Genomic DNA, 56,366 nt, shown 5'->3' with positions numbered 1-56,366 from the left:
GACGTGGAGACCGACACCGATTCCGTCTGCCTGCTCGACCTGAGCAAGGCGCCGGCCAGCGACTTCCCGATGGTGATCTGCCCCGACGGCAGCGTGCTGCGCGCGCCCGACGAGGGCCAGCTTGCCAGTTGCCTGGGGCTGGTGCCCGAGTTCGATCCGGACCACGTCTACGACGTGATCGTGGTCGGCGCCGGGCCGGCCGGGCTGGCGACGGCGGTCTACGCGGCGTCCGAAGGGCTATCGGTGGCCGTGATCGATTGCCGCTCGCCGGGCGGGCAGGCGGGCGCCAGTGCGCGCATCGAAAACTATCTGGGCTTTCCGACGGGCATTTCCGGGCAGGCGCTTGCCGGCCGCGCGTTCGTGCAGGCGCTGAAGTTTGGCGCGCACCTGGCGATTCCGCTCGAAGCCCGCGCGCTGCATTGCGGCGAGAGCCCGATCGTGCTGGAACTGAACGACGGCCAGCGCATCCAGACGCGGACCGTGGTCATCGCCAGCGGCGCGCAGTACCGGCGTGCCGAGATCGAATCGCTGGACAAGTACGAGGGGCGCGGCGTCTATTACTGGGCGTCGCCGGTGGAGGCCAAGCTGTGCAAGGACGAGCACGCGATGCTGGTGGGCGGCGGCAATTCGGCCGGGCAGGCCGCCGTGTACCTGGCATCCCACGCGGCGGAGGTGCACATGCTCGTGCGCGGCGAGGGGCTGGAAGCCACGATGTCGCGCTACCTGATCGACCGCCTGCGCAGCCTGCCGAACGTCTACCTGCACACCCACGCGCAGATCACGGCGATGGAGGGCGACGGCTGGCTGTCCACGGTGCGCTACCGCGAGCGCGCGCAGGGCCCGGACTGCGTGGCCGTGCCGATGCGCCACGTGTTCCTGTTCATCGGCGCCGCGCCCAACACCGAATGGCTGCGCTCGTGCCACGTGGAGACCGACAACAAGGGCTTCATCCTGACCGGCTACGAGGCGCACCACTCGTGCACGGACCGGGCCGACTACACGCTGGAAACCAGCGTGCCCGGCGTGTTTGCGATCGGCGACGTGCGCTCGGGATCGACCAAGCGCGTGGCGGCGGCCGTGGGCGAGGGCGCCGCCGTGGTCGCGCAGATCCACCGCTACCTGGCCACGCTCCAGCACGCGCGGGTCTGACGCGCCGCCCCGAGGTTTACCCCCGGTGCAGGACCGAAGTCCCACGTCCTGGCACCGGGTTTTCCCGCGAACGCCCGGAAAACCGGGACACCCGTCTCCTACGCACCATCGCGCCATTTCCGACAATGTCGTCACGGATCGGCCAGCGCCATCCCGGCCAAGGCCATCCGTGTTCGTCTTCTGATCGGAGTTCAAAAGTTGGAGTAGTCGCGATGCGTACGTTTGTTGCAAAGACCCTGGTTGCCGTTTCCACAGTTTCCGCCGTTTCCGTATTGACCATCGGATTCGCCCCGGCCGCCCACGCGGCGTGGAGCGAAGCCTTCATGCCGGCGAACGGCTCGGCGCTGCATGTGGGCAAGTCCGCCTGCAAGCGCGGGGCGTTCGATCCTTACACCGACGGCGCCCGAATGGGGCCGCGCGATGCGTTCAGCGATGGCGGCAACCGCATGGGCCCGCGCGATGCGTACACCGACGGCGCCCGCAGCGTGGGCGGCCCGGGCGACTGCGCGATGCGCGCCGCCTGACGCCTGGCGCGTCACGCGGTCCGGGCCCGCCGCAGTCGGACGATGTCCGGCTGACGACGGCCGAGCTTGCTGATCCGGCGGGCCCCGGAACCGCCTTCCCGGCCGCATGGCAGCCCCGTGCGGCCGATTGTCTTGCCGGCGCGGGCCGGCAAGACGTGCCCATCCCCCAACCGTGGCGTATCCGATCCGGCGCGTGGCCCACGCCCCGCGTCTGGCCTTCCGCACATTGCGCGGCCGACTGTCCTCATCGCCCGTCCACCGGCGGCGGCACGCCGCGCCGCCTGTAACCTGCCCCGCGCGCGACCCGCCCATGCCGATGCTCAAGCAGCAGATCCGCCTATGCACCTGCCCGGACCGCGTACGCCTGGCGTATGCCATCACGGGCAGCGGCACGCCGCTGGTCAAGGCCGCCAACTGGATGAGCCACCTGGAGTTCGACGTCGGCAGCCCGGTCTGGAGCCACATGCTCTGCGCGCTGTCCGAGCAGCACACGCTGATCCGCTACGACGAACGCGGCTGCGGGCTGTCGGACCGCCATGTGGACGACCTGTCGTTCAACGCCTGGCTGCGCGACCTGGAAACCATCGTCGACGCGATGAACGTGGACCGCTTTGCGCTGCTCGGCATCTCGCAGGGCGCGTCCATCGCCGTGGCGTACGCGGTGGCGCACCCCGAACGGGTCAGCCACCTGGTGCTGCACGGCGGCTACGCGCGCGGCCGCCTGAAGCGCAACCAGGGCCCCGAGATGTGCGAGGAAGCCGAGCTGATGATCCGGCTGGCCGAGATCGGCTGGGGCCAGGAAAATCCGGCCTTCCGCCAGTTCTTCACCACGCAGTTCATCCCCGGTGGCACGGCCGAGCAGCACCGCTGGTTCAACGAACTGGAGCGTGTGTCGACGTCGCCGGTCAACGCCGCGCGCTTCATGCGGATCTTCAACGACATCGACGTGGTGGAGCTGCTGCCCCAGGTTGCGTGCCCGACGCTGGTGCTGCACGCCGTGCGCGACGCCCGCGTGCCATTCGACGAAGGCCGGCTGATCGCCAGCATGATCCCGAACGCGCGGTTCGTGCCGCTGGACAGTGGCAACCACCTGCTGCTGGAGTCAGAGCCGGCCTGGGAGCGCTGGATCGAGGAAGTGCGCGCCTTCCTGCCGGCACCGGCGCCGTCGACCGATCCGGCCTTCGGCACGCTGACGCGGCGCGAGCGCGACATCGTCGTGCTGATCGCGCAGGGCCGCGACAACGCCCAGATCGCCGCCCACCTGGGGCTGTGCGAGAAGACCGTGCGCAACCACATCACCAGCATTTTCTCGAAGCTCGAAGTGGAAAACCGCTCGCAGGCCATCGTCCTGGCGCGCGAATCTGGGTTCGACCGCCAGCGGGTATAGCCGCGCAGACGGCAATTTGTCCTTGACATACAGATCTGTCTACCCAACACTATGAGACAGATCTGTCTACATCAGGTCGACACGTATCCCATTCCGACGAATCCCATCCTTTCTGGAGCCTTGCCGATGTCGAGCCAACCCGAAGTCCGCCCGCCGCTGCCCCCGTTCACCCGCGAAACCGCCGCCGCCAAGGTGCGCGCGGCCGAAGACGGCTGGAACAGCCGCGATCCCAACCGCGTGGCGCTGGCCTACACCGTCGACAGCGCCTGGCGCAACCGCGCGGAATTCGTCAACGGCCGCGAGCAGATCGTCGCCTTTCTGGCGCGCAAGTGGCAGAAGGAACTGGACTACCGGCTGATAAAGGAACTGTGGGCCCACGACGGCAACCGCATCGCCGTGCGCTTTGCCTACGAATGGCACGACGACTCGGGCAACTGGTTCCGCTCGTACGGCAACGAGAACTGGGAATTCGACGAAAACGGCCTGATGCGCCGCCGCTTCGCATGCATCAACGACGCCCCGATCCGCGAGGCCGACCGCAAGTACCACTGGCCGCTGGGCCGCCGGCCCGACGATCACCCGGGCTTGAGCGAGCTGGGGTTTTGAGGGGGGGCTCCCCGTGCCTGCAGGGTCTTTTGCTCCCCTCTCCCGCGCGCGGGGAGAGGGGCCGGGGGTGAGGGCAGGCGGTCCAAATTGCGACCTGTCGGCAAGCAGATCCTCAACGCCCTCACCCCCAACCCCCTCTCCCCGCAGGCGGGAGAGGGGAGCAAACCGGGCCGGTCTGCGGGAAGCGAAATCGAAAATCGACAACCGACAAGAAACAACCGTCCCCCATCCCCGCTCCCCCATCCCCGCTCCCTGACCCACCCCTCACTGCATCCGTTCCAGGTTCCCCACCCGGACCAGCATCTCCGTGAACATCTGCATGTCCAGGTTCAGGTCGGAGACTTCCTTGTATTCCTTGGCGTTGTGGGCGGTGTACTTCTTGCCGGGCATGGCCGGGCCGAAGTTGATGGCGTTGGGCATCAGCTTGGCCGTGGTGCTGCCGGCCGTCGGCACGGGCTTGGCTTCGAGCCCGGTGGTGTCGCCGTAGATGTTCAGCAGCGTGGCCAGCCATGCGCCCTTGGGGTCGCGGGCCATCCAGTCGCCCTGGTCGTGCTGGATCTCCAGCGCGGTGCCGGTCCGGGACGACCACGCCTGGATGCGTTCCGCGATACGGCTGCGTAGCGCGTCGGGTGTGCTGCCGCGAGGCATGCGCACGTTGGCGGTGACTTCCAGCTTGCCGTTGCGTGCGCGGATCAGCGTGGGCGAGACCGTCAGCGGGCCCATGAAGTCGTCGCGATAGCCCACGCCAAGCTGTTCGGCCAGGTAGCCGGTGCCGTACAGGTCCGTCAGGTAGCGCGTGGCGCGTGCGTACTGGTTGTCGGCGAACGGCACGCCGGACGCCTGCAGGAACATCGCCAGGCGCGGTACCGGGTTCACGCCTTCCTCGGGCCGCGATCCGTGGGCCGAGACGCCCGTGACCTTCACGTCGACGGCGTCGGCGCTGCGCGCGATGTCGATCGAGAACTTGCCCTGCGCGGCGTGCTGCGCGATGAAGGCGTCGCGCGCGCGTTCCAGCGTGGCCGCCACCTGGTTCAGGTCGCCGCCGGTGATGCGCGCGGTGGCCGTCTGCGGGATCGCGTTGGCCGACGCCGCGCCCGCCATGGCGACGATGGCCGGCGTCTTGCCGTCCACCGGCTGGTCGGCAAAGCGCACGGTCAGCGCGCCGGAGCCTTTCTCGGCCACCACGGCCGGGTACTTGCTGTCCAGCACGATGTTGTACTCGGGCAGGGCGGTCTTGTCGCGGTAGTACTTCATGCCGTCGCCGCCGGTCTCCTCGGTGGTCTCGATCATCAGCCGGATCGTCCGCGCCAGCGGCACGCCGCTCTCGCGCACGGTCTTCATCGCGTAGAGCGCGGCGGCAATCGACCCCTTGTCGTCGATCGTGCCGCGCCCGTACAGGTAGTCGCCCACGCGCGTGACCTTGAACGGGTCGAGCTTCGTGCCGTCGTCGAGCATCCATTCGTCGGCCACCACGGGCACCACGTCGGCGTGCGTGAGGATGCCGAACGTCTCGCTGCCCTGGCCCGGCAGCGTCACCTCGAACACGCGGTTGTCGACGTTGCGGAACTGCAGGCCGAAGTCACGCGCCATGCGCGCCACGAGCTTGCCGAAATCGACGATGGCCGGGTTTTCGTGCTGCGGCACCTTGTCGTCGCGCACGGTGCGCAGCGCCACCATCTCGCTGATGCTGTCCAGCACCGCCTGGTGGTTGTGCACGCGGTTGTAGATGCCAAGCAGGCGGCCGATGTTGACCAGGTCGTCGCCGTGCAGCGGCTGGCTGGCGCGGTAGGCGCGCACGCTGCGGGTCAGCTTGGGGTCGGCCTTGACGGCCGTGTCCAGGAACGCGTTGAAGCTGGCGGGCGGCGTGGCGGTGGTGCTGGCCACGAGCTTGTCGATCTCGGGCTTGGCCAGCGGCGCGGCAATCGTGCTGCCGGGGGTGATGGCAAGCAGCGCGGCGGCTAGCAGGGTAGCCGCGGGCAGCCGGACGGGCAGGCGAGTCATGGATGGATGTCCCTTCGTGGTTTTTGGTGTGTGCGCATGATAGCCACGGCGGCACGTCAGCGAAAGCGGCCCGGGCACCACCCGATAGTCTGGGTCAATCGCCTTTCAACGATTGATAATAGTTAGTTTCAATGAGTGCCGTAAAAACAATAAATTTCCCGCATCACATTCAGACAGGGAGAATGCACTCCGTCGTCACCGCACGTGACGCCCAACTAACCCAAAGGAGTGTTTCCGATGCTGCAATCCCGTGAAGGCCAACGCGTTCCCAACGTCACGTTTCGAGTGCGTGACAACAACGAGTGGAAGGACGTGACCACGGCCGAGCTGTTCCATGGCAAGACCGTAGCGGTGTTCTCGCTGCCGGGCGCCTTCACGCCGACGTGTTCGTCCACCCACCTGCCGCGCTACAACGAACTGGCTCCTGCCTTCCGCGCCGCCGGCGTGGACGCCATCCTCTGCGTGTCGGTCAACGACACCTTTGTCATGAACGAGTGGAGCAAGGACCAGGAGTCCGAGAACATCGTCATGATCCCCGACGGCAACGGCGAGTTCACCGACGGCATGGGCATGCTGGTCGACAAGGCCGACCTGGGCTTCGGCAAGCGTAGCTGGCGCTATTCGATGCTGGTCAAGGACGGCGTGGTGGACAAGATGTTCATCGAGCCGGAAGAGCCGGGCGACCCGTTCAAGGTGTCCGACGCCGACACGATGCTGAACTACATCGCCCCGGACGCCCGCCGCCCGGACCAGGTGGTGGTGTTCTCGAAGGTTGGCTGCTCGCATTGCGCCAAGGCCAAGCAACTGCTGCAGGACAAGGGCTACGAGTACATCGACGTGCCGCTGGACAACAAGATCCGCGGCAAGGTGCTGGGCGCCGTGTCCGGTGAAATGACCGCGCCGCAGGTGTTCATCAACGGCAAGCTCGTGGGCGGCGCCGCCGCGCTCGAACAGTACCTGGGCGCCTGATCCTCCCCCCGCCCGGGCCCGGCTCCCCCGGCCGGTGTCCTGGGCACCTTTTCCCCCCGCACTCCAACCGCCGCCCATCGCGGCAACAACGTTGCAGTCGCCGGACCCGATGGCATTGCCTGGCCGCGCCATGGCGGGCCGTGCCATCCCATCCGCCGATTGATAGCCCGGCAGTACAAGGAAAACGACCATGAAAACGATTCAGACCGACGTGGCAGTGATTGGCGCAGGAACGGCCGGCCTGGCCGCCTACCGCGCCGCCATCGAAGCCGGCAAGCGCGCCGTGATCATCGAGGGTGGCGAGTACGGTACCACCTGTGCCCGCGTGGGCTGCATGCCGTCGAAGCTGCTGATCGCCGCCGCCGAGGCTGCCCACGAGGCGCGCCACACCGCCCCGTTTGGCGTCCATGTCGATGGCCCGGTGCGCGTGGACGGCCGCGAGGTCATGCAGCGCGTGCGCAGCGAGCGCGACCGCTTTGTCGGCTTCGTGGTGCGCGGCGTGGAGAATATTCCCGAGGCAGACCGCCTGCGCGGCCACGCCTACTTCATCGACAACACCATCCTGCAGGTGGGCGGCGACACCGTGGTGCGCGCCAGCCGCGTGGTCATCGCCACGGGCTCGCGCCCGGCCGTGCCGCCGCCGTTCGCGGTCTTCGGCGATCGCCTGATCATCAACGACGACGTGTTCGCCTGGGATGACCTGCCCGCCAGCGTGGCGGTCTTCGGCCCCGGCGTGATCGGGCTGGAACTGGGCCAGGCGCTGTCCCGGCTGGGCGTGCGGGTGCGCGTGTTCGGCGTGGGCGGTGGCGTGGGCCCGCTGACGGACCCGGACGTGCGGGCCTATGCCGCACTGGCGTTCCAGGGCGAATTCTCGCTGCTGCCCGACGCGAACGTCGTCGACATGCGCCGCGAAGGCGACGAGGCCGTGCTGACGTTCGACGACGAGACTGGCGCCCGGGTGACCGAACGCTTTGCCTACGTGCTGGCCGCCACGGGCCGCCGGCCGAACGTCGATACGCTGCAGATCGAGAACACCGCCCTGGTGCTGGACGCCCGCGGCGTGCCGGTCTTCGATCCGGTGACGCTGCAGTGTGGCGACGCGCCCGCGTTCATCGCCGGCGACGCCAACAACGTGCTGCCGCTGCTGCACGAGGCTGCCGACGAGGGCCGCATTGCCGGCGAGAACGCCGCGCACTGGCCCAAGCTGCGCCCGCTCAAGCGCCGCGCGCCCATCGCCGTGGTGTTCTCGGACCCGCAGATCGCCATGGTCGGCAAGCGCTTTGCCGACCTGACCCAGGGCAGCTTTGTCACCGGCGAGGTCAGTTTCGAGGGTCAGGGCCGCAGCCGCGTGATGCTGAAGAACCGGGGGCTGATGCACGTGTACGCGGACCGCGCCACGGGCCGCTTCCTGGGGGCCGAATGGATGGGCCCGCGCGCCGAGAACATCGCGCACCTGCTGGCGTGGTCGTACCAGCAGGGCCTGACCATCGCCGACATGCTGGCAATGCCGTTCTACCACCCGGTGGTGGAAGAGGGCCTGCGCACCGCGCTGCGCGACGCCCAGGCGCAGCTGACGCAACTCAAGGCCGCGGCCTGAGCGCAGCGTGACGGGGGCAGGGCGGGGCTGGGCGGGGCGGTGGGGCGGTGGGGCGGGAATCTCCGGCCGCCCGGTCGATCGAACGGCCTATGGAACCGACTCCCGTCCCCCGTTTTTCCTTGTCCCGCTGGATCGCGCCGGCGCTGCTCGTCGCCATCGCCTGGGCCGCGTGGCCGTGGCTGGCGCCGGCCATCGACCGGATGATCTACGCGGCCCGGCTGTCCGCGCAGCCCGCGCCGACGTCGCTGCCCGTGCCGGTGCAGGGCGTCTCGCGCAAGGCGCTGCGCGATACCTGGGGCGGCGCCCGCAGCGGGGGCCGCAAGCACGAAGGCATCGACATCTTCGCCAGCCGGGGCCGGCCGGTGCTGTCCGCCACCGAGGGCATCGTCACGCGGGTCGGCACCAACCGGCTGGGCGGCAACGTGGTCTGGGTGATGGGGCCGGGGCGGCAGATGCACTATTACGCCCACCTGGACGGCTACGCGCCGATCCGCGCCGGCGACCGTGTGGCGCCCGGCACCCCGCTGGGCTACGTCGGCGACACCGGCAACGCGCGGGGCACGCCGCCGCACCTGCACTACGGCGTCTATGGCGCGGGCGGCGCGATCAATCCCTATCCGCTGCTGACGGCTTCGCCATGAAGTCGCCGCGCGGCGTGGCCTCCACCGCGCCGGCCCGGGCGCCGCGCAGTTCCATCCACGCATAGGCTGCCGATGCGATGACCATCGGCAGCAGGTAGTACAGCGCGCGGTAGGCGATCAGCGCCGCCACCACCACATGCTCCGGCGCCACCGGGCGCAACATCACCACGAACACCGCTTCCAGCACGCCGATGCCGGCCGGGATATGCGCCAGCGCGCCGGCCACGGCGCCCACCAGCAGCGCGCCCAGCGCCTGCCAGAGCGTCACCTCCTTGGGCAGCAGCAGGTTCAGGATGCTGGCCAGCACGATCCAGTTGGTCACCGACAGCGCGTTCTGCAGCAGCGCGAACCGGAATCCGGGCAGCCGGAACACGTGCCGCTTGAAGCGGATGCTGCGCGTCCTGGCCTTGGCGCAGGCCAGCCAGTAGCCCAGCCCGCAGGCCAGCATCAGCACGCCCAGCGCGCGCAGCATCCACGGCGTGATGCCCCAGTCGGCCGGCAGCGTCGGCGGCATCGCCGTCAGCACCACGCCGGCCAGCAGCATGTAGCCCGTCCAGTTGGTGATGATGGCGATGGTGTAGATGCCCGCCACCTGCGACCCGCTGACGTTGGCGCGCGAATAGAGCCGCAGCCGCATGCCCAGCCCGCCGATCATCGCGCCCACGTTCAGGTTGAACACGTAGGCGATGAACGCGATGACCATCACGCGCGGCGCGGACAGGTGGTGGCCGGTGTAGCGGCGCCCCAGGATGTCGAACGACGCATGCAGCGCGAAGCTGACGCACGCCAGCCCCACCACCGGCAGCAGCGTGGCCACGTTGTAGGCTTTCAGCGACTGCCAGACCTGCGGCCAGTCCACGCCGCTGAGGCTGCGGTAGATCAGGTACACGACCACCGCCACGAACGCGATGCCGAGCACGCGCTTGACGATGGACCAGCGGATGCCGCGCCGCAGCGAGCGGCGGAGGTTGGTGGACGTCGTCATGGGCCATCCCCTTGCACGCGCTGCACGGGCGGCACGGGCCGCACCGGCATCGCGGCGGATTGTTCGGCCGGCGCGGGCACCTCGGGCGCCACCAGCCGGGGGGTATGCGCGGGCAGCCATCCCGCCCAGGCGGGAAACTTGCGCAGGAAGTGGAAGATCACCGGCGTGGCGATGCGGTGCCACCAGCGGCCATGGGCGTGGTCCGCCGCTGACACCTCGGTGCAGCTCCGCGACATCAGCCCGCGCAGGTTGTGCTTGAGCGTGGCGACGAACTCCGCATCGCGGATGATCAGGTTGGCCTCCAGGTTCAGCGACAGGCTCAGCGGGTCGAGGTTGCTCGATCCCACCGTGGCCCAGTCGTCGTCGACCACGGCCACCTTGCTGTGGTTCGGCCGCTCGCAGTATTCGAAGATCCGCACGCCCGCTTCGCGCAAACGGGCATAGAGCATGTCCACCGTGCGCTTGACCCACAGCATGTCGGGCCGGCCCTGCAGGATCAGGCACACGTCCACGCCGCGCCCGGCCGCCGCGCAGATCGCTTCCAGCAGCCGGTAGCCGGGCAGGAAGTAGGCGTTGGCGATGATCACCTCGCGCCGCACGGCGCGGATCGCCATCAGGTAATGGCGCTCGATGTCGTTGCGGTGGTCCTGGTTGTCGCGCGTGACCAGCAGCGCCGCGCCGGCCAGCGCCGGGTCGTAGCCGTCGCCCGCGCCCGGACGCGGCAGGCGGCGGCGCCGGCGCGCGTGGGGGCCGGTGGCGCCAGCATCGATCGCTTCGAGCATGAAGCTGCGGATGACCTGCGCGGCCGGGCCGTGCACTTCCACCGCGTAGTCCTGCTTGGACAGCGGGCTGGCCTTGACCAGGTGCTCGACGGACAGGTTGATGCCGCCGACGAATGCCAGCGACGCGTCCACGGCCACGAGCTTGCGGTGCAGCCGGCGGAACAGGTTGGTGCGCTTGCCAAGCAGCCGCCGGCCCGGCGAGAACAGGCGCAGCACCACGCCGGCCTCGGTCAGCCGCGCGATGTAGTCGGTCGACAGGTCGGCCGTGCCGAAGCCGTCGACGGTCAGCGCCACCTGCACGCCGCGGCGCGCGGCGCGGGCCAGCGCGTCGGCCAACTGGTTGCCGACGTCATCCTCGAACAGGATGAACGTTTCCAGCAGTACGGTGGCGCGGGCGGCGTCGATGGCGGCGATCAGGCGGGGGAAGTATTCCTCGCCGTTTTCCAGCAGCCGGAACCGGTTTCCGGTAGTCCATTCGTATTTCATTTCCGGCAACTAGCACGATTGATGCCTGCCGCGCCGCCTGCGTCCGGCGGGCGTTCCCGCCCCGCCGTGGTGGAAAACGCGCTGCCCGAACGGGCGTGCCATGTAGGAATTGCCCGGCTGGCAGGCAGGGCCGGCCCCTTGCTATCCTGAAGTGAAGACATCGCCCCCGCACCCGACAAGAGGAGAGCACCATGTGCCGTTGGCTGGCCTATTCGGGCCGCTCCGTGCCGCTAGAGGCCGTACTGTTCCAGCCCGAGCATTCGCTGATCGACCAGAGCCTGAACGCCCGCCTGGGGCATACCACCACCAATGGCGACGGTTTTGGCGTCGGCTGGTACGGCCGGCATTCCGAACTTCCGTTCCGCTACCGCTGCCTGCATCCGGCCTGGAGCGACACCAACCTGCGCGAGGCCGCCCGGGCCGTGCGCGCCCCGCTGTTTGTGGCGCACGTGCGCGCCGCCACCGGCACGCCCACGCAGGAGACCAACTGCCACCCGTTCCGCTTTGGCCGCTGGCTGTTTGCCCACAACGGGCTGATCCGCGAATATCCGCTGCTGCGGCGCGACCTGATGATGTCCGTGGCGCCGCACCTGTTCCGCTGGATCGAGGGCTCGACCGATTCCGAGGTGATGTTCTTCCTGGCGCTGACCTTCGGGCTGGAACGCGATCCGCAGGGCGCGCTGGAGCAGATGGCGGGCCTGATCGAGGAGGTCGGCCACCGGCACGACGTGGCATCGCCGCTCAACATGACCGTCTGCGTGACCGACGGCCAGCAGATCGTGGCGGCGCGCTATTCCAGCGAGCGCGATTCGCGGTCGCTGTTCCACAGCACGTCGTTCCGGCAGTTGCGGGCGCTGTACCCCGAAGACCCGCGCATCATCGCCGCCGGCGACGACGCCTTCCTGGTGCTGTCCGAGCCGCTGATCGACGTGCAGGGCGTGTGGGAGGAAATTCCCGAGGCGACCATCCTGGTGGCGCGCGGCGGCCAGATCGAGCAGCGCTGCTTTGAACCCCGGCTGCCGGACATGAACATCGCCCAGCGCGCGTGAAAGACAGACCTGTCTCCTATAATGGCGGGTATCCAGCCTCTTACTGAATAGACCGCCATGGCCACCCCTTCCGCCCGCGAGCGCATTCTCGATACCGCCGCACGGCTGTTCTACCGCGACGGCTACCGCGCCACGGGCATCGACCGCATCATCGCCGAGTCGGGCGTGGCGAAGATGTCGCTATATCGCCACTTTCCGTCGAAGAACGACCTGATCTTCGAATACCTGCAGCGGCGCCATGCGTTCTGGATGGACTGGTTCGAGGCGGGCGTGCGGCAGCGGCTGGCCGCGCGGGCCAACCTCGACGTGCTGGCCGATACGCTGGGCGAGTGGTTCGGCACCGACGACTTCCGCGGCTGCGCGTTCATCAACATGGTGGCCGAGTCGGGCGGCGGCGCCGGCGACGACCCCCGGCTGCTGGAGCAGGCCGTGTCGCACAAGGCGTCGCTGCAGCGCTTCGTGGCCGCCGTGGCGGCCGAACTGGGACTGCGCCAGCCCGACCAGGTGGCGCAAGAGGCCATCCTGACCATCGAAGGCATGATCGTCCGCGCCCAGACCACCCACGATGCGGCGGTCGTGGCGGCGGGACGACGCTCGCTGGCCCGGCTTCATGCCGCTTACGTCACCTGACAACATCGCGTAACGCACTGAAACACTGCCATACAAGGTAAACCCTGAGGTCACGGTAAGATGCGGGCCGTGATTGCCGCGTGGCGCCCTGGGCTGCCGGCAAGCCTTGGGAAGCCCGTCCTTGAACGCAGTGAACAACAACCAGCGGCGCACCGAGATCGACCTGATTCGCGGAATCGCGCTGCTCTTCATCGTGGTCGATCACGTCAATGGCAGCGTGCTGGCCGACTACACGATCCGCAATTTCCAGCTCTTCGACGCCGCCGAGGTGTTCGTCTTCCTGGCCGGCTATTCGGCCGGCGCCGCGTATCTGGCGATGGAGGCCCGCCACGGCGCCAGCGCCGCGCGTCGCCGCCTGCGCCGCCGTAGCTGGGAAATCTACCAGGCGTTCGTGCTGACCGGCGTGCTGATGCTGCTGTTCGGCCTTGTGCTGGCGATGTGCCGCATCCCCGCGCCAGCCGTGCGCGCCACCGAGGCGCTCGATTTCATGGCGCAGCCGCTGGCCACCGTGCTGGAGGTGATCGGGCTGGCGCGCCAGCCGTTCGTGTCCGACGTGCTGCCGATGTACGCGGTATTCATCGGCCTGGCCCCGCTGGCCATCCGCTGGGCGCGCGCGCAGCCGCTGGCGTTCATCTGCGGCAGCGTGGCGCTGTGGATCATGTCGCCGACGCTGCTGCCGCTGCTGCCCAGCAGCGAACCACGCGGCTGGAGCTTCAACCCGTTCGCCTGGCAGTTGATGTTCGGCATGGGCCTGCTGGCCCGGCTGCGGCCCGACTTTGTGCTGCCGCAGCAGGCGCTGGTACGCCGCGCCTGCACGGCCGGCGCCGTGGTCGTGGCGCTGGTCTGCATGGCGGCCGCCTACCTCTGGATGCGTCCGCACCTGTACGAAGCCTGGCTGCCCGCGTGGATTCCGACCATGGCCTTTCCGCTGCCCAAGCAAAGCCTGGCGGCGCTGCGCGTGGTCAGCTTCCTGGGGCTGGCATGGCTGGTCTACCTGGCCGTGCGCGCCGGCTGGATCGCCCGGCTGGCGCGTTTCATGGGCCCGGTGGTGCAGATTGGCCGCCACAGCCTGTTCTGCTTTGTGCTGGGCGCCGTGGTCTCGGTGGGCATCGAAGGACTGACCTACGGCGTGGCCGGCGGCCGGCCCACGCGCCCCGTCGCCCTGACCGGCGACCTGATCGCCGTGGCGGTGCTACTGGTGGTGGGCGGCTGGTACGGCCGCCGCAAGGACGCCCGGAAGATGGCGGCAAAGCAGGCCGCGTCGGCAAAGATGGTGTCGGCGTAGGGGAGGGCGTGGCTCCCCTCTCCCGCCTGCGGGAGAGGGGGCTGGGGGTGAGGGCGTTGAGGATCTGCTTGCCGACAGGTGGCAATTTGAACCGCTGGCCCTCACCCCCGACCCCCTCTCCCGCGCGCGGGAGAGGGGAGGAAAACCGTTCCTCTACGATAAATCGCCTGCCTGCGCCCTGACCCATGCCACGGCGCGCGCCAGTTGCGGCGACGTGTCCCCGGCGCGGTGGCTCATGATGACCGGCGAGACGAAGCCGGGGGCGTCGACCGGCACGTAGCGCACGTCGTCCCGATGCAGCCGCTGGACCGACGACGGCACCAGCGTGATGCCCAGCCCTGCGGCCACCAGTCCCAGCGCGGTCTGGAGTTCGTTGGCTTCCTGCACCACGCGCGGCTGCAGGCCCTGGGCGCGGAACAGCGACAGCACGTGGTCGGCGTAGCTGGGCCGGGGGCGGGCCGGATAGAGGATCAGCGGCTGGCGCGCCAGCGTCGCGGCGTCGAACGGTCCGGCCGGCGCCGGCGCGGTCACCGGCATTGCGGCCACCAGCGTCTCGGCCATCACCACCTGCTGGACGATGGCGGCATCGCCGAACGTCAGGCGGCCGAACGCCAGATCGATCCGGCCGGACTTCAGCGCTTCGAGCTGCTGGACGGTAATCATCTCGGTCAGCCCGACCTCCACCTCGCTGTCGTCGCCGCGCAGCACGCGGATCAGCTCCGGCAGCACCCCATACAGTACCGACGGCACGAAGCCGATGCCGAACCAGCGCTTCTCGTTGCGGCCGATGCGCCGCGTCCCTTCCAGCGTTTCCTCCAGTCGCTGCGTCAGTTGCAGCGATTGCTCCAGCAGGAAGCGGCCCGCCTCGGTCAGCTTCAGCCCGCGCCCGACCCGGTCGAACAGTGGCACGCCCACCTCTTCCTCGAATTGCCGGATCTGGCGCGACAGCGGCGGCTGCGCCATGTGCAGCTTTTCTGCCGCCCGCGTCACATTGAGTTCCTGGGCAACGGTCTGGAAATAGCGAAGATGGCGGAGTTCCATGGCGGGGAGCGGGCAGGGCAGTTGCATACCCGGAAGGTATCGATCGAGACATCATCGGTCTTGGACGCACCAAAGGTCAAGGTCCATACTGCGAGGCAAGAACGCTATTGCATGGAAAAGGTATGACTTCGGGTATGACAGCAACGATTTTCGCCATCGAGGCCGTCCTGGTGGACCTGCCGACGATCCGCGCCCACCAGCTGGCGATGGCCACGATGCAGCAGCAGACGCTGGTGATCGTGCGCCTGCGCTGCAGCGACGGCGTGGAGGGTATCGGCGAGGCCACCACGATCGGGGGCCTGTCCTACGGCGACGAAAGCCCCGAAGGCATCAAGCTGACGATCGACACCTACCTGGGGCCCGCGCTGGCCGGGCAGGACGCCACCAACATCCACGCCGCGATGGCCCGCCTGAACAAGGTGGCGCGCGGCAACCGGTTTGCCAAGAGCGCGCTGGAATCGGCGCTGCTCGACGCGCAGGGCAAGCGGCTGGGCGTGCCGGTGGCCACGCTGCTGGGCGGCGCGGTGCGCAGCACGCTGCCGGTACTGTGGACGCTGGCCAGCGGCGACACGGCCCGTGACATCGAGGAAGCCGAGCAACTGCTGGAGGCACGCCGCCACAACACGTTCAAGCTCAAGATCGGCCGCCGCAGCGTGCGCGACGACGTGGCGCACGTGTCGGCCATCAAGCGCGCACTGGGCGACCGCGCGCGCGTGACCGTCGACGTCAACCAGGCGTGGAACGAGGCCGACGCGGCCACGGGCATTGCCATGCTCGAAGCGGCCGGCATCGACCTCGTCGAGCAGCCCACCCCGCGCGAGCACCGCACCGCGCTGGCCCGGCTGGCCGCGCGCTTTGTCGTGCCGATCATGGCCGACGAGGCCGTGACCGGCCCCGAGGACGCGATGGAACTGGCGCGGCTGGGCGCGGCCGACGTGTTCGCGCTCAAGATCGCCAAGTCGGGCGGCATCTTCGGCATGCTGCGCACGGCCGCGGTGGGCGACGCCGCCGGCATTGCGCTGTACGGCGGCACGATGCTTGAAGGCGCCGTGGGCACCATCGCGGCGGCCCATGGCTTCTGCACGCTGCCGCAACTGGCATGGGGCACCGAACTGTTCGGCCCACTGCTGGTAAAGGACGACATCGTCGCCGAGCGGCCCGTCTTCAAGGATTTCGCGCTGCACCTGCCGCAGGGCCCGGGGCTGGGCCTGGAGATCGACGAGGACAAGCTGCGCCACTACCGCCGCAAGGCGGGCTGATTCCCGATACACAGGACACAGGAGACCACGATGCTGTTTCTCGTCAGGATGGACGTGCAGATCCCGCACGACCTGCCGGCCGACACGGCCGACGCGATCAAGGCACGCGAAAAGGCGTACGCACAGGACCTGCAGCGGCAGGGCAAGTGGCAGGCGCTCTACCGCGTGGTGGGCGAGTACGCCAACTACAGCGTGTTCGACGTGGAGTCGAACGACGAACTGCACACGCTGCTGTCCGGCTTGCCGCTGTTCCCGTACATGAAGATCCACGTCACGCCGCTGGCGCGGCACCCGTCGTCGATCCGCTGAAGCGGACCGCGGCGCCATAGAAGAGAAGGAACGGAGACAATGATTACCCTGCTGCAACGCCCGGCTGGCCTGCCGGCCGCACTCGCCCTGACCGCCGCGCTGCTGTGCGCGGCCGCCGCGCCGGCCCACGCCGCGTATCCCGACCACCCGATCCGCTGGGTCGTGCCGTTCCCGGCGGGCGGCGCGATGGACAACATCGCCCGCACGCTGGGCGAGGAAATGTCGAAGACGCTGGGCCAGTCCATCGTCGTGGAAAACCGGCCCGGCGCCGGCGGCAACATCGGCGCCGAACTGGTGGCCCGTGCGCCGGCCGACGGCTACACGCTGATCATCGTGGCCAACGGCATGGCCGTGAACCCGGCGCTGTACGGCAAGCTCAACTACGACCCGGTGAAGGATTTCGCGCCGGTCTCGCTGCTGGCCGTGGTGCCCAACGTGCTGGTGACCAACAAGGCCCGTAACCCGCAGAAGACCGTGGCCGAGGTCATCGCCAGTGCCAGGGCCAAGCCGGGCAAGTACACGTATGCGTCGGCCGGCAACGGCACGTCGATCCACCTGGCGGGCGAGCTGTTCACGTCGATGGCCAAGGTCGACATGCTGCACATCCCGTACAAGGGCTCGGGTCCGGCGATGACCGACCTGCTGGGCGGCCAGGTGGACTACATGTTCGACAGCATCACGTCGGCCAAGCCCCATATCGACAGCGGCAAGCTGACCGCCATCGCGGTGACCACCAGCAAGCGGTCGTCGGCGCTGCCCAACGTGCCGACCGTGGCCGAGGCCGGCGTGCCCGGCTACGACCTGTCGCCATGGTTCGCCGCGTTCGTGCCGGCGCGCACGCCGCCGGCCGTGGTGGAGACGCTGAACAAGGCCATGCTCGACGCGCTGAAGAAGCCCGCCGTGCAGCAGCGCCTGGCCGGCATCGGCGCCGAGCCGATCGGCAGCTCCCCGGCGCAGTTGAAGGACCACCTGGCGCGCGAAACGGTCAAGTGGGGCGCGCTGATCCGCGAGCGGGGGATCCATGCCGATTGAGCCAGGCCGCCAGTTGCACTACGTGATCGAGGGCGACGCGGACAAGCCCGTGCTCGTCATGTCGAATTCGCTTGGCACCACGCTGGAAATGTGGGACCCGCAGATGCCGGCGCTGACCCAGAACTACCGCGTGCTGCGCTACGACACGCGCGGGCATGGCCGTTCGGCGCTGCCGGCCGGGCCGTTCGACATGGCCGACCTGGCCGCCGACGTGATCGCGGTGATGGACCACGCCGGCGTGGCGCGCGCGCATTTCTGCGGCTTGTCGATGGGCGGGATGACCGGGATGGTGCTGGCCCGGCACCACGCCAGCCGCTTCGGCCGCTTCGTGCTGGCCAACACGGCTGCGCTGATCGGCCCGGCATCGGTCTGGGACACGCGCATCGCCACCGTCCAGCGCGACGGCATGGCCGCCATCGTCGACGGCGTGCTGGCCCGCTGGTTCACCGACCACTACCTGCTTACGCGCCGCGACGAACTGGCGCCGGTGCGGCGGATGCTGGACACCGCGAGCCCGGCCGGCTACACGGCCAACTGTGCCGCCGTGCGCGACGCCGACCTGCGCGGCCTGCTGGGCGCCATCGACGCTCCGGTGCTGGTCATCGCCGGCGAACACGACCTCGCCACCACGCCCGCCCAGGGCCGCGAAGTCGCCGCATCAATCCCGGGCGCGCAATACGCAGCACTGCCCGCCGCGCATCTGTCGAACTGGGAATTGCCGGAAGCGTTTGGAAATGCGGTGGTGGGGTTCCTGGGGCAGCGGTAAGCATCCGAACCCCGCCGTGCTCCCCGCTCCCGCCCTGGGGAGCGGGGAGGCAGCGGGCGTGGCGCAGCGGCTACGGCACCACCGTCAAGAACAGATACGCCGCGAAAATCACCATATGCACCACGCCCTGCAGGATCGTGGTGCGGCCCATGCCCAGCGTCAGCGACGCGACGATCATCGTCAGGAACAGCAGCACCATCTCCTTGGGGTTGAGCCCGAGCTCGATTGTCCGGCCCAGCGAGATGAAGACCACGGCCACGGTCGGGATGGTCAGGCCGATGCTGGCCAGCGCCGAGCCCAGCGCCAGGTTCAGGCTGGTCTGGATGCGGTCTGACCGCGCGGCGCGTAGCGCGGCCAGCCCTTCGGGCAGCAGCACCATCGCGGCGATCACCACGCCCACCACGGCGGCCGGCAGGCCCGCTTCCGCCACGGCCTTCTCTACCGACGGCGACAGCAGCTTGGCCAGCGCCACCACGGCCACCAGGCAGACCAGCAGCAGCGCACCACTGGCCGCGGCCACGCGCCCCGGTGGCGGCGGTGCGTGGACGTTCTCGTCGCGGGTGCCTTCCACCAGGAAGTAGTCGCGGTGCCGCACGGTCTGGACGAACACGAAGCAGCCGTAGAGCAGCAGCGACATCACGCCCGAGAACGCCAGTTGCGACGGCGAAAACGCCGGCCCCGGCGTGGTGCTGGTGAAGTTCGGCAGCACCATGGTCAGCCCGAGCAGCGTGACCAGGATGGCCATCGCGGCGTTGGCGCCGGGCGCCTGGAACGCCTGCTCGCGGTGGTGCAGCGCGCCGACGAACAGGCAGACGCCGACGATGCCATTGCAGATGATCATCACGGCGGCGAATACCGTGTCGCGCGCCAGGCCTGATTTCTCCGGGCCCGAGGACAGCATCACGGACACGATCAGCGCTACCTCGATCACCGTCACGGCGATGGCCAGCACCAGCGTGCCGAACGGCTCGCCCACCTTGTGCGCCACCACCTCGGCGTGATGCACGGCCGAGAACACCGCGCCGGCCAGCGCGATGGTCATCACCGCGATTGTCCAGATCTGACCCGTCATCAGAAGGCCCAGGCCGAAGGCGGCCCAGGCGGCCAGCGGCGACCAGATGGTCCACGCCGGCAGCTTGTTTGAAGTTGCCATGTTTGTTCCCTTTCTTCTTGTGGCTCACAGGTGCGAGCGTGCGCCCCGCGGAACGCGGGCGCAAGAGGTTCAGGCAACGCAGGCAGGCGGCAGTTCCCGCCGGGGGCGATTTGGCGCGCGATCAGTCCGCGGCGGGACCAGGCGCCGGGGCGCCGGCGCGCTTGTCGCGGCGGGGCGCGGGCGGATCGAGATCGCGCAGGGCGGGGTGGTGCCGGTAGATCCAGCGGGCCGCCACGATGACGACCACCAGAAACGCCACACCATATCCGACGAAGGAGACTGCATGCATGGTTCTGACCCGGTTGGTCCGGCTCTTCTGGCCGGTGGAGGGTCAGTATGGGTGCCCGGCCGTCGTGCGGACACCCTCTATCGGAGGGGCGCAACCATCACCCATCCGAGGGCTGCACGAATGGCGAGGGTGTGCTCCAGCCGGACCGTTTGAGCGGTCAACCAACCGGTCAGATTCTGCCAAATGTCGTGCCCGGGCAACACATTGTCGCAGCCGCAATACATTACGGCCGTCATTCGATGTCAAGGCTACAAACGCGAACTGTTATCACTTACATTCATGGCCTTTCGTAAGCATCTTGTGACAAGGGATTGACCATGAGTTCGAGCCGCCGACCACTGCCAGCCGTCGCGCCCCATTTCACGCTGTGCGCCACGGCGCTGGCCGTCTCCACGCTGTGCCTGATGCCGCAACTGGCGGTCGCCCAGACGGCCGATGCGCCGGCGGCGGGCTCGGAAAAGATGCTGGAAACGGTCCAGGTGTCCGGCAACTGGCTCGGTACCGGCCTGCAGAACAGCGTGAAGACCTTTCCCGGCGCGCGCACCGTGGTCAACGAGCAGCAGATCGAACAGAGCGGCGCCCAGAACATCGGCGACGTGATGCGCCGCATCCCCGGCGTGCAGTCGACCGACAACTCGGACACGGCCGGCAGCGCCATCTCGCTGAACATCGGCGTGCGGGGCCTGACCGGCCGCTACACGCCGCGCTCCACTGTGCTGCTGGACGGTATCCCGATGGCCGTGGCGCCGTACGGCCAGCCGCAACTGTCGTTCGCGCCGGTCAGCCTGGGCAACATCGAGTCGATCGACGTGGTGCGCAGCGGCGGCGCCGTGCGCTACGGGCCGCAGAACGTGGGCGGCATCATCAACTTCAACACCAAGCCGATTCCGGGCGTGTTCAGCGGCGACGCGTCGGTGCGCCAGAACATCTTCACCGAAGGCGGCGGCAACAACACCCAGTACAGCGCGTTTGTCGGCACCACGCTGGACAGCGGCCTGGGCATCGCGCTGCTGTACTCGGGCATGACCGGCCGCGAATGGCGCAAGGGCAGCGACGACGACGTCAACGATCTGGCCGTCAAGTTCGCGTACGACATCACGCCCACGTCGCAGGTCTACGGCAAGCTGTCGTACTACGACGTGAAGTCCCGCACGCCGGGCGGCCTGACCGTGGCGCAGTTCAACGCCGACCCGTTCCAGAACACGCGCCCGAACGACTACTGGAGCGGCAATCGCTACGGCTTCGACCTGGGCTACGTGAACACGATCTCGGCGAACCAGGAGTTCGAGATCCGCACGTTCTTCAACGACAGCTACCGCCAGAGCACGCTGCAGCAGAGCGCCACGGTCATCGCGCACCAGCCGCGCAACTACACCACGTTCGGCGTGGAGCCGCGCTACACGCAGCGCTTCGGGCTGGGCCCGACCACGCATGACGTGACGGTCGGCTACCGCTACATCCGCGAGCGCGGCGACGACAACCAGTTCAGCACCACGATCCGCACCGGCGTGAACGGCCCGACCACCACGTTCGACAACGCCACCGACGCCCACGCGGTCTACATCGACGACCGCATCGCCTACGGCAACTGGCGCATCGTGCCGGGCGTGCGGTTCGAGCACATCGACACCACGCGCCAGCAGCGCAACACGCCCACGCAGTGGGACAGCGTGAACAACAAGGCGCTGCCGTCGATCAACGTGTCGTACCTGGTCAACAGTGCCTGGACCGTGTTTGCCGACTACAGCACGTCGTTCGGCCCGGTGCAGAACACGCAGCTCAACTCCCAGACGCCGAACAACCCGCTGCAGCCCGAAGTGGCCAAGACGTTCGAAGTGGGCACGCGCTGGACGGACAACCGCATCAAGGGCGAGCTGACGGCCTTCAAGATCAAGTTCGACAACCAGATCCTGCAGGTGCCGGGCCTGTTCCCGGCCACGTTCCAGAACATCGGCGCCACCGACCACGACGGCGTGGAAGCGGCCATCGACTACACGTTCGAGCGCGGCAGCCTGCTGGGCGGCCTGAACCTGTACGCCAACTACACCTACACGCGGGCCATCCAGAAGTCGGGCACCACGGCGGGCCTGGACGTGCCGTTCTACTCGCGCACCACCGACACGCTGGGCGCGCGCTACGACTGGCGGAGCTGGACGTTCAACGTCTCGACCACGCACCAGAGCAAGCAGTACGCCGACCTGGCCAACACGGTGGCCGAGACGCCGGACGGCGCCAACGGCCTGATCCCGGGCTTCCGCACGTGGAACATCCAGGCGATGTTCAAGGTGCCGCAGCGCAAGAACACCGACATCGCCATCGGCATCAACAACCTGTTCGACAAGCGCTACTACACGCGCACGACCGACAGCAACGCGGGCCGCCTGGTCGGCGCGCCGCGCATGGTCTACATCCAGGCGCGCGCAGGGTTCTGACGGCGACGGCCGGCTAGTCCGAGGGCGGCGGCGGCCCCTTGGTAGCCCCCCGGGGCGGCAGCGGGGCCGGCTCCGCCACCAGGCGGTCGGCCGGCAGCAGGCGCAGGAACGTGCGCGCCGCCTCCGGGTCGCGGCAACCGAGCCAGCCGTCCCAGTCCTCGCGCGGCAGGATCACCACGCCGCGCTTTTCGTCCCCGGGCTTGTGAAACCGCTGCATCAGCGGATGATGATCGGCGTTGACCGTCGGCATCGTGAACGACACGGCCCCGTCGGGCCACGCCCGCCATACCCCCGCAATCGCAAACGGCTCGCCGTCCGGCAGGCCGATCTTCCAGCGCACCGCCTTGCCGCTTTCGTAGTTTGGCTCGAAGAACGCCGTGGCCGGGATCAGCGCGAACTGGCACGCCTTCCAGAACCGCGCGAACGACGACAGCTTGCCGATGGTCTCGACCCGCGCGTTGGCCGTGGGAAAGTAGCGCGTACCGGGCGGGATGGTCGCTTTCGGCACCATGCTGAACGACGCCAGCACGCTTTCCCAGGCATCCGCGTCGGTCCGCTGCCGGACGATCGGGGCCGCGTAGTCGGGCCAGGTTTCCGACGGATACAGGCCGGGCGGGGGCTCGACGCCAAAGATCTCGCGCAGGATGCGCCGCTGGACGGGGGGCGTAGTTGACGCACATGGTGGGGCGCTCATGTGGCTGGGGGTGGGCCTATCGTGGCGCAACGCCCGGCGCCGGTCAACCGTGGACGGCCCAGGGGTCAGTACGTGATCGTCGCCGTCACCGTGTCGGCATAGGTGCCGGGCGTTGGCGTCACCTGCGGCGGAATCCGGCCGTAGACGTTGAGTGGCTGGGCCGTGCCCGTGCCGGTGCCGCCCACGGTGGATGTGCCGCGCGAACCGTCGCCCCACGGCACCGTGCGCGCGGCGTCCGAGTACAACTGATAGCTCACGGTCTGCTGGCCGCCGCTGCGCGTCATGCGGCGTGCGGCGACGTTGGCGCCGTTGCCGGTGCCGGCGTTGAGCGCGATCGAATAGGGTGCGCTGGCGGTGCATTGCACGGTCAGTGTGCTGGCCGCGTCGCGGTTGCCGGTCAGCAGGCCGACCGAGCCGAAATCGAGCGGCGTGGCCGAGATATTGCAATCGGCCACCACGGTGGCGCTGGCTGTGAACGTGATCGGCAGGCTGTTGGTGGCAAGCGTGCTGCACGCGGGCGGCGACAGCAGGTATTCGACGTAGGTGACCTCGGCGTTGAGCCCGGTGAACTGGGACGTGTAGGCGCCGGCCGTGGCCGCCGTCTGGTTGGCCAGGATGCGCCCGTAGTAGCTCACGGACGCGCTGCCGTTGCCCAGCAGCGCGCCAAAGTCGAGCATCACGGGCGTCGCCGTGGTGCCGGTGCTGCGCGACCCCCAGATCTGCGTGCGCGCGCTGTCCGTGTACAGGTTAAAGCCGAGCGTGCGGCTGCCGTTGGCCATCACGCGCGGCGACACGGTGGTGCCGGCCGAGCCGGTGCCGATGTTGATGCACGCCCGCACGCGCGCCGACACCGCAATGCCGGTGCAGCTCACCGTGATGGTGCCCTGGATGTCGACCGGGCTGCCGCTGACCGGGCTGTAGTTGCCGAACGCAGCCGACGGCGCCGTGGCCGTGCAGACGGCCCGCGCGGCCGGCGCGGCCATCAGCAGCAGCATCGCCAGCCAGCCGGCCCTCATGGTGCTTCCGCCGCGCAGCGCACGGGCCCGAGCCTGGGCAGCGGGTCTGCGCTGGCGCTGTAGTGCAGCCGGGCCGTGCAGACGCCGGCGTCGGTCTCCGCGCGGAACGTGTTGTCGTCGCCCAGGGCGTCGAAGAACGCCAGCCCGTCGTAGCCCACCACGGTGCGGCCGCCGCTTTCCAGATGGACGATGGCCGTGCCGGGCGGCAGCGGCGTCTCCTCGCCGTCGACGAACACCACCTGGGCGCCGCGGAACGATTCGATCCGGAACGTGGCCAGCGCGCCCGACTGCAGCGCCGGCGCGATCGACAGCCGCGTGGAACTGAGCCGCGTGTTGACGGGCAGCGCCAGCGCGTCGATTTCCACGCGGTTGGCGTCGTAGGCCAGCAGGTTGGGCACCAGGATATGGCCCGAGCGGTTGGTGTTGCCGATCCGGCGGTTCTCCACGAGCACGGGCAGGTCCGCCACGCCGCCCGTCGACACCAGCGCAAAGCTCTGGTCGATGCGCCGCCCGGCCATCACCGTGCCGTCCATCGCCACCAGCGACCCGCTGGCGCCAAGCTGCGTGCTCACGCGGCCCTGCAGGTCCTGCACCGCGCCGAACACGTCGCCGTAGCGGCCGCGGAAGTTGGCCTGCGCAAAGCCGCGCCACATGCCCGCGCCTTTCTGGCCGGCCACCTGCCAGCCCCAGCCGCCTTCGTACGGCGTGGCGTGGCTGACCGTGCCGATCACCGTGGGATTGCCGCTGTCGCGGCCCACCGTGGCCGACGCCGTCGTGTCGCTGTCGATCAGGTAGGTCAGCGTCAGCGACGCGCCGTACGACGACCCGGCCGCGAAGTCGCGGTAGGCGCTGGCCGTGAGCGACGTGCGCCGGTTCCACTGTGCCGTCCACGCCAGCGATCCGATGCGCGACGCGCCGTAGACCGGGTCCGACAGGTTCACGTAGCTGGCCGCGATATTGCCGTTGCGCGCCACGGGCACCGACACGGTCGCCCGGTACAGCGCGCGCGGCATCGGCGCGCCCGAGCGCGCGGCCAGGTCCTCGTAGTGGCCGAACGCGCGCGTGCCCTGCACGTCGATGCTGAAGCGCGGCGTGCGCCACTGGTAGCCAAGCCCGAGCTGCGCGCCGCCCGCCGCGCTGCCGCTGGCCGCCACGTTCAGCACGCCGGTCAACGGCAGCTTGAACAGCACGCCAGCGCCGCCGATGCCCACACCGCGCGACGCCTCGGCGTGCGCTTCCAGCGTGACGCTATCGGTCCAGCCGTAGCGGACGGACCCGTTCGCGGCCGGCGCGCTGTCGTAGCGGAACGAATCCACGCCGTACTGCGTGCGCAGAAAGCCCACTTCGAGCGCGTAGTCGAACAGGCCCGGCGCCAGCAGCCGCGCATCCACGTAGAGCGGCACCGTGGTGCTGACGTCGCGGCCCAGCGCGTCGCGCACGACGATGGTGGCCTGGCCGGCGCCGCTCAGCGCCGGCGCGTTGTTGATCACGAACGGGCCGCTGGGCACCTGCCCGGAGTACTGGCGGACGTTGTTGATGTAGAGGTCCACCGCGCCCGGCACGGCCGCCGAGCCGGCCAGCGCGGGCAGGGGATAGGTGATCAGGTCCGGCCGCAGCCCGAAGTTGCGGCGCAGCTGGAAGCCGCCAAGCCGTACCGGGCGCGACCACGGCAGCGCGCCGGTGATCATGTCGCCGATCAGCACCGACTGCATGCCGGTGGGGTCGGCGTGGGTCCAGCTGGTGTCGAGCCGCACGTAGCGGGTGCTGCGGTCGTACACGGTGGCGACACCGGTGTTGCTGAACACCCCGCCGGGATGAAAGAGGCGCTGCTCGCTGTACAGGCCGAGCTGCTGGCCCGTATCGGGCTGGGCGTAGGCGTCGTAGTTCAGCACGAACCCGGTGCCGGGCGTGACCGGTGGCCGCTCGCGCGCCCGCGTGCCCAGTTGCGCCGGCATGCGCTGGCTGTCGGGCACGGTCAGGTAGACGCGCTGCATCGCGGGGTCATAGCGCCACGTCACGCCGGGCAGGCGGTCCAGCGCGACCATGCCCTGGGCGTCGGCCAGCGCCGGGTCGGCGCGCAGGCCCAGGTCGAGCAGTTCGTCCACCGGCGTCAGCAGCGTGCCGTCGCGGTCCGCGAAGCGGGCGACGCTTCCGGTTGATTCGCCGTTGACCATGACCTCCAGGTAGGCGGTGTGTCCGGGTACCTTGTCGATCGTCTGCGCACGGAGCGGGCTGCTCGCCACGGCGCCGGTCAGCGAGACGGCGATCATGGCAAGCCGCGACAGCGTCGCGCGGCGGGGCGTGGGACGCCGTCGCCATGTCATGGGCCCGCTTCGGGTCGGCCGGCGGCCACGGGCAGGCGCTGCGTCTCGCCGTTGACGTCGGCTTCGAGCCGCATCCCGGCAGCCGGCGCGAACGCGGCGGGCAGGCGCACCTTCCAGACGCGCGTGGCGCCCGGCAGCGCGTAGCCGAGCAGCCCTTCGGTCACCGTGGCGCGGCGGCTGCCGCTGACCAGCGTCACGGCGCTCAGCCGCGCGTGGCGCACGCCCTCGTTGCGCGCGGCCAGCCGCCATTCGCCGTCGTCGCGCCAGAGCGCCACGGCCAGGCGCGGCACGGGGCCATCGGGCGGCGTGCCGGCGAACACCGGCACCGAATAGCGTAGCTGCACGCGCACGCCGCTCTGGTCGACCGGGGCGTCGCGCTGCGGCAGTTCGTCGATCAGCAGCCGGTACGACTGCTCGGCCGTGGCGGGTGTCTTGCCGGGCCGCACCACGCGGATCATCTGCTCGCCATTGCCGCCGATGCGCACGATGGGCGGGCTGGCCAGTACGTCGTCGGCGGGTGTCAGTACGTCGTTGCCGTCGGCCTGCGTCCAGCGGAACACGCGCACCTGGGCGTGGATGGGCGCGCCCGCGGCGTTGCGCAGCGTCAGCGCGGCAGCGCCCGGGCCGGCCGGCAGGTCCACCCGGACCGGCGAGATCTGCAGCGAGGTGGCATGCACCGGCAGGCAAAAGCCCGGCACGGCCAGCGCCAGCGCGGGCCAGGACCAGGATGCCGGCCGCCACGCGGGGGCGGCAATCGGCATCAGAAGTTGACGGTGGCGGTGACGGTGGTGGTGTAGGTGCCCGCGGCCGGCGTGGATTGCGGCGGCACGCGGCCGTACATCGTGATGGCCTGCGCGGCGCCGTTGCCGGTGCCGCCCACGGTATCGGTGCCGGGCGTGTTGCCCCAGATCTGCGTGCGGCTGCTGTCGCGGTAGATCTGGTATTGCACGGTCGCCGCGCCGGTGCCGGCCATCAGCCGGTTGGCGATGCTGCTGCCGGCGGCGGTGCCGCCGTCGAGCCCCACCTGGTACGGCGCACTGTTGCTGCACGTGACCGACAGCGACGAGGTCTGGTCGACATTGGCGGCCAGCACGCCCTGCGAGCCGAAATCGAGGTCGCTGGCGGTGATCGTGCAGTCGGCGGTCAGCGTCAGCCGTACCGCGAACGTGGTGGTCTTGGTGGCCGCGCCCAGCCAGACCGGCAGGGCCGCGAGGGTGGCGAACACTGCAGCGCGAAAGTGGCAAGACGGCGTCATGGGCTTCTCCGTGGCAACCGACGCCCCGATCTTAGCGATGGCGCCGTCACTCGGCATCCGCTTTTACGATGTTCAGCAATGCTTAACGCGCAGAGTCGGAGACATTAGCGACATTGAATACAGTCCAACCGCCGGAAACCGTTGTCAGGACTGGCTTTCAGGCTGCCTGATGCAGTCTTGCGCGGGCCGCCGCACGTGGCGTCGGCGGCGCAACGGATGTTTGAAACATCGACGCCGCGCCGATGGCCGGTCGCGCAGACATCGCCGGCCCCCTTCCTATAATGGCTCTGTGGTGCGGCGCCATGCCGCCCCCACGCGCGCTTGCAGGCAGGGGCGCGCTTCCCAGCCATCTCCACGTCAACGGGGGAGACACACATCATGCTGAGTAGCGAAGCGGTGCTGACGCAGGCGCGAGCCGCGCTGGCGCATGTGCCATACCAGGGCCACCAGATCCATCCCACCATCCACCTGCGGCTGTCCGACGGCGCCCTGATCCTTGAGGGCGAGGTGCCCGACGTCATGGACAAGGCCCGCGCCGTGGCCCGGCTGCGCCGGGTGGACGGCGTATCGACCGTGATCGACCATCTGCGCATTGCGCACGCGGGGCCCGTGGTGGGCGACGGCGACCTGCGCGCGGCCGTCTGCGAGCGGCTGGCCAATGCGATCGACTTCCGCAACTGCAAGCTCTGCGCGAAGGTCAAGGGGCAGCCCGAGCCGGTGCGCGAGGCCGTGGGCGAGCGCAGCGGCTGGATCGAGGTGGCCGTCCACGACGGCGCGGTGATGCTGAGCGGGCATGTCATCAGCCTGTCCCACATGCGGCTGGCCGGTGTGCTGGCATGGTGGACGCGCGGTTGCCGCAACGTGGTCAACGACATCGTGGTGGCGCCGGCAGAGGCCGACAGCGACGAGGAACTGAGCGAGGCGCTGCAGTTGGTGCTGGAAACCGACCCGTTCGTCGATGCATCGCGGCTGCGGGTGCGCACGGCCGGGCGGGTGGTGACGCTCGACGGCTACGCATCGAGCGAGGGCGCGCGCCGCCAGGTGGAACGCGACGCCTGGTACGTGCATGGCGTGGAGGAGGTGGTCAACCACATCACGCTCAGCAGCTAGCGTCCCGGGCCGGCATCGCCCCGCGCGCGTGGACGCGCGGGCTTCCCTGCAAGATGCCGCAAGCGGTACATTGGAGCCTCCTATCCCACACCAACAACAGGAGACACCATGCCGCTTTCCCTTCGCCACCTTGCCATCGCCGCTGCTGCCGCCGTGGCGTGCCACGGGGCTCTTGCCGCGCAGGCCGACCCGGCGCTGCTGGACGCCGCGCGCGCCGCGCAGCCGGCCGTCGTGCAGTCGCTCAAGGACATGGTGTCGATCGAATCGGGCAGCGCCAACATTGCCGGGCTGACGCGCATGGCCGACTACGTGACGCAGCGGCTGCAGGCGGCGGGCGCCAAGGTGGAGCGGCTGCCGATGACGACCAGCGCCGCGCCGATGGTCAAGGCCACGCTGACGGGCACCGGCAAGCGCCGGATCATGCTGATCGGCCATATGGACACGGTGTACCCGGCCGGCATCCTGGCCACGCAGCCGATCCGCGAGGATGGCAACCGGCTCTACGGGCCCGGCATCGCCGACGACAAGGGCGGGCTGGCCGTGATCCTGCACGCGCTGGACATCCTCAAGGCGCAGGGCTGGAAGGACTACGCGCAGATCACCGTGCTGCTGAACCCGGACGAGGAAATCGGCTCGCAGGGATCGGGCGAGACCATCGCCACGCTGGCCGCCCAGCATGACGTGGTGCTGTCGTGCGAACCCAACGTGGCCAAGTCGGTGGCGAAGTCCGAATCGCTGCTGCTGGCCGCCGCCGGCACGGCCACGGCGACGATGCAGGTCAAGGGCCGCGCATCGCACGCGGGCGCCGCGCCGGAGCTGGGCCGCAACGCGCTGCTGGAGCTGGCCTACCAGATGCAGCAGACGCGCGACACGGCGCGCCAGATTCCCGGTGCGCAACTGAACTGGACGCAGGCGCGCACCACGGGCCCGCTGAACCAGATTCCCGAATCGGCCAGCGCCACCGGCGACGTGCGCGTGACCGTGGGCGGCGCCGCGCAGAAGCTGCAGGCCGCGCTGCAGGAAAAGGTGGCCGCCGGCCATCTGATCCCCGATACGCAGACCACGGTGGCGATGGAGGAGGGACGTCCCGCCTACGTGGCCGACGCGCGTTCCAGGCAACTGGCCGCCCGCGCGCAGCAGATCTACGCCGAACTGGACGGCCGCCAGCTCATCCTGATCCCGGGCACGGGCGGCGGCACCGACGCGGGCTTTGCGGGCCGCTCGGGCAAGGCGGTGGTGCTGGAAAGCTTCGGGCTGTCAGGCTTCGGCTACCACGCACGCGACGAATACGTGGAACTGGACTCGATCGTGCCGCGGCTCTACCTGATGACGCGGATGCTGCAGGAGATCGGGAAAGAGTAGGCGAACAGGCTGCGGGAAGGGGGTTGCTCCCCTCTCCCGCGCGGCGGGAGAGGGGCCGGGGCTGAGGGCCAGCGCATCCAAAAAGACAGGTCGCGGATGGAAACGCCATGCCCGCCTCCACGACTCCTCGCCCGCGCGGCGGGAGAGGGGAGCCACCCGTGAACTTACGCCGCCAACTGCTGCGGCGCCGCGCCGAAGTGCGGGTGCCGCGAGAAGATCTCGGCGGCCCAGTTCACGAATACCCGCACCTTGGCCGACAGGTGGCGGTTCTGCGGATACATCGCCGAGATCGGCAGTTCGTCGGTCTGCCAGTCGGCCATGACTTCCACGAGCCGGCCGCTGTGGATGTACGGCTCCGCCATCGCCCGCGAGATGCGCGCGATGCCGTGGCCTTCCACCGCGCAGCCCAGGTAGACGTCGGCGTCGTTGGTCGAGATGACCGAGGGCAGCAGCACCTCGGTGCGCTCGCCGCCGCGCGCCAGCGTCCAGGGCGTCTCGCGTCCGGTGCGGTTCGACAGGAAGTTTACGGCCTTGTGCTGGGCCAGCTCCGTCAGGTCGCGCGGCGTGCCGAAGCGGCGCAGGTAGATTGGCGACGCATAGAACGCCAGCTTTACCTGGCCGATGCGGCGCGCCACCATGGCCTCGTCCAGCGTCCCGACGCGCAGCACCACGTCCACGCCTTCCTTGAGCAGGTCGATGGGCTTGCCGTTGATGGTCAGCTCCAGCTTCAGCTCCGGGTAGGCGTTGAAGAAGTCGTGCAGTTGAGGCATCAATACCATCTGCGCCAGCCCGCTCGTGGTGTCCACGGCCAGCGTGCCGCGCGGGGAGTTGTTGTGGCGCGTCAGCGACTGTTCGGCTTCCTCCACGTCGGCCAGGATGCGGACGCAGCGTTCGTAGTAGGCGGCGCCGTCGGTGGTCACGCTGATGCGGCGCGTGGTCCGGTGCAGCAGCTTGACGCCCAGGTGGGTTTCCAGGTTTTGTATGAGCCGGGTGAGCGTGGCCTTGGGCAGGTCAAGAGACTCCGCCGCGCGCGCAAAGCTGCCGACATCCACCACCCGAGTGAATGCCTGCATTGAGACAAGACGATCCATGATGTTGCTTTCGAAAGGAGTAAGACCGAGGCTACGTTCCGAAGGATGTCTGGCGGGATCGGGTCCGCTGCATGTCAAGTGCGCGGCCTGGATTTGCTGCCGGCGGTCCGCCAGTGGCGGCCGGAGCGGGGACGGGTGGAGGGTTGGGGCGCCGGCGTTTGCGCTGTTTCCCCAAGTGCGCAGATGCCGAAGGACCGGAGTGAATCACATTTCCACTATCCATTTCAAGCCATGTGGGATCACTTCGACGATTATTCCAACGCAGAAACAGTGCATTGGCAATAGCTCGCTTTATCCCGTTGTTGTCAATCACCATAATTCGCTGCATCGCAATACAGCATCGACGGCCATTGCCGGTCGCCCGGACAACCATGACCAAGACCACGACTCCCCGTAGTTCCGCCGTACAACCGGCCGCAGAACAGGGCGAGGCCATCGTGATCCAGCACGTGGTGTCCAGCGGCGAGCGGGAGATCAAGGTCTGCGTCTGTTACCCCGCAGGTTATTGGCCCGTGAGCGCCGGTGCGCCATTGTTGCCATGGATGATCTACCTGCACGCGGGTGGCTTCGTCGACGGCGGCGTGGAAGCCGCGAAGGAACTGGTGCGGGATTTGGCGGAGTCGGTCCCGGCCGTGGTGGTGACGCCCGACTATTCGCTGGCGCCCGAAAACCCGTTCCCGGCGGCCCCCGAAGACGCGGTCAGTACCGTGGCGTGGGTGCTCAAGCAGGCGCGCAAGCTCAAGGTCGACAAGCTGCGCTTTGCGCTGGTCGGCGAGGAAGCCGGCGGCAACCTGGCGATCGCCACGGCGCAGATGCTGCGCGACCGCGGCCTGCCGCAGCCGGCCGGCCAGTGGCTGATCCGCCCCGTGACCGACCCGTGCCTGCAGCACGCGTCCGGCGGGCAGGTGCCGATGGAAATGCTGCGCAAGCTGGCCTGCAACTATCGCGACTACCTGCCCACGCCGGCAGCCACGGTGCACCCGTACGCGGCGCCGGCGCTGGCGTCGCGGCTGGCGGGGCTGCCGCCCACGCTGGTGCAGGTGGCAGAGCAGGATGCGCTGCGCGCCGAGGGCGAAGCCTTCGCCGCCAAGCTTGCCAAGGCCGGCATTCCGGCCAAGGCGTTGATCATGCCCGGCGCCTGTGGCGACGGGGTGGAACAGTCCCATGAGATGTGTCAGGCATGGGTCAAAGAAGGTGCGCGGTTCCTGCGCGAAAGTTTCGCGAAGGCCGACGACGCCTCGTAATCCGGTCCGAACGCCGGCCGGCGCCGTGAAAGCAGTGACGGTGCCGGATTCTCCCGCCAGCGCCCTTTGAGGCTGGCACCCCTGTAGTGGCTTTGCTTCGCCCGTTCCCGGGCGGAGTACCCCTTGCTGTTCCCGTTTTTCCGGCCCCTTGAGCCGGCGGGAGACGTTCGGCCCGGAGTTTTGCTTTTCCAGTTGAAGAAACCCGACGAAAACACGGAGTGAAGAAAGATGAATCACAAGTCTCGACGCACGCTGATCGCCTTTGCCATCGTGGCAATCCTTGGGGCGGGCGTGGCAACCTCGGTACTGCGTCCCTGGCACGGCGGGGAAGCGCAGGCCAATACCCCGCCCCCGGCACCGGCGGTGGAAGTGTCCGCGGCGGTGGGCCAGACCATCACCGAATGGGATGAGTTCTCCGGCCGCATCGAGGCCGTGGACCGCGTGGAAATCCGTCCGCGCGTTTCCGGCACGATCGAAACGGTGCACTTCCGCGAAGGCTCGATCGTGAAGAAGGGCGACCCGCTGTTCACGATCGATCCGCGCCCGTACGCGGCCGAAGTGGCCCGCGCCGAAGCCGCACTGGCCGCCGCGCAGGTCCGCGCCTCGCACGCGCAGACCGAGAAGGCCCGCGCCCAGCGCCTGCTGGACGACAACGCGATCTCGCGCCGCGAGTTCGACGAGCGCATCAATGCGGCCAGCGAGATGTCGGCCGACGTGCGCGGCGCGCAGGCGGCGCTGGAAGTGGCCAAGCTGAACCTGAGCTACACGCGCATCGTGGCGCCGGTGGCGGGCAAGGTGTCGCGCGCAGAGATCACGGTGGGCAACCTCGTGGCGGCTGGCGCGGCGTCGCCGCCGCTGACGTCGGTGGTGTCGGTCTCGCCGGTCTATGCAAGCTTCGACGTCGACGAGCAGAGCTACCTGCGCTACACGGCGCCGGGCGCCGGCGGCGGCAAGAACGACCTGCCGGTGTTCCTGGGCCTGGCCAACGAGGACGGCAACCCGCACAAGGGCAAGATCCACTCGATCGACAACCGCCTCGACACGCGCAGCGGCACCATCCGCGTGCGGGCGGTGTTCGACAATGAGGACGGCCGCCTGCTGCCGGGCCTGTACGCCAAGGTCAAGCTCGGTGGCGGTTCGCCGCATCCGGCCGTGCTGATCAACGACCGCGCCATCGGCACGGACCAGGGCAAGAAGTTCGTGCTGGTGGTGGACAAGGCCAACAAGCTCGTCTACCGCGAGGTGGAACTCGGGCCCACGTACGAAGGGCTGCGCGTGATCCGCAAGGGGCTGCAACCGGGCGAGAACATCGTCGTGAACGGCCTGATGCGCGTGCGCCCCGGCGACACCGTGGCGCCCAAGGCCGTGGCCATGGCGTACCGCAGCGAACTGGAGCCGCGCGGCACCACCCCCGACCGCAAGCAGGCCGCGGACGACGGGCGTGCCGACAAGGCGGGCAAGGCCAAGGTGGGCTGAGCGCCGCCCCGGCACCAAACTGAAATTTCCCCCTGAAGCTGTATGGCGTCCGCTTGCGAGCGGACGGCCAGGGGGACTGCTTTCGCCGAGACCAAGATGAATCTCTCGAAATTCTTTATCGATCGCCCGATCTTTGCGGGCGTGCTGTCGGTGCTGATCTTCCTGATCGGCGCCATCTCAATGTTCAAGTTACCGATCTCGGAGTACCCGGAAGTGGTGCCGCCGTCGGTGGTGGTGCGCGCGCAGTTCCCGGGCGCCAACCCGAAGGTGATCGCCGAGACCGTGGCCACGCCGCTGGAAGAGCAGATCAACGGCGTCGAGGACATGCTGTACATGAACTCGCAGGCCAACAGCGACGGCAACCTGACGCTGACGGTGACGTTCAAGCTGGGCACCGACCCCGACAAGGCCCAGCAGCTCGTGCAGAACCGCGTCTCGCAGGCCGAGCCGCGCCTGCCGGAAGACGTGCGCCGGCTGGGCATCACCACGGTCAAGAGCTCGCCTGACCTGACCATGGTGGTGCACCTGACGTCGCCGAACGACCGCTACGACATGACGTACCTGCGCAACTACGCGCTGATCAACGTGAAGGACCGCCTGGCGCGGATCCAGGGCGTGGGCCAGGTGCAGATGTTCGGCGCGGGCGACTACTCGATGCGCGTCTGGGTGAACCCGGAGAAGATCGCCGAGCGCGGCCTGGCCGCGTCCGACGTGGTGCGCGCCATCCGCGAGCAGAACGTGCAGGTGGCGGCCGGCGTGATCGGCCAGTCGCCGTCGCTGCCGGGCACCGACCTGCAGCTTTCCGTGAACGCGCAGGGCCGGCTGCAGACCGTCGAGGAGTTTGGCGACATCATCGTCAAGACGTCGCCCGACGGCGTGGTCACCTACCTCAAGGACATCGCCCGCATCGAACTGGGCGCCTCGGAATACGCGCTGCGCTCGCTGCTGGACAACAAGTCCGCCGTGGCGCTGCCGATTTTCCAGTCGCCGGGCTCCAACGCGATCCAGATCTCCAACGACGTACGCAAGACCATGGCCGAGCTGAAGGCCAACATGCCGGAAGGCGTGGACTACAGCATCGTCTATGACCCCACGCAGTTCGTGCGCCACTCGATCGAGGCCGTGGTCCACACGCTGTTCGAGGCCATCGCGCTGGTCGTGCTGGTGGTGATCCTGTTCCTGCAGACGTGGCGCGCATCGATCATCCCGCTGCTGGCCGTGCCGGTGTCGATCGTCGGTACGTTCGGGCTGATGCACGCGTTCGGCTTCTCGATCAACGCGCTGAGCCTGTTCGGGCTGGTGCTGGCGATCGGTATCGTGGTGGACGACGCGATCGTGGTGGTGGAAAACGTCGAGCGGAACATCGAGGAGGGCCTGTCGCCGAAGGAAGCGACGTACAAGGCCATGCGCGAGGTGAGCGGCCCGATCATCGCCATCGCGCTGACGCTGATTGCCGTGTTCGTGCCGCTGGCGTTCATGACGGGCCTGACCGGCCAGTTCTACAAGCAGTTCGCGCTGACGATCTCGATCTCGACGATCATCTCGGCGTTCAACTCGCTGACGCTGTCGCCGGCGCTGTCCGCGCTGCTGCTCAAGGGCCACGACGCCCCGAAGGACTGGCTGACGCGCGGCATGGACAAGGTGTTCGGCAAGTTCTTCGCCCGCTTCAACCGCTTCTTCGGGCGTAGCTCGGAAAGCTACGGCCGCGGCGTGAAGGGCGTGATCCGCCGCAAGGGCTCGGTGTTCGGCGTCTACGCCGTGATGCTGGTGGCCACGTGGGGCGTGTTCCAGATGGTGCCGAAGGGCTTTGTGCCGGCGCAGGACAAGCAGTACCTGGTGAGCTTTGCCAAGCTGCCCGACGGCGCCACGCTGGACCGCACCGAAGACGTGATCCGCCGCATGTCGGACATCGCGCTCAAGCATCCGGGCGTGGAGTCGGCCGTGGCGTTCCCGGGCCTGTCGATCAACGGCTTCACCAACAGCCCGAGCGCCGGCATCGTGTTCGTCACGCTGAACCCGTTCGACGAACGCAAGAGCGCCGAGCTGTCCGGCAACGCCATCGCGGCAGACCTGAACAAGCAGTACGGGTCGATCCAGGACGCGTTCATCGCGGTGTTCCCGCCGCCGCCGGTACAGGGCCTGGGCACCATCGGCGGGTTCAAGATGATGATCGAGGACCGCGCCGCGCTGGGCTACGACGAGCTGTTCAACGCGACCAACGCGTTCATGACCAAGGCGCGCGCCACGCCCGAGCTGGCCGGCATCTTCAGCAACTACCAGGTGAACGTGCCGCAGCTTGACGTGCAGCTTGACCGTACCAAGGCCAAGCAGCTTGGCGTGCCCGTGACCGACGTGTTCGAGACGCTGCAGACCTACCTGGGCTCGTCGTACGTGAACGACTTCAACAAGTTCGGCCGCACGTACCAGGTCAAGGTCCAGGCCGACGCGCAGTTCCGCCAGCATGCGGAGGACATCCTGCAGTTGAAGGCGCGCAGCGCTTCCGGCGAAATGGTGCCGCTGTCGTCGCTGGTGAAGGTCAAGCAGAGCTTTGGCCCCGACAGCGTGACGCGCTACAACGGCTTCACGGCCGCCGACATGAACGGTGGCCCGGCGCCGGGCTTCTCGTCGGGCCAGGCCCAGGCCGCCGCCGAGCGCATTGCCGCGGAAACGCTGCCCAAGGGCATCGGCTTCGAGTGGACCGAGCTGACCTACCAGGACATCCTGGCCGGCAACGCGGGCGTCTGGATCTTCCCGCTGTGCGTGCTGCTGGTGTTCCTGGTGCTGGCCGCGCAGTACGAAAGCCTGACGCTGCCGCTGGCGGTGATCCTGATCGTGCCGATGAGCCTGCTGGCCGCCATGACCGGCGTGTGGCTCACGCGTGGGGACAACAACATCTTCACGCAGATCGGCTTCATCGTGCTGGTGGGGCTGTCCGCGAAGAACGCGATCCTGATCGTGGAATTCGCCCGCGAGCTGGAGCACCAGGGCCGTACCGTGGTGCAGGCCGCGATCGAGGCCAGCCGCCTGCGTCTGCGCCCCATCCTGATGACGTCGTTCGCGTTCATCATGGGCGTGGTGCCGCTGGTGATCTCCACCGGCGCCGGCGCGGAAATGCGCCATGCCATGGGCGTGGCCGTGTTCGCGGGGATGCTGGGCGTGACGTTCTTCGGCCTGTTCCTGACGCCGGTGTTCTACGTGGCCCTGCGGCTGCTGGCCACGCGCAAGCAGCGCCGCGAGGCCGTATCGACCGATGTGTCGGCGTCGCACGCCGTACCGTCGGCTGAGTGATGGGGATCGACATGCAAGACAACGTGATGAAGCAGTACCTGCCGAGGCTGGCCACGCTGGCCGCCGCCCTGGTGCTGGCCGGCTGCTCGCTGGCACCGACCTACAAGGTGCCCGAGACGCCCACCGCCGCCACCTTCAAGGAGGCCGACGCGGCCGCCGCCGAGGGTGCGCAGTGGAAGACCGCCACGCCGGCCGAGGGCCAGCAGCGCGGCGACTGGTGGAAGGTGTTCGGCGATGCCGAGCTGGACCGTCTGATCGACGCGGCCAACGCCCACAACCAGGACCTGGCCGCCGCGGCGGCCCGCCTGAAGCAGGCGCGGGCGTTCACCGGCGCCACCGAGGCGGACATGTACCCGCAACTGAGCGCCGGGCTGGACCCGACGCGCACGCAGCCGTCGGCGGCCTCGCAGGGCCTGCCCGATGGCACGCGCGTGTCGCCGCAGACGGTGTACAAGGCGCGGCTGTTCGCCAACTACGAGCTGGACCTGTTCGGCCGCGTGGCCAGCAGCGTCAACGCGGCGCGGGCGGAAGAAAAGGGCGCGGAAGACCTGTACCGGTCGGTGCAGCTTGCGCTGCAGGCCGACACGGCGCAGGCGTACTTCGCGCTGCGCACGCTGGACAGCGACCGCGAGCTGCTGCACGCCACGATCAAGCTGCGCGAGGATTCGCTGTCGCTGCTGCGCAAGCGGTACGAGGCCGGGGAGACCACCGACCTCGATCCGGCCCGCGCCGAATCGGAACTCGGCACCGCGCGTGCGGACCTGGCCAGCATCGAGCGCCGCCGGGCCAACCAGGAGCATGCGCTGGCCGTGCTGACCGGCGTGGCACCGTCGCAGTTCGGACTGGCCGCGCGGCCGTTCGATACCGCACCGGTGGCCGTGCCGGCCGGGCTGCCGTCCGAGCTGCTGGAGCGGCGTCCCGACATCGCGGCGGCCGAACGCCAGATGGCGGCAGCCAACGCGCGCATCGGCATCGCCAAGGCCGCGTTCTTCCCGCGCATCTCGCTGACGGCGCTGTTCGGCTTCGAGTCGGCGGACCTGTCGAACCTGTTCAAGTGGTCGTCGCGCACCTGGATGCTCGGGCCGCTGGTGGGCACGACGGTGGCGCAGACCATCTTCGACGGGGGCCGCAACAGCTCGAACCTGGCCGGCGCCCGCGCCGCGCACGAGGAAAGCGTGGCGCGCTACCAGCAGACCGTGCTGGTGGCGTTCCGCGAGGTCGAGGACAGCCTGGCCGACGTACGCTGGCTCAGCCAGCAGGCTACGGCGCTCGATGGCGCACTGGCCGGCGCCCGCCGCGCGCAGCGCATCTCGCGCAGCCGCTACGATGCCGGCGCGGTCGACTACCTGACCGTGATCGACGCGGACCGTACCGTGCTGCAGTCGCAGCGCGATGCCAACGCGGTAGCCGGCCTGCGCGCCGCCGCCACGGTGGCGCTGGTGCGCAGCCTCGGCGGCGGCTGGGGCCCGACGCCCGAGACCGTGGCGAAGAACTGAGCGCGGCCTGACCTGTCCGCGTTCGCCCCTCTCCCGCGCCATCGGGAGAGGGGCGCCTGCCATTTTCCCGATGGCAGGCCGCCGCCAATCCTGCACAATACCGGCTTCCCCACTCCCACCCTGCCGCCATGGCACACGCCGGTTCCCCGCTGGGGCTCAAAAGCATTGCGTTGTTCGAAGCCGCCAAGGGCGTGCTGGTCATCCTGGCCGGTCTTGGCCTGGTGGCGCTGCTGCACAGCGACGCCCAGGCGGTGGCCGAGTCCATCGTCGCGCGGCTGCACCTGAATCCCGCCGGCCACTACCCGAAGATCTTCCTGGCGCTGCTGAACCATCCCGCCGACGGCCGGCTCTGGGCCATCGGTGGCTCCGCCGCCGTGTACGCGCTGATGCGCTTTGCCGAAGCCTACGGCCTGTGGCACAGCCGGGCCTGGGGCAACTGGATCGGCGTGTGGTCCGGCGGCATCTATATCCCGGTAGAGGTGTACGAGGCCGTGCGCCACCCCACGTGGCTCCATGTGGGGCTGGCGGTGGCCAATGCGCTGGTGGTGGCCTACCTGGTGCAAAGCCTGGCGCGGCGGACGGTCAAGTAAGCCGCCTGGCGCAAATCTGCTAAGGTAGAACGCGCGTGCCGCGCTGTCAGACAGGCACCGATATCAAGCCACCCAGAGAAGACCCATCATGATTCACGAAATTGCACAGATCACGATCAAGCCCGGCATGGAAGCGCAGTTCGAGGCCAACGTGGCCAAGGCCAAGCCGCTGTTCCTGCGTTCCCGCGGTTGCCACGGCCTGAACCTGCAGCGCTCGATCGAGCAGCCGTCGCAGTATGCGCTGGTGGTGGCCTGGGAAACCGTGGAAGACCACATGGTCCACTTCCGCGAATCTGACGAGTTCCAGGAGTGGCGCAAGCTGGTCAGCGACTGCTTTGCCGCGCCGCCGGCCGTGCATCACGTGAACACCGTACTCTGACCGTCCGGGCGCCCGGCCCGGGCGCCAACGCACAAAGGAGTCCGCCGCATGTCCACCCCTCAGCAGCGCCCCAGGCATTTCTCGATGCTGCGCGACTTGCAGCTTGCGGACTTCTTCACGCTGGCCAACGCCGCGTGCGGCATGGGCTCCGTCTTCTACGCGATGTACTTCGTCGCGGAGCCCACGCTCCGGTATTTCTACATCGCGGCGGCACTGGCGCCGGCCGCGTTCATCTTCGACGTGCTCGACGGCCGCATCGCCCGCTGGCGCCACGCGCATTCCGCGCTGGGCCGCGAGCTCGATTCGCTGTCCGACATCATCTCGTTCGGCGTCGGCCCCGCCACGCTGGCCTTTGCGGCCGGCATGCGCGGCGGCTGGGACCTCGCCGCGCTGATCTACTTCGTCTGCTGCGGCGTCAGCCGCCTGGCCCGCTTCAACGTCACGGCCGAAACGCTGGCCGAGGGCTCCGCGCAGGGCAAGGTCAAGTACTTCGAAGGCACGCCCATCCCGACCAGCGTGGTGCTGACCGGCGTACTGGCCTGGTGCGCCTCGCGCGGCCTGATCGGCGACGCCTTGCCCGGCGGCGCATGGGACATCGCCGGCGGCACGTTCCACCCGCTGGCGCTGCTGTTCGTGCTGAGCGGCAGCCTGATGATCAGCAAGACGCTGAGGATTCCGAAGTTCTGACGCAGCGGCGGGGCAGGGCGCGGCGCCGTCTGCACGGATTTCCGCGGCCGCCTACAATTCCCCGGGACATTGGCCGTGTCCCGGCGGCCAGCAAGACGACAAGGAACCCCATGCCCCATCTCTTCGACCCCTACCGGATCGGCGAACTCGCGCTGTCCAACCGGATCGCCATTGCGCCGATGTGTCAGTACTCGGCGGAACAGGGTTCGGCCACTGACTGGCACATGATCCACCTCGGCAGCCTGGCGCTTTCGGGCGCGGGGCTGATGATCGTGGAGGCGACGGCCGTGTCGCCGGAGGGCCGCATATCGCCGGCCGACCTGGGGCTCTACAGCGACGCCAACGAAGCCGCGCTGGGCCGCGTGCTCGATGCCGTGCGCCGCTATTCGCCGATTGCCGTGGCCGTGCAGCTCGGCCATGCCGGGCGCAAGGCGTCCAGCCAGGCGCCGTGGGACGGCGGCGCGCAGATCCGTCCGGACGCGCCGGCCGGCTGGCAGACCGTGGCGCCTTCGGCCGTGCCGCATGCGGCCGACGAGGCGCCGCCCGCCGCGCTGGACAAGGCCGGCCTGCGCAAGATCCGCGACGACTTCGTGGCGGCCGCCCGGCGTGCCGCGCGGCTGGGCGTGGACGGCATCGAAGTGCACGGCGCGCATGGCTACCTGCTGCACCAGTTCCTGTCGCCGATTGCCAACCATCGCACCGACGAGTACGGCGGCAGCCTGGAAAACCGCATGCGCTTTCCGCTGGAAGTGTTCGATGCCGTGCGCGAGGCGTATCCCGCCGAACGGCCGGTCTGGATGCGCGTGTCGGCCACGGACTGGGTGCCGAATGGCTGGGACATCGACGGCACGATCGCGCTGTCCCATGCGCTCAAGGCGCGCGGCTGCGCGGCGGTGCATGTGAGCACCGGCGGCGTGTCGCCGCAGCAGGCCATCAAGATCGGCCCCGGCTACCAGGTGCCGTACGCCCAGCGCGTGAAGGCCGAGGTGGGCCTGCCGACGCTGGCCGTGGGCCTGATCACCGAGCCCGAGCAGGCCGAGGCGATCATCGCCAACGACGAGGCCGACATGATCTCGATTGCCCGCGCGATGCTGTACGACCCGCGCTGGCCGTGGCATGCCGCCGCCAGGCTGGGCGCCCAGGTCGACGCGCCAAAGCAGTACTGGCGCTCGCAGCCGCGCGGCCTGGAAAAGCTGTTCCGCGACGCCCATTTCGGCCAGCGATAGACACCCCCGTCCGCCGATGGCTGCAATCCCTCGCCCGCCCCGCGGGTGAGGGGCCCCGGCGATACGAAAGCCTGAACACGCCCCCCGCTCCAGATTTCCCTTGACTTCCCCCGCCGCCCCGAGCGGTATCCCCCCGGTCTCACATCCCGCGCCGCAGCATTGTTAAAACGCCAGAAATGGAGGGATTACCATGATTGCCGCGTCCCTCCGATGGCGCGACCATCGGTCGCAATAGATTGCAGTGGGCAGTACCCGGGCGCCCCCGAAGAGCACGCCCGTCATCACAGAAGTAGTCGAAGAACGCACTCTGGGAGACATCCATGCAAGTCTATGACGGCCTTGTCTTTTGCTGCGCCATGATCCTTGTCTGCATGTACGCCTATCTGGGCGTGCAGTCGCAGAGCCTTGCGCTGAAGTACGTGTCGCCGGCCATCGTCGGCGTGCTGGTGCTGGCCTACGCGCTGTTGCCGATGCGGATGATCGGCTGACGGTCCCCCATGTCCTGCTTATCGTTCGGCCGGTTTCCATTCGGCCGGGGCGTCGGCGTGGGCGGAAGCCTCGTGCAGCAGTGCGGCGATGGCCGCCTGCAGTTCGCCCGGTACCACCGGCTTGTGCAGCAGCGCCACGCCGCCAGCATGGACGTTGCGTAGCGGGTCGGCCGCCGTGTCGCCGGTGATGACGATGGCGGGCACGTCGCGCCCGGCCTGCGCCCGGATGGCGGCGATGGCTTCCAGCCCGGTGCGATGGCCGCGCAGCCGGTAGTCGGCCAGGATCAGGTCCGGCGCGAAGGTCGCGGCCAGCGCCAGCGCCTGTTCCTCGGTCTCGGCCGTGCGGCTGTCGCAGTGCCAGACCGCCAGCAGCCCGGCCATGGCCTCGCGGATGGCCGGATCGTCGTCGATCACCAGCACGCGCAGCCCGTCGCACCGCATCGCCAGCCCCGGCTCCGCGGCTTCCTCGGGCGCGGCCCACGCCAGCGGCATCCGCAGCCGGAACACCGAGCCACGGCCCGGCGTGGAGCCCAGCGTCACTACCGTGCGCATGGTGCGCGCCAGCCCGTCGACGATGGCCAGCCCCAGGCCCAGCCCCTTGCGCTGGTCGCGCTCCGGATTCCCGAGCTGGTGGAACTCGCGGAAGATCGCCCGGTGGTGCTCGGCCGGGATGCCCACGCCGGTGTCCCAGACCTCGATCGACACGTGGAAGCGGCGCGCGCGGCAGGCCACCAGCACGCCACCGGCGCGGGTGTAGCGGATGGCGTTGGCAATCAGGTTGCGCAGGATCAGCTCGGTCAGCGTCGGGTCGCCGAATAGCGTGGCCGTGGTGTCGCGTGTGCGGTAGACCAGCCCGCGCGCATTGGCCTGTGGCGCGAATTCGTTCTCCAGCTTGTGCAGCAGCGGCTGGAGCCGGAACGGGCGGGGCCGCGACGTGACCACGCCGGCGTCCAGCTTCGAGAAATCGAGCAACGTGTTCAGCATCTCGCGCGCGGCGCCCGACGAGGCTTCGATGTGGTCCAGCAGTTGCCGCTGCCGCGCGTCGAGCGGTGTGCGGGCCAGCGAGACCAGGAACAGCCCCAGCGCATGCAGCGGCTGGCGCAGGTCGTGGCTGGCCGATGCCAGGAACACCGACTTGGCGCGATTGGCCTCCTCGGCCTCGCGCTGGGCCTGCCCGGCGCGCGCGGTCTGGTCGCGCAGTTGCGAGATCAGCTCCACGTTCTCGAACCGTAGCGCCAGCGAGTGGCGCGCCATGCGCGAGTAGTTGCGCGCGAACACGATCAGCACGAACAGGTAGAGCGGCGTGGCCAGGAACATCGGCAGGTAGGCGATATCGTGCGTGACGATGAACACGGCCCACACCGGCATGATGGCCGGGATGAAGAAGCCCACGGCCACCGGCAGGCAGGCCGAGAACACGGCCAGCGCCGCCGCGCTCATGCCGGCGATCAGCGACAGCACGCAGATCACCACGGCCGGCGACCGGATGTCGAGGTAGAGCCAGCCGGCCAGCCCCCAAAGGCAGCCGATCAGCACCAGCACGACCGTCATGCCGCGCGCGTACAGGCCGCAGCGCGCCTCGCTCAGGCGGTCCGGCACGGCGCGCCGGCCGAAATGCGCGATGGCGCAGACCATGGTCACGGCCGCCGCCCACGGCAGCGCGCCGGGATGGCCGTCGGTCAGCGCCAGCCCGGTGCCCAGGAAGATCGCCGCCAGCGTGCAGCCCAGCATCGCCATGCCGAAGCTCTGGTCGATCAGCTCCATCTGCGCGGACAGCAGCCGCGGCTCGTCGTAGTGGGGCAGGAAGGGCAGCGCCATGGTCGCGGCGGGGTCGGTGGCGGGCTAGCGCCGGGTCTGCACCAGCCCGCGGCGCTGGGCCTCCAGGATGGCTTCGACGCGGCTGACCACGCCAAGGTGGTTCAGGATGGCCGCCACGTGCACGCGCACGGTGTTCTCGGACAACCCCATGTGGTAGGCGATGACCTTGTTCGACCGCCCCAGGCTCAACTGCGACAGCACCTCCAGCTGGCGCGGCGTGAGCTGGCTTGGCTCGTAGGCCGGCGGCGGGTCACCGCTGGCGCCAGGGTCCGCGCCGTGGCCGAGGCCATCGGCCGAGAAATGCGTGCCGCCGGCTAGGCAACTGGCGATGGCGCGCTCGATGTCGAGCGCGTCGGCCGACTTCGGCAGGAATCCGGCAATCTCGCGGCGCGCCTCGGGCGGGATGGCGTCGATATGTGACGTGCCCGACACGATCACGATCCGCGCGGCCGGAAAGTGCCGCCGCAGCACCTTGACGCCCTCGATGCCGTTCAGGCCCGGCATCTGGATATCGAGCAGCAGGATGTCCACCGGCTGGCTGCCGTGCGCCTCGACGGCCTCCATCACCGACCCGGCCTCGATGATCGTCGCCACGCTGGGGCTGTCGGCCAGCAGCAGCTTCAGCCCGGTGCGAAACAGGGTGTGGTCATCGATCAACAGCAGGCGGGCACGCGACATGGGGCAGGCGGGGCAGGGCAGGGGCGGCAAGTGCTCGATTGGACTGGATTCCCGCCGCGTTGTCCATGCGCCCAAACCGCCGATGTGGCGAAGCTGCCATACATGACAGGTACGCGACAAATACGTGACAGCCGCTGACTAGTCCGGAAAGATTATTGGCAGCGCAATGATGCGATGACAGCATTTTTCCCGTGGACGAATTCCGCGACTTGTCCATACCACTTCTGTACCCGCTCCTCCCGGCTGCGGGTATTTTTTTGTCCGCCGGGTGCGGGTCAGGCCGGCAGTGCCAGCGGCCCGGCGGTCACGTCCCAGCGCCGCTCGCCCAGGAACCAGCGCGCCGCGTGCGGCCCGTGCAGCGCAAAGGCGTTGCCCGACACGCGCACCCAGTCGCCTTCGGGCAGGCCCAGCACGGGCGTGTCCGGCGACAGCGTGGTGAACTCGGCCAGCCGCTGATCGCGCGTTTCGCCGCGAAAGCCTTCGATTTCCACGTTGTAGTAGTGCGGATTGATCTGGAACGGCACAAGGCCGAGCGCGTCGAAGCCGCCTGGGTCCACCACCGGCATGTCGTTGGTGGTGCGGATGGTCGGCGCGGCCAGGTTCGAGCCGGCGCTCCAGCCGATGTAGCGCGCGGCGCCGCTGCGTACCCGCGCCGCGATCGGCGCCAGCAGGCCCTGCTGGCGCAGCATCTGCAGCAGGCGGAACGTGTTGCCGCCGCCCACCACGATCAGCGTCGCGGCAGCCACGGCCGCCTGCGGGTCGGCCTGCTCGTGCAGGCTCGCCACCGCGATGCCGGCCGGCGCCAGCGCGTCGCGCACCTGGGCGGCATAGCCGTTCCAGTCGCGCGTCACCCCGGCGTAGGGCACGAACAGCGCCTGGGTGCGGCCATCGGCCAAACTTTCGATGGCTTGGCGGGCATGGACGAGGTAGCCCTCGTCCGACGTCGAATTGCTGAGCAGAAGCAGGTCCATGTCAGGGGGAAAAGCGCGGGCCGGCGGGCGGCGCCCCGGTCCGGCATCGGGAAAATGAAACCGGGGATGGTACCGCAATGCCACTTCGGTGCGGGCTCGCCGTGCGGGCGGCCGGCTAGTCGATCAGCTTGCCCTGGCCGTCGAAGAACGGGTGCAGCGGGCCGTGGTCGCCAATGGCCGCCAGGTGCGTGACCAGCCCGTGCGCGGGATGCCACCAGTGCAGCAGGTAGCCGGGCGGCTCCATGCGGAAGCGCGACGCGGCCTGCGGGTCCAGGTCCAGCGCCACCTGGTGCGCGGGGCCCGGCGCGGTCATGGCGATGGTGCCGCCAAAGCGCCGCGTGATATGCCGGTGCAGATGGCCGCAGATCACGCGCTCCACGTGCGCGTGGCGCGCAATCACCGCTTCCAGCCCGGCCGCGTTGCCCAGCCCCTGGGCGTCCATGTGGCCAATGCCGGTATGGAACGGCGGATGGTGCAGCATCACCAGCGTGGGCCGGCCCGGCGCCGCCGCCAGCGTGGCGTCGAGCCAGGCCAGCCCGTCGGGCGTGGCATGGCCGCCCGGCTGGCCGGGCACCGTGCAGTCGAAACCGACCAGCCGCAGCGGGCCCGCGTCGATCGCGTAGTGCACCGGCGCCTCGGCATCGCCGTGCGCGAACAGGTAGTCGTGGTCGTGGAACACGGCACGCAGCGACGTACGGTGGTCGTGATTGCCCGGCAGCAGCTTCACCGGCATCGGCAGCCGTTGCAGGATGTCGCGCAGAAAGCGGTATTCGTGCGGATCGCCAAAGTCGACGAGGTCGCCGGTGACCACGACCACGTCGGGCCGTTGCGGCGCGGCCAGCAGCGTGTCGATGGCGGCGTGCAGCGCGCCGGCGGTGTCCACCATCCGGTAAGACAGCTTGCCGCCCGCCTTGATGTGCAGGTCGGTCAGTTGCGCCACCAGGCAGGCGGGTGCGGAGGATGCGGGGGTCATGCGGCTTCGGCAAGCGTGATCAGGTGGTTGGTATCGATGCGCAGGCCCACGCGCGCGCCGGCTGCCCACGCGTCGCGGCGCGCGGTGTCGACGATCAGTGGCGCGGCGGCGCCCACGTCCACCAGCAGCCGCGTGTGGTTGCCCAGGAACAGCGCCGTCACGACCACGCCTTCCACGTGGGCGTCATCGGCGTGTACCAGTGCCACGTCCTCGGGCCGGAACATGAGCCGCGCGTTGGCGGACACTGGCGCGTCGTCGGGCGGGCCCATCGGCACCGTCCCGCCCGGCACGCGCCAGCGGCCGGCCTCGGCCGTGCCGGGCAGGTGGTTCATGGTGCCGATGAAATCGGCCACGAACGCGTTGGCCGGCGCGCGGTAGATGTCCTGCGGTGTGCCCACCTGCGCGATGCGGCCCTTGTCCATCACGATGATGCGGTCGCCCAGCGCCATGGCCTCGGCCTGGTCGTGGGTCACGTAGACGGCGGTGATGTGCAGGCTGCGCAGGAGCTGGTTGATGTCGGCGCGCAGCGTGTCGCGCAGCTTGGCGTCCAGCGCGGTCAGCGGCTCGTCCAGCAGCAGCACGCGCGGCTGCACGGCGATGGCGCGGGCCAGCGCCACGCGCTGGCGCTGGCCGCCCGACAACTGGTCGATGCGCCGGTCGGCAAACGGCTCCAGGTGCATCATCGCCAGCATCTCGTCCACGCGGCGGCGGCGCGTGGCGCCATCCACCCGGCGCACGCGCAGGCCGTAGGCAATGTTCTCGGCCACGCTCATGTTCGGAAACAGCGCGTAGTTCTGGAACACCATGCCCACGCCGCGCTGCTCGATCGGCAGGTCGGTCACACGGGTGTCGCCAAACCAGACGTCGCCGCCTGCGTCGGGCTGCTCCAGCCCGGCGATGATGCGCAGCGTGGTGGTCTTGCCGCAGCCGGACGGCCCCAGCAGCACCACGGTCTCGGCGGCGCCGATGTCCAGGTCCAGCGGGTGCAGCGCGAGCGTGCCGTCGGCAAACGTCTTGGCGCACTGGCGCAGGCGGATGGGGGTCGGTTCATGCATGGCGGCGTTCGGCAACAGGGGTGACGGGCGGGGCGGCGGGCGGCAGGGCAGCGGCATCGGCGGGCACGGCATGGCGGCGGGTGCGGGCGCCCAGCGCGCTCAGGGCCTGCATGAACACCAGCAGCGGGATGATCATGACAAAGAAGACGATGGTGTACGCGGAGCCAATCTCCAGCCGCATCGACGCATAGCTGTCGGCCAGCCCCACGGGCAGCGTCTGCGTGGTGGGCGTGTGCAGCATCCACGTCAGGTTGAATTCGCCCACCGACAGCGTGACCACCATCAGCGCGCCGGCCAGGATGCCCTGGCGGCAGTTGGGCAGCACCACCGTGAAAAAGCGCTGCAGCCGCGTGGCGCCCAGGCTGGCGGCGGCGTCTTCGAGCGTGCGGATGTCGATGGCCGCCAGGATGGCCAGCACCGCCCGCACCATGAACGGCAGCGTGAACACCACGTGGCCGATCAGGATGAACACCCAGCTCGTGCGCAGCCCCTGGAAGCTGCCGTAGAGCAGGATCAGCCCCAGCGCCGTGGCCAGCCCCGGCAGCGCCACGGGCAGCATCAGCAGCTCCTCGATCAGCCGCGTCACGCGGTTGCGCCGCAGCGCCATGTAGTAGGCGGCGGGCACGCCGATCACGAGCGTGCAGGCCAGGCAGGCCAGCGCAATGCCCAGCGACAGGAAGATCGTGTTGCGATAGAGCGCCCAGACCTCGGCCAGCCAGCGCGTGGTCAGTCCACTGGACACGCCCACGAAGATGTTGTTGGTCAGGCCGGCCAGCACCGACAGCACCACCGGCACGGTCATGAACGCGCAGACCAGCAGCGTCAGCGCAAGCTGCAGCCAGTAGCCGGTGCGGCGGGGGAGCAGGGATGGGCGCATGCGGCGGTCCTCAGGCCGTGGCGGCGACGGCATCGCCGGAGTACCAGCGCGCCAGCGCCAGCAGGGCCCACGTGACCGCGCCCAGCAGGATCGAGAGCGCGGCGGCCATGCCAAAGTTGGCGTAGTTGGTGAATTCGTTGTAGATGGTCAGCGGCAGCACGTCGAGCTGCGTGGCCAGCGTGAACGCCGTGCCGAACGCGCCCATGCTGGTGGCAAAGCAGATCGCCCCGCTGGACAGCATGGCTGGCATCAGCGCGGGCAGCATCACGTCGCGCACCACGCGCCACGGGCCGGCGCCCAGCGAGCGGGCCGCTTCCTCCAGCGAGGGGTCGAGCTTTTCCACGGCGGCCATCACGGTCAGGATCACGCGCGGAATCGAGAAATACAGGTAGCCGACAAACAGCCCGGCCAGCCCGTAGGCAAAGGTCCAGCGCTCGCCGGCCAGCGCGTCGCCAATGGTGGCCAGCAGCCCGTTGCGGCCGCCCAGCATGATGACCATGAAGCCGATCACCACGCCGGGGAACGCGAGCGGAAAGGTCAGCATGGCCACCAGCACCGGCTTGCCCGGCACGCGGTGGCGCTGCAGGAAGGTGCCGGCGATGCCCGCGATCACCAGCGTGGCCAGCGTCACCAGCGCGGACAGCACCACCGTCACCATCAGGCTGTGCAGGTAGCGCGCGCTGGTCAGCACGGTCACGTAGACGCCCGCGCCGTCCTTGCCCGTCAGGCTGACCTCGATCAGCCGCGCCATCGGCAGGCAGAAAAAGGCCAGGAACACGACCAGCGCGGGCAGCGCGAACAGGAACAGGGCGGGGGATCGGCGGGTCATCGCGGGTGCCGCGGCTAGCGGACTTCCTTCAGGTACTGGTCGCTGAACGCCTTCTGCACCTGGGCCATCTTGCCGAAGTCCACGGGCCGGGCGCGCGCGTAGTCGGCGGCGGGCAGGAAGCGGGCCTGCACCTCCGCCGGCATCGGCACGTTGCGCACCGGGCGCAGGTAGGCGTTGGCCCACAGCGCCTGGCCCTGGTCGGACAGCACGAAGTCCAGCACCTTGCGGCCCTCGGCCGCGTGCGGGGCGTTGTTGACCAGGCTCATCACATACGGCACCACCAGCGAGCCTTCCTTCGGGATCACGAAGGCCACGTTGGCGCGGTCCTTGTACTTGGCGCGGTACGCGTTGAAGTCGTAGTCGAGCAGGATCGGGATCTCGCCGGACAGCACGCGCGCGTAGGCGGTCTGCTTGGGCACGATCGGCTGGTTCTTCTGCAGGTCGCGGAAGAACTTGAAGGCCGGGCCGAAGTTGTCGAGCGTGCCGCCCATGGCCTGGTTCACGGCCACGGCGCCCACGTAGCCGACGAACGCGCTGGCCGGGTCCAGGTAGCCGATCAGGCCCTTGTACTCGGGCTTGAGCAGGTCTGCCCACGACTGCGGCACCGGCTTGCCGCGCAGCGCATCGACATTGACCATGAAGCCCAGCGTGCCCGAGTGGATGGCGAACCAGTTGCCTTGCGGGTCCTTCAGGCCGTCAGGGATGTCGGCCCAGTGCGCGGGCTTGTACGGCTGCGTCACGCCATCGGCCTTGGCCTGGATGCCGAACGTCACGCCCAGGTAGGTCACGTCGGCCACCGGGGCGGCTTTTTCCGCCACAAGCTGCGCCAGCGACTGGCCCGAGTTCTTGTTGTCGAACGGTACGGTGACGCCGGTCTTTTCCTTGATCGCGCGGATCTGCGCGGCCCAGTCGGCCCATTCGGGCGGGCAGTTGTAGCAGATGGCGGTCTGCGCGGCCACGCCCTGGCTGAAGGCGGCAAACGTGGCGGTGACGGCCAGCCAGCGCAGCGGACGGCGCCAGAAGGATTGCTTCGGCATGTGAGGCTCCCTGGTAGAGGTCGGTCGAGTCGGACCGGTGGTTGGATCAGGCAGGCATTGCGGGCGCACTGACGGTGCCCTCGATTCGTATCGCATGCGGCAGCAGCGTGGCGTGGCCGTTGGCGGCGGGCGGCACGGCTTCCAGCCGCTGCAGCAGTTCGCCGATGGCGTGCGCGCCGATGTCGGCGTTGGGCTGCACCACGGTGGCCAGCGGCGGCTCCACGAGCGCGCCCAGCGCGATGCCGTCGTAGCCCAGCACCGACACGTCGCGCGGCACGCGCAGGCCCAGGCGCTTCAGGTCTGAAATCACGCCGATCGCCAGCAGGTCGTTGGTGCAGAAGAACGCGGTGGGCGCCTGGCCGCCATCCATCAGCGCGCGGATCTGCGCGGCGTTGCTGGCGGTGTGGGACGGCAGGTTGACCGGATCGAGCACCGGCAGGCCGTGCGCGCGCATTGCGTCGGCATAGCCGGCAAAGCGCTGGCGCGCGCGGTCCGACGCGGTGAACGCGCCAGAGATGACCGCGATGCGGCGGTGGCCGGCGGCGATCAGCGCGTTGACGCCCTCGCAGGCGCTGGTGCGGTTGTCGACGGAGACCGAATGCCGGCCGGCCACGGCGCCTTCCGCCGGCACCTGGTTGTAGGCCAGCACGTAGGGCACCGATTCGCGGTCCAGCTGGTCCAGCACGGTGCTGTCGCTGGCGTCGGCCACGGTCAGGACCATGCCGTCCACGCGGTGGCGCAGCAGGTATTCCACGCGCTCGGTCTCGCGGGCCGGGTCGTAGTTGCTGGTGACCAGCATCAGCGAGTAGCCTGCCGCCATGGCCGATTCCTCGATGCCGCGCCAGCATTCGGCGAACACCGCGTTGTCCAGCGTGGGCAGCATCACGCCGATGATCCGCGTGCGCTGGGCGCGCAGCTTGGCGCCAAGCAGGTTGGGGCGGAACGACAGCCGCTGCGCGGCCTCATGCACGCGCTGCGCCGTGGCCTCGCGCACAAGCTGGGGGTGGCTGAACACGCGCGACGCGGTGGCCAGCGACACCTTGGCGGCCAGCGCCACGTCGGCCAGCGTGACCCCCTGGCCGGGTTCGGCGGACGCCAGGCGGGGCGGCAGTGCGGCGCGACGGGTTGCGGGCATCCATTCCTCTTCTCGGAAAGCGCACTTCGGATGAAAACGTTTTCATTGAAGCGCCGAAAAATCAGGCGTCAAGGAATAAATCTGCTGCACCGCCGCAATCCGGCCGCCGCAGCGCTCCCGCGCCTGTGTCATGCCGCGCATTGTCGGGCCGCTCTGTGACGGGCCGATGACAGGCCCGGCGCCGGCTATTACACGGTCTTGGGGGCGGCGCTGAAGGTCTTGTTGGCGGATACGCGCTCGGCGACTACCCGGATGGGAAAGCTTTCGTAACAGAGTCAGGGCGGGGCGCGGTCAACCATCCGGCGTGGCGAACGTCAAACCGGGATGCCGACGATGCGGCAACGAGACAAGGACGCTCATGACTGACCGACGATCTGGCTGGCGCGCCCGCGCCACGGGCCGCCTGGCGCTGCTGGCGGTGTCGGCCTGCCTGCTGGCCGCGTGCGCCACCGGCGATCAGGCCGGCGGCGGGGGCCCGCTGACCGCGGCGGACCTGCGCTGGTTGAACACCGTCAGCTTCGGCGCCGACCAGGCGAGCGCCGCGCATCTGCAGGCCGTCGGCCGCCAGCGCTATCTCGACGAACAGCTTGCGATGCCGCTGGCCGATCCGCCGCCGCTGGCCGCCGCCATCGCCGCGCTGCCGGTCAGCGAGGGCGACGCGCTGCAGCGGACGCAGGCGCTGCGCGCCGAGCGCCAGCGCATCCAGACGCTGCCCGACGATGACGCGAAGCAGCAGGCGCGCGAGGCGCTGAACCGGCAGGGCCGCGAGCTGGTGGTGGACACCGCGCGCCGGCACCTGCTGCGCGCGCTGTATTCGCCGGCGCAGCTGCGCGAGCAGATGACGTGGTTCTGGATGAACCATTTCAACGTCTACGCGGGCAAGGGGCAGGTCCGCTACGCGCTGGCCGACTTCGAGGCGCGCGCCATCCGTCCGCACGCGCTGGGCAAGTTCCGCGACCTGCTGATGGCCACGGTGACCGCGCCGGCCATGCTCGAATACCTCGACAACGCCCAGAGCAGCGCCAACCGCATCAACGAGAACTACGCGCGCGAGCTGATGGAGCCGCATACGCTGGGCGTGGCGGGCGGGCCCAGCGGGTCGCGCTATACGCAGCAGGACGTGCAGGAGCTGGCGCGCGTGCTGACCGGGCTCGGCATCAACGCACGGGGCGAGCCGCCCCGGCTGGCGCCGGCGCGCGCGGCGCTGTACCGCGCGGACGGCCTGTTCGAGTTCAATCCGAACCGGCACGATTTCGGGCCCAAGACGCTGCTGGGCCATGCCATCGCGCCGGCCGGCTTTGCCGAGGTGGAGCAGGCGGTGGCGATCCTGGCGCGCGACCCGGCCACGGCCCGCCTCATCTCGACCCGGCTGGCCACCTATTTCGTGGCCGACAACCCGCCGCCGCAGCTTGTGGGGCAGATGGCCGATACCCTCACCCGCACCGACGGCGACATCGCCGCCGTGCTGCGCACGATGTTCCGATCGAGCTGGTTCGACCGCGCGGCCGCCGATGGCGCGCGCAAGTTCAAGGACCCGATGGTGTTCGTGGTGTCGTCGATGCGGCTGGCGTACGACGGCCGGCCCGTGACCAACCTGCGCCCGGTGATCAACTGGCTCAACCAGCTTGGCGAGCCGCTGTACGGCCATGTGGCGCCCGACGGCTATCCGCTCACGGAGAGCGCGTGGGCCAGTTCGGGCCAGCTCGTGAAGCGCTTTGAGATCGCGCGCGCCATCGGCAGCGGGCCGGCGGGGCTGTTCCAGGACGAAAGCGGCCAGCCGTCGGCACAGCGCGGTTTCCCGATGCCGAACAACCGCGTGTTCTACACGCTGGTCGAGGGCACGCTGGGGCCGGCCACGCGGCAGGCGCTGTCGCAGGCCGGATCGCAGCCCGAATGGAACGCGGTGCTGCTCAGTTCGCCGGAATGGATGCAGCGGTAGCCCTCGGCACGACAGGAGACATGACCATGAATCGACGCCATTGGCTCCAGGCCATGGGCCACGCGGGCATCACGCTGGCGCTGCCGGCCGTGACATCGCGCGTGTTCGCGCTGCCGGCGCAGGCCGACGCCCGCTTTCTGCTGGTATTCCTGCGCGGCGGCTACGACGCCACCAACGTGCTGGTGCCGGCCGGCAACGATTTCTACCAGGCGTCGCGGCCGACCATCGCCATCCGCGCGCCGGTGCCGCCCGGTGCCGCGCCCGACCCGGCGGCGGCGCTGCCGCTGGGCGTGGACGGCTGGGCGCTGCATCCCGCGCTGGGGGCGACGCTGTTGCCGATGTGGCAGCGCCAGCAACTGGCCGCCGTGCCGTTCGCGGGCACCGCCGACCTGTCGCGCAGCCATTTCGAGACCCAGGACAGCATCGAGGCCGGGCAGGGCGGCGATGGCCACGGCGGCGGCGTGCCGCAGGGCAGCGGCTTCCTGAACCGGCTGACGCAGGCCATGGGCGGGCAGGCCGCGCCGGTGGCGTTCACCGATGGGCTGCCGATGGTGCTGTCCGGCGCCGTCAACGTGCCCAACGTCTCGCTCAAGGGCAACGGCCGCGCGCCGCTGGATGCGCGGCAGACGCAGGCCATCGCCCGCATGTACGCGGGCACGCGCTTCGAGTCACTGATTGCCGAAGGCTTCGAGCTGCGCCAGACCGTGGCCGAGCAGGCCGAGGCCATGCGGCGCCATGACGCGGCCATGCGTGCTGGCGGCGACACCATGGCCGGACGGATGCAGGAAATGCAGGCGGCCAGCCGGCGCGCGCTGAGCGCCCGGGGCTTCGAGCAGGAAGCGCGCCGCATGGCCGGGCTGATGCGCGACCGCTTCAACCTGGGCTTTATCGACGTCGGCGGCTGGGACACCCACGTCAACCAGGGCGGCGCGCAGGGCCAGCTGGCCGGCCTGCTGGACAACCTGGGCCGGGGCATCGCCGGGTTTGCCGAGGAAATGGGCCCGGCGTGGCGCCAGACCACGGTGGTGGCAATCTCCGAATTCGGCCGTACCTTCCGCGAGAACGGCACGCGCGGCACCGACCACGGCCACGGCACGGTCTACTGGGTGGCCGGCGGCAACGTGCGCGGCGGACGGCTGGCGGGCGAGCAGGCGGCCGTGGCGCCATCGAAGCTCAACCAGGGGCGCGACTACCCGGTGCTCAACGACTACCGGGCCGTGCTGGGCGGCCTGTTCGCGCGGCTGTACGGGCTGGACGAGGCGCGTCTGGCGCGCGTGTTCCCGGGCAGCCGGCCGCGCGATCTGGGGCTGGTCTGAGGGGCTGGCCGGGGGCGGCAGGGCGGGGCACCCTCCCAAAGCAGTACGCGGTTGCACTCAAGTCGGTGCGGGCAATGCCGATACTCCTGCAGTGGGAGTGGCATCTGCCCATAGCCTGATTCGTACAACACGATTCCCAGCCAGTTTGAGTGCAAGCCTTGTCGCGACCCCTGACGCCATCCATTGCCGATTGCCTCGAACACCGATTGCTGCGGCCGGTTTTCCAGCTGATTGGCTCGCTCGTGACGGGCGACATCTTCGGATATGAGGCGCTGATCCGTGGCCCGGCCGGCACCGCGCTGGAAAGCCCCGTGGCGCTGTTCGCCGAGGCCGCCCGCGCCGGCTGCCACGTCGAGCTGGAGCGGATAGCCGCGCGCGTGTCGATCGGCGTGTTCATGGCGTCGCGGCTGCCCGGCAAGCTGTTTTTGAACTACAGCGCCGATTCGTTGCGCGACATCGAGGACACGCGCGACGAGGTGCGGACGTTCCTGCAGACGCAGGGGCTGCCGTCGGACCGCATCGTGCTGGAGCTGACCGAACAGGCCCCGCTGGGGCCGCTGGAATCGCTGGCCAAGGCTGTGTTCTCGATCCGCAGCCGCGGCGCGCAGTTCGCGCTGGACGACTACGGCACCGGCCACGCCAGCCTGGGCCAGTGGATCGCGCTGAAACCCGACTACGTGAAGATCGCCCGCGTCATCATCGACGGCGTGGCCGCGTCGCCATTCCAGCGCGAGGCGCTGCAGGCGCTATGCAAGCTCGCGCGCACGTCCGGCACGCGCCTGATTGCCGAAGGCATCGAACAGGAAGACGACCTCGTGGTCTGCCGCGACCTCGGCATCGACTTCGCCCAGGGCTACCTGCTGGCCCGCCCATCGCCTGAGCCCCCGCTCACGCTGTCCGACGCGGCGCTGCGCGCGCTGCATCGGGGGCGATTGCGGGTGGCGAAGTAGGGGCGGCGGCGGAGGATACGGCGGTGATGGATGCTGGTGCGGGTTTTGTTTTCCGCCCTCTCGCGCGTTGCGGGAGAGAGGGGCCACACCGGCGGTGATGGCTGAGGCTGATGGTTCTTGTCTTTCTGTAGTGGTCAAGTTTTTTCAGACAGGTATTAAGGTTGTCTGGCGTTTGAACTTGTCCTCAAACTCCTGCGGCGACTCATATCCCAGTGTCGAGTGCAATCGCACCGGGTTATAGAAGCCGACGATGTACTGCGTAATGTCGCGCCGGGCTTCAGCCCGGTCGACGTAGCGCCTTTGCCAGATGCGCTCCATCTTCAGGTTCAGGAAGAAGCGCTCGGCCACCGCATTGTCCCAACAATCGCCCAGCCGGCTCATGCTGCAAATGAGGCCGTGGCGTCCCAGCAAGCCCCGGTATTCCTCGCTCGCGTACTGGCTGCCCCGATCCGAATGCACGATCAGGCCCGGTGACGGATTGCGCTGCTGGATCGCCATCCTCAACGCCGTGACCACCAGCGATGCAGGCATGGCCGCTGCCATGGCCCATCCCACTACCTTGCGCGAATACAGGTCCAGCACCACCGCCACATACAGCCAGCCCTCGGCCGTGCGGACGTAGGTAATATCCGCCGCCCAGGCCTGGTTGGGCTGCACCGGACTGAACTGCCGGCCCAGCACGTTCGGCGC

General features: G+C 69.2%; 51 protein-coding genes (2 of these 51 cut by a window edge). 29 read left to right on the top strand and 22 right to left on the bottom strand.

Annotated elements, in window-relative coordinates; genetic code table 11:
* From EPAKOI_RS21205 to EPAKOI_RS21190, 4 genes are all read left to right on the top strand, one after another.
* Window positions 1-1,149, top strand: the 3' portion of a protein-coding gene (locus tag EPAKOI_RS21205) for an FAD-dependent oxidoreductase (RefSeq protein ID WP_124686335.1). Its footprint begins 606 nt before the window's first position; 1,149 of the gene's 1,755 nt are visible here — the last part of the coding sequence; its start codon lies beyond the left edge, outside the window; its stop codon occupies window positions 1,147-1,149.
* Between the two features lie 272 nt (window positions 1,150-1,421).
* On the top strand, window positions 1,422-1,673 hold the full coding sequence (locus tag EPAKOI_RS21200; protein ID WP_124686336.1) for a hypothetical protein: 252 nt from the start codon (window positions 1,422-1,424) through the stop codon (window positions 1,671-1,673).
* 310 nt (window positions 1,674-1,983) lie between these two features.
* On the top strand, window positions 1,984-3,060 hold the full coding sequence (locus EPAKOI_RS21195) for an alpha/beta fold hydrolase (RefSeq protein ID WP_423193572.1): 1,077 nt from the start codon (window positions 1,984-1,986) through the stop codon (window positions 3,058-3,060).
* Window positions 3,061-3,186: 126 nt separating this feature from the next.
* Complete coding sequence (locus EPAKOI_RS21190) at window positions 3,187-3,666, top strand: DUF1348 family protein (protein WP_124686338.1); 480 nt, start codon at window positions 3,187-3,189, stop codon at window positions 3,664-3,666.
* 264 nt (window positions 3,667-3,930) lie between these two features.
* On the opposite strand, the gene EPAKOI_RS21185 is transcribed toward EPAKOI_RS21190, so the two are convergent.
* A complete protein-coding gene (locus EPAKOI_RS21185; RefSeq protein WP_423193570.1) occupies window positions 3,931-5,667 on the bottom strand; it encodes a dipeptidase in 1,737 nt (578 codons plus the stop codon).
* 237 nt (window positions 5,668-5,904) lie between these two features.
* On the opposite strand from EPAKOI_RS21185, the gene EPAKOI_RS21180 reads away from it, so the two are divergent.
* The 3 genes from EPAKOI_RS21180 to EPAKOI_RS21170 all read left to right on the top strand — a co-directional run bounded on the left by EPAKOI_RS21180 (window position 5,905) and on the right by EPAKOI_RS21170 (window position 8,874).
* On the top strand, window positions 5,905-6,636 hold the full coding sequence (locus EPAKOI_RS21180; RefSeq protein WP_124686340.1) for a glutathione peroxidase: 732 nt from the start codon (window positions 5,905-5,907) through the stop codon (window positions 6,634-6,636).
* Between the two features lie 190 nt (window positions 6,637-6,826).
* Entirely contained in the window at window positions 6,827-8,233 is a 1,407-nt protein-coding gene (locus tag EPAKOI_RS21175; RefSeq protein WP_423193568.1) for a dihydrolipoyl dehydrogenase, read from the top strand.
* A 200-nt stretch (window positions 8,234-8,433) separates the two neighbouring features.
* Window positions 8,434-8,874 (top strand): M23 family metallopeptidase, encoded by a 441-nt coding sequence (locus tag EPAKOI_RS21170; RefSeq protein WP_253700371.1) that lies wholly within the window; start codon window positions 8,434-8,436, stop codon window positions 8,872-8,874.
* On the opposite strand, the gene EPAKOI_RS21165 is transcribed toward EPAKOI_RS21170, so the two are convergent.
* Entirely contained in the window at window positions 8,840-9,859 is a 1,020-nt protein-coding gene (locus EPAKOI_RS21165) for a lysylphosphatidylglycerol synthase domain-containing protein (protein WP_423193566.1), read from the bottom strand. The two genes, EPAKOI_RS21170 and EPAKOI_RS21165, sit on opposite strands and share 35 nt — an antisense overlap.
* A complete protein-coding gene (gene clsB, locus EPAKOI_RS21160; protein ID WP_423193564.1) occupies window positions 9,856-11,127 on the bottom strand; it encodes a cardiolipin synthase ClsB in 1,272 nt (423 codons plus the stop codon). Before clsB ends, EPAKOI_RS21165 begins: the two co-directional genes overlap by 4 nt.
* 191 nt (window positions 11,128-11,318) lie before the next feature.
* On the opposite strand from clsB, the gene EPAKOI_RS21155 reads away from it, so the two are divergent.
* The 3 genes from EPAKOI_RS21155 to EPAKOI_RS21145 all read left to right on the top strand — a co-directional run bounded on the left by EPAKOI_RS21155 (window position 11,319) and on the right by EPAKOI_RS21145 (window position 14,091).
* Window positions 11,319-12,176 (top strand): class II glutamine amidotransferase, encoded by an 858-nt coding sequence (locus EPAKOI_RS21155; protein WP_423193562.1) that lies wholly within the window; start codon window positions 11,319-11,321, stop codon window positions 12,174-12,176.
* 57 nt (window positions 12,177-12,233) lie between these two features.
* Window positions 12,234-12,806 (top strand): TetR/AcrR family transcriptional regulator, encoded by a 573-nt coding sequence (locus EPAKOI_RS21150; RefSeq protein WP_423193561.1) that lies wholly within the window; start codon window positions 12,234-12,236, stop codon window positions 12,804-12,806.
* Window positions 12,807-12,936: 130 nt separating this feature from the next.
* Window positions 12,937-14,091 carry an OpgC domain-containing protein gene (locus EPAKOI_RS21145; RefSeq protein WP_423194553.1) on the top strand — a complete coding sequence of 385 codons (1,155 nt, stop codon included), beginning with the start codon at window positions 12,937-12,939 and terminating at the stop codon, window positions 14,089-14,091.
* A 153-nt stretch (window positions 14,092-14,244) separates the two neighbouring features.
* Here EPAKOI_RS21145 and EPAKOI_RS21140 read toward each other — a convergent pair whose 3' ends face one another.
* Window positions 14,245-15,132, bottom strand: a complete 888-nt coding sequence (locus EPAKOI_RS21140) for a LysR family transcriptional regulator (RefSeq protein WP_313835910.1) — start codon at window positions 15,130-15,132, stop codon at window positions 14,245-14,247.
* A 134-nt stretch (window positions 15,133-15,266) separates the two neighbouring features.
* Between EPAKOI_RS21140 and EPAKOI_RS21135 the strand changes: the two genes are divergently transcribed.
* The 4 genes from EPAKOI_RS21135 to pcaD are packed head-to-tail and all read left to right on the top strand — an operon-like array spanning window position 15,267 to window position 18,498.
* Window positions 15,267-16,391 (top strand): muconate/chloromuconate family cycloisomerase, encoded by a 1,125-nt coding sequence (locus EPAKOI_RS21135; RefSeq protein WP_423193560.1) that lies wholly within the window; start codon window positions 15,267-15,269, stop codon window positions 16,389-16,391.
* A 30-nt stretch (window positions 16,392-16,421) separates the two neighbouring features.
* Window positions 16,422-16,700 (top strand): muconolactone Delta-isomerase, encoded by a 279-nt coding sequence (gene catC / locus EPAKOI_RS21130; protein ID WP_124686350.1) that lies wholly within the window; start codon window positions 16,422-16,424, stop codon window positions 16,698-16,700.
* Between the two features lie 39 nt (window positions 16,701-16,739).
* The gene (locus tag EPAKOI_RS21125; protein ID WP_423193559.1) at window positions 16,740-17,732 is read left to right on the top strand and encodes a tripartite tricarboxylate transporter substrate binding protein; all 993 of its coding nucleotides are present in this window, start codon (window positions 16,740-16,742) and stop codon (window positions 17,730-17,732) included.
* Complete coding sequence (gene pcaD / locus EPAKOI_RS21120) at window positions 17,722-18,498, top strand: 3-oxoadipate enol-lactonase (RefSeq protein ID WP_423193558.1); 777 nt, start codon at window positions 17,722-17,724, stop codon at window positions 18,496-18,498. Before EPAKOI_RS21125 ends, pcaD begins: the two co-directional genes overlap by 11 nt.
* A gap of 70 nt (window positions 18,499-18,568) precedes the next feature.
* Here the strand turns inward: pcaD and EPAKOI_RS21115 are convergent, their stop codons facing one another.
* A complete protein-coding gene (locus EPAKOI_RS21115) occupies window positions 18,569-19,651 on the bottom strand; it encodes a calcium:proton antiporter (RefSeq protein ID WP_124686353.1) in 1,083 nt (360 codons plus the stop codon).
* 121 nt (window positions 19,652-19,772) lie between these two features.
* Window positions 19,773-19,940 (bottom strand): hypothetical protein, encoded by a 168-nt coding sequence (locus EPAKOI_RS21110; RefSeq protein WP_313835918.1) that lies wholly within the window; start codon window positions 19,938-19,940, stop codon window positions 19,773-19,775.
* 317 nt (window positions 19,941-20,257) lie between these two features.
* Here EPAKOI_RS21110 and EPAKOI_RS21105 point away from each other — a divergent pair, with 317 nt between their 5' ends.
* Window positions 20,258-22,372 (top strand): TonB-dependent receptor family protein, encoded by a 2,115-nt coding sequence (locus EPAKOI_RS21105; protein WP_423193556.1) that lies wholly within the window; start codon window positions 20,258-20,260, stop codon window positions 22,370-22,372.
* A 13-nt stretch (window positions 22,373-22,385) separates the two neighbouring features.
* On the opposite strand, the gene EPAKOI_RS21100 is transcribed toward EPAKOI_RS21105, so the two are convergent.
* The 5 genes from EPAKOI_RS21100 to EPAKOI_RS21080 all read right to left on the bottom strand — a co-directional run bounded on the left by EPAKOI_RS21100 (window position 22,386) and on the right by EPAKOI_RS21080 (window position 27,661).
* Window positions 22,386-23,066, bottom strand: coding sequence for an SOS response-associated peptidase (locus tag EPAKOI_RS21100; protein ID WP_423193555.1), 681 nt, complete (start codon window positions 23,064-23,066; stop codon window positions 22,386-22,388).
* Window positions 23,067-23,131: 65 nt separating this feature from the next.
* The gene (locus EPAKOI_RS21095; RefSeq protein ID WP_423193553.1) at window positions 23,132-24,082 is read right to left on the bottom strand and encodes a Csu type fimbrial protein; all 951 of its coding nucleotides are present in this window, start codon (window positions 24,080-24,082) and stop codon (window positions 23,132-23,134) included.
* A complete protein-coding gene (locus tag EPAKOI_RS21090; RefSeq protein WP_423193552.1) occupies window positions 24,079-26,406 on the bottom strand; it encodes a fimbria/pilus outer membrane usher protein in 2,328 nt (775 codons plus the stop codon). The genes EPAKOI_RS21095 and EPAKOI_RS21090 overlap by 4 nt, the downstream gene beginning before the upstream one ends.
* The gene (locus EPAKOI_RS21085) at window positions 26,403-27,167 is read right to left on the bottom strand and encodes a fimbrial biogenesis chaperone (RefSeq protein WP_423193551.1); all 765 of its coding nucleotides are present in this window, start codon (window positions 27,165-27,167) and stop codon (window positions 26,403-26,405) included. Before EPAKOI_RS21085 ends, EPAKOI_RS21090 begins: the two co-directional genes overlap by 4 nt.
* Complete coding sequence (locus EPAKOI_RS21080) at window positions 27,167-27,661, bottom strand: Csu type fimbrial protein (protein WP_423193550.1); 495 nt, start codon at window positions 27,659-27,661, stop codon at window positions 27,167-27,169. Before EPAKOI_RS21080 ends, EPAKOI_RS21085 begins: the two co-directional genes overlap by 1 nt.
* Window positions 27,662-28,039: 378 nt before the next feature.
* Here EPAKOI_RS21080 and EPAKOI_RS21075 point away from each other — a divergent pair, with 378 nt between their 5' ends.
* Both EPAKOI_RS21075 and EPAKOI_RS21070 read left to right on the top strand, forming a co-directional pair.
* Window positions 28,040-28,771: a BON domain-containing protein gene (locus tag EPAKOI_RS21075; RefSeq protein ID WP_124686360.1), complete on the top strand. Its 732-nt coding sequence runs from the start codon at window positions 28,040-28,042 to the stop codon at window positions 28,769-28,771.
* Between the two features lie 108 nt (window positions 28,772-28,879).
* Complete coding sequence (locus EPAKOI_RS21070) at window positions 28,880-30,133, top strand: M20/M25/M40 family metallo-hydrolase (RefSeq protein ID WP_423193548.1); 1,254 nt, start codon at window positions 28,880-28,882, stop codon at window positions 30,131-30,133.
* 164 nt (window positions 30,134-30,297) lie between these two features.
* Here EPAKOI_RS21070 and EPAKOI_RS21065 read toward each other — a convergent pair whose 3' ends face one another.
* Window positions 30,298-31,224, bottom strand: a complete 927-nt coding sequence (locus EPAKOI_RS21065; protein ID WP_124686362.1) for a LysR family transcriptional regulator — start codon at window positions 31,222-31,224, stop codon at window positions 30,298-30,300.
* Between the two features lie 371 nt (window positions 31,225-31,595).
* Here EPAKOI_RS21065 and EPAKOI_RS21060 point away from each other — a divergent pair, with 371 nt between their 5' ends.
* The 9 genes from EPAKOI_RS21060 (at window position 31,596) to EPAKOI_RS21020 (ending at window position 42,098) form a co-directional block, all read left to right on the top strand.
* Entirely contained in the window at window positions 31,596-32,468 is an 873-nt protein-coding gene (locus tag EPAKOI_RS21060; protein ID WP_124686363.1) for an alpha/beta hydrolase, read from the top strand.
* Window positions 32,469-32,696: 228 nt separating this feature from the next.
* Window positions 32,697-33,944, top strand: coding sequence for an efflux RND transporter periplasmic adaptor subunit (locus tag EPAKOI_RS21055; RefSeq protein WP_124686364.1), 1,248 nt, complete (start codon window positions 32,697-32,699; stop codon window positions 33,942-33,944).
* Window positions 33,945-34,040: 96 nt separating this feature from the next.
* On the top strand, window positions 34,041-37,232 hold the full coding sequence (locus EPAKOI_RS21050) for an efflux RND transporter permease subunit (RefSeq protein WP_124686365.1): 3,192 nt from the start codon (window positions 34,041-34,043) through the stop codon (window positions 37,230-37,232).
* Between the two features lie 11 nt (window positions 37,233-37,243).
* Window positions 37,244-38,728 (top strand): efflux transporter outer membrane subunit, encoded by a 1,485-nt coding sequence (locus tag EPAKOI_RS21045; RefSeq protein WP_423193547.1) that lies wholly within the window; start codon window positions 37,244-37,246, stop codon window positions 38,726-38,728.
* A 128-nt stretch (window positions 38,729-38,856) separates the two neighbouring features.
* The gene (locus EPAKOI_RS21040; protein WP_423193546.1) at window positions 38,857-39,318 is read left to right on the top strand and encodes a DUF2127 domain-containing protein; all 462 of its coding nucleotides are present in this window, start codon (window positions 38,857-38,859) and stop codon (window positions 39,316-39,318) included.
* 88 nt (window positions 39,319-39,406) lie between these two features.
* Window positions 39,407-39,697 carry an antibiotic biosynthesis monooxygenase family protein gene (locus EPAKOI_RS21035; protein WP_124686368.1) on the top strand — a complete coding sequence of 97 codons (291 nt, stop codon included), beginning with the start codon at window positions 39,407-39,409 and terminating at the stop codon, window positions 39,695-39,697.
* Window positions 39,698-39,745: 48 nt separating this feature from the next.
* Entirely contained in the window at window positions 39,746-40,384 is a 639-nt protein-coding gene (locus EPAKOI_RS21030; RefSeq protein WP_124686369.1) for a CDP-alcohol phosphatidyltransferase family protein, read from the top strand.
* Between the two features lie 110 nt (window positions 40,385-40,494).
* Window positions 40,495-41,610, top strand: a complete 1,116-nt coding sequence (locus tag EPAKOI_RS21025; RefSeq protein WP_423193545.1) for an NADH:flavin oxidoreductase/NADH oxidase — start codon at window positions 40,495-40,497, stop codon at window positions 41,608-41,610.
* 320 nt (window positions 41,611-41,930) lie between these two features.
* Complete coding sequence (locus tag EPAKOI_RS21020; RefSeq protein WP_423193544.1) at window positions 41,931-42,098, top strand: hypothetical protein; 168 nt, start codon at window positions 41,931-41,933, stop codon at window positions 42,096-42,098.
* Between the two features lie 18 nt (window positions 42,099-42,116).
* Here the strand turns inward: EPAKOI_RS21020 and EPAKOI_RS21015 are convergent, their stop codons facing one another.
* The 9 genes from EPAKOI_RS21015 to EPAKOI_RS20975 all read right to left on the bottom strand — a co-directional run bounded on the left by EPAKOI_RS21015 (window position 42,117) and on the right by EPAKOI_RS20975 (window position 51,471).
* Window positions 42,117-43,916, bottom strand: coding sequence for a hybrid sensor histidine kinase/response regulator (locus tag EPAKOI_RS21015; RefSeq protein ID WP_313835948.1), 1,800 nt, complete (start codon window positions 43,914-43,916; stop codon window positions 42,117-42,119).
* Window positions 43,917-43,940: 24 nt separating this feature from the next.
* Window positions 43,941-44,594: a response regulator gene (locus EPAKOI_RS21010; RefSeq protein WP_124686372.1), complete on the bottom strand. Its 654-nt coding sequence runs from the start codon at window positions 44,592-44,594 to the stop codon at window positions 43,941-43,943.
* Between the two features lie 275 nt (window positions 44,595-44,869).
* Entirely contained in the window at window positions 44,870-45,565 is a 696-nt protein-coding gene (pepE, locus tag EPAKOI_RS21005; RefSeq protein WP_423193543.1) for a dipeptidase PepE, read from the bottom strand.
* 115 nt (window positions 45,566-45,680) lie between these two features.
* Entirely contained in the window at window positions 45,681-46,538 is an 858-nt protein-coding gene (locus EPAKOI_RS21000; RefSeq protein WP_423193542.1) for a phosphodiesterase, read from the bottom strand.
* Window positions 46,535-47,593 carry an ABC transporter ATP-binding protein gene (locus tag EPAKOI_RS20995; RefSeq protein ID WP_423193541.1) on the bottom strand — a complete coding sequence of 353 codons (1,059 nt, stop codon included), beginning with the start codon at window positions 47,591-47,593 and terminating at the stop codon, window positions 46,535-46,537. Before EPAKOI_RS20995 ends, EPAKOI_RS21000 begins: the two co-directional genes overlap by 4 nt.
* On the bottom strand, window positions 47,586-48,470 hold the full coding sequence (locus tag EPAKOI_RS20990) for an ABC transporter permease (RefSeq protein ID WP_423193540.1): 885 nt from the start codon (window positions 48,468-48,470) through the stop codon (window positions 47,586-47,588). The genes EPAKOI_RS20995 and EPAKOI_RS20990 overlap by 8 nt, the downstream gene beginning before the upstream one ends.
* Window positions 48,471-48,480: 10 nt before the next feature.
* The gene (locus EPAKOI_RS20985; protein WP_124686377.1) at window positions 48,481-49,299 is read right to left on the bottom strand and encodes an ABC transporter permease; all 819 of its coding nucleotides are present in this window, start codon (window positions 49,297-49,299) and stop codon (window positions 48,481-48,483) included.
* Between the two features lie 14 nt (window positions 49,300-49,313).
* Complete coding sequence (locus tag EPAKOI_RS20980; protein ID WP_313835959.1) at window positions 49,314-50,336, bottom strand: ABC transporter substrate-binding protein; 1,023 nt, start codon at window positions 50,334-50,336, stop codon at window positions 49,314-49,316.
* A 46-nt stretch (window positions 50,337-50,382) separates the two neighbouring features.
* Complete coding sequence (locus EPAKOI_RS20975) at window positions 50,383-51,471, bottom strand: substrate-binding domain-containing protein (protein WP_124686379.1); 1,089 nt, start codon at window positions 51,469-51,471, stop codon at window positions 50,383-50,385.
* A 358-nt stretch (window positions 51,472-51,829) separates the two neighbouring features.
* Between EPAKOI_RS20975 and EPAKOI_RS20970 the strand changes: the two genes are divergently transcribed.
* The 3 genes from EPAKOI_RS20970 (at window position 51,830) to EPAKOI_RS20960 (ending at window position 55,676) form a co-directional block, all read left to right on the top strand.
* A complete protein-coding gene (locus EPAKOI_RS20970; protein ID WP_423193539.1) occupies window positions 51,830-53,410 on the top strand; it encodes a DUF1800 domain-containing protein in 1,581 nt (526 codons plus the stop codon).
* A 26-nt stretch (window positions 53,411-53,436) separates the two neighbouring features.
* Entirely contained in the window at window positions 53,437-54,726 is a 1,290-nt protein-coding gene (locus EPAKOI_RS20965; RefSeq protein WP_423193538.1) for a DUF1501 domain-containing protein, read from the top strand.
* 158 nt (window positions 54,727-54,884) lie between these two features.
* Window positions 54,885-55,676 (top strand): EAL domain-containing protein, encoded by a 792-nt coding sequence (locus tag EPAKOI_RS20960; protein WP_423193537.1) that lies wholly within the window; start codon window positions 54,885-54,887, stop codon window positions 55,674-55,676.
* Window positions 55,677-55,820: 144 nt separating this feature from the next.
* On the opposite strand, the gene EPAKOI_RS20955 is transcribed toward EPAKOI_RS20960, so the two are convergent.
* Window positions 55,821-56,366, bottom strand: a protein-coding gene (locus EPAKOI_RS20955; protein ID WP_423192497.1) for an IS3 family transposase (it continues 626 nt past the right edge of the window). Within the gene, window positions 55,821-56,366 belong to an annotated coding region that runs on past the window's edge; the region does not span the whole gene.

Source organism: Cupriavidus sp. H18C2 (assembly GCF_049393795.1).
GTDB classification, from domain to species: domain Bacteria; phylum Pseudomonadota; class Gammaproteobacteria; order Burkholderiales; family Burkholderiaceae; genus Cupriavidus; species Cupriavidus pauculus_C.
The sequence above is the reverse complement of the archived record's forward strand: the minus strand, read 5'-3'. Positions and strand labels throughout refer to the sequence as shown.

Coding starts and splice junctions, on each gene's coding strand:
- EPAKOI_RS21045 (WP_423193547.1), top strand. CDS start 37,244: ATGCAAGACAACGTGATGAAGCAGTACCTGCCGAGGCTGGCCACGCTG.
- EPAKOI_RS20980 (WP_313835959.1), bottom strand. CDS start 50,336: ATGCCGAAGCAATCCTTCTGGCGCCGTCCGCTGCGCTGGCTGGCCGTC.
- EPAKOI_RS21095 (WP_423193553.1), bottom strand. CDS start 24,082: ATGAGGGCCGGCTGGCTGGCGATGCTGCTGCTGATGGCCGCGCCGGCC.
- EPAKOI_RS21075 (WP_124686360.1), top strand. CDS start 28,040: ATGCTGAGTAGCGAAGCGGTGCTGACGCAGGCGCGAGCCGCGCTGGCG.
- EPAKOI_RS21080 (WP_423193550.1), bottom strand. CDS start 27,661: ATGACGCCGTCTTGCCACTTTCGCGCTGCAGTGTTCGCCACCCTCGCG.
- EPAKOI_RS21100 (WP_423193555.1), bottom strand. CDS start 23,066: ATGAGCGCCCCACCATGTGCGTCAACTACGCCCCCCGTCCAGCGGCGC.
- EPAKOI_RS20975 (WP_124686379.1), bottom strand. CDS start 51,471: ATGCCCGCAACCCGTCGCGCCGCACTGCCGCCCCGCCTGGCGTCCGCC.
- EPAKOI_RS21135 (WP_423193560.1), top strand. CDS start 15,267: ATGACAGCAACGATTTTCGCCATCGAGGCCGTCCTGGTGGACCTGCCG.
- EPAKOI_RS21090 (WP_423193552.1), bottom strand. CDS start 26,406: ATGACATGGCGACGGCGTCCCACGCCCCGCCGCGCGACGCTGTCGCGG.
- EPAKOI_RS21015 (WP_313835948.1), bottom strand. CDS start 43,916: ATGGCGCTGCCCTTCCTGCCCCACTACGACGAGCCGCGGCTGCTGTCC.
- EPAKOI_RS20990 (WP_423193540.1), bottom strand. CDS start 48,470: ATGCGCCCATCCCTGCTCCCCCGCCGCACCGGCTACTGGCTGCAGCTT.
- EPAKOI_RS21175 (WP_423193568.1), top strand. CDS start 6,827: ATGAAAACGATTCAGACCGACGTGGCAGTGATTGGCGCAGGAACGGCC.
- EPAKOI_RS21035 (WP_124686368.1), top strand. CDS start 39,407: ATGATTCACGAAATTGCACAGATCACGATCAAGCCCGGCATGGAAGCG.
- EPAKOI_RS21085 (WP_423193551.1), bottom strand. CDS start 27,167: ATGCCGATTGCCGCCCCCGCGTGGCGGCCGGCATCCTGGTCCTGGCCC.
- EPAKOI_RS21155 (WP_423193562.1), top strand. CDS start 11,319: ATGTGCCGTTGGCTGGCCTATTCGGGCCGCTCCGTGCCGCTAGAGGCC.
- EPAKOI_RS21010 (WP_124686372.1), bottom strand. CDS start 44,594: ATGTCGCGTGCCCGCCTGCTGTTGATCGATGACCACACCCTGTTTCGC.
- EPAKOI_RS21150 (WP_423193561.1), top strand. CDS start 12,234: ATGGCCACCCCTTCCGCCCGCGAGCGCATTCTCGATACCGCCGCACGG.
- EPAKOI_RS21055 (WP_124686364.1), top strand. CDS start 32,697: ATGAATCACAAGTCTCGACGCACGCTGATCGCCTTTGCCATCGTGGCA.
- EPAKOI_RS21125 (WP_423193559.1), top strand. CDS start 16,740: ATGATTACCCTGCTGCAACGCCCGGCTGGCCTGCCGGCCGCACTCGCC.
- EPAKOI_RS21180 (WP_124686340.1), top strand. CDS start 5,905: ATGCTGCAATCCCGTGAAGGCCAACGCGTTCCCAACGTCACGTTTCGA.
- EPAKOI_RS20985 (WP_124686377.1), bottom strand. CDS start 49,299: ATGACCCGCCGATCCCCCGCCCTGTTCCTGTTCGCGCTGCCCGCGCTG.
- EPAKOI_RS20995 (WP_423193541.1), bottom strand. CDS start 47,593: ATGCATGAACCGACCCCCATCCGCCTGCGCCAGTGCGCCAAGACGTTT.
- clsB (WP_423193564.1), bottom strand. CDS start 11,127: ATGAAATACGAATGGACTACCGGAAACCGGTTCCGGCTGCTGGAAAAC.
- EPAKOI_RS21140 (WP_313835910.1), bottom strand. CDS start 15,132: ATGGAACTCCGCCATCTTCGCTATTTCCAGACCGTTGCCCAGGAACTC.
- catC (WP_124686350.1), top strand. CDS start 16,422: ATGCTGTTTCTCGTCAGGATGGACGTGCAGATCCCGCACGACCTGCCG.
- EPAKOI_RS20970 (WP_423193539.1), top strand. CDS start 51,830: ATGACTGACCGACGATCTGGCTGGCGCGCCCGCGCCACGGGCCGCCTG.
- EPAKOI_RS21165 (WP_423193566.1), bottom strand. CDS start 9,859: ATGACGACGTCCACCAACCTCCGCCGCTCGCTGCGGCGCGGCATCCGC.
- EPAKOI_RS21170 (WP_253700371.1), top strand. CDS start 8,434: ATGATCTACGCGGCCCGGCTGTCCGCGCAGCCCGCGCCGACGTCGCTG.
- EPAKOI_RS21025 (WP_423193545.1), top strand. CDS start 40,495: ATGCCCCATCTCTTCGACCCCTACCGGATCGGCGAACTCGCGCTGTCC.
- EPAKOI_RS21000 (WP_423193542.1), bottom strand. CDS start 46,538: ATGACCCCCGCATCCTCCGCACCCGCCTGCCTGGTGGCGCAACTGACC.
- EPAKOI_RS21185 (WP_423193570.1), bottom strand. CDS start 5,667: ATGACTCGCCTGCCCGTCCGGCTGCCCGCGGCTACCCTGCTAGCCGCC.
- EPAKOI_RS21070 (WP_423193548.1), top strand. CDS start 28,880: ATGCCGCTTTCCCTTCGCCACCTTGCCATCGCCGCTGCTGCCGCCGTG.
- EPAKOI_RS21030 (WP_124686369.1), top strand. CDS start 39,746: ATGTCCACCCCTCAGCAGCGCCCCAGGCATTTCTCGATGCTGCGCGAC.
- EPAKOI_RS21020 (WP_423193544.1), top strand. CDS start 41,931: ATGCAAGTCTATGACGGCCTTGTCTTTTGCTGCGCCATGATCCTTGTC.
- EPAKOI_RS21190 (WP_124686338.1), top strand. CDS start 3,187: ATGTCGAGCCAACCCGAAGTCCGCCCGCCGCTGCCCCCGTTCACCCGC.
- EPAKOI_RS21050 (WP_124686365.1), top strand. CDS start 34,041: ATGAATCTCTCGAAATTCTTTATCGATCGCCCGATCTTTGCGGGCGTG.
- EPAKOI_RS21195 (WP_423193572.1), top strand. CDS start 1,984: ATGCCGATGCTCAAGCAGCAGATCCGCCTATGCACCTGCCCGGACCGC.
- EPAKOI_RS21105 (WP_423193556.1), top strand. CDS start 20,258: ATGAGTTCGAGCCGCCGACCACTGCCAGCCGTCGCGCCCCATTTCACG.
- EPAKOI_RS20965 (WP_423193538.1), top strand. CDS start 53,437: ATGAATCGACGCCATTGGCTCCAGGCCATGGGCCACGCGGGCATCACG.
- EPAKOI_RS21040 (WP_423193546.1), top strand. CDS start 38,857: ATGGCACACGCCGGTTCCCCGCTGGGGCTCAAAAGCATTGCGTTGTTC.
- EPAKOI_RS21110 (WP_313835918.1), bottom strand. CDS start 19,940: ATGCATGCAGTCTCCTTCGTCGGATATGGTGTGGCGTTTCTGGTGGTC.
- EPAKOI_RS21060 (WP_124686363.1), top strand. CDS start 31,596: ATGACCAAGACCACGACTCCCCGTAGTTCCGCCGTACAACCGGCCGCA.
- pepE (WP_423193543.1), bottom strand. CDS start 45,565: ATGGACCTGCTTCTGCTCAGCAATTCGACGTCGGACGAGGGCTACCTC.
- pcaD (WP_423193558.1), top strand. CDS start 17,722: ATGCCGATTGAGCCAGGCCGCCAGTTGCACTACGTGATCGAGGGCGAC.
- EPAKOI_RS21115 (WP_124686353.1), bottom strand. CDS start 19,651: ATGGCAACTTCAAACAAGCTGCCGGCGTGGACCATCTGGTCGCCGCTG.
- EPAKOI_RS21065 (WP_124686362.1), bottom strand. CDS start 31,224: ATGGATCGTCTTGTCTCAATGCAGGCATTCACTCGGGTGGTGGATGTC.